The organism is Labrys sp. (in: a-proteobacteria), from assembly GCF_047605565.1.
Lineage (GTDB): Bacteria > Pseudomonadota > Alphaproteobacteria > Rhizobiales > Labraceae > Labrys > Labrys neptuniae.
The window spans coordinates 114445-166518 of record NZ_JASGFM010000010.1; the positions used below are offsets into that span (position 1 = coordinate 114445).

The 52074-nt window shown below is 64.1% G+C and carries 49 protein-coding genes and 1 tRNA gene (1 of these 50 only partly in view); 35 read left to right on the plus strand and 15 right to left on the minus strand.

Translation table 11 applies throughout. The features are described 5' to 3' along the window. The 4 genes from QM672_RS11915 to moaA all read right to left on the minus strand — a co-directional run. On the minus strand, positions 1–857 hold the 5' portion of the coding sequence (locus QM672_RS11915) for a DMT family transporter (protein WP_311933252.1). Its footprint begins 73 nt before the window's first position; the window shows 857 of its 930 coding nt (coding positions 1–857); it begins with the start codon at positions 855–857; its stop codon lies beyond the left edge, outside the window. Then, positions 857–1741 (minus strand): DMT family transporter, encoded by an 885-nt coding sequence (locus QM672_RS11920; protein WP_415082780.1) that lies wholly within the window; start codon positions 1739–1741, stop codon positions 857–859. The genes QM672_RS11915 and QM672_RS11920 overlap by 1 nt, the downstream gene beginning before the upstream one ends. A 113-nt stretch (positions 1742–1854) precedes the next feature. Then, entirely contained in the window at positions 1855–2985 is a 1131-nt protein-coding gene (gene solA / locus QM672_RS11925) for an N-methyl-L-tryptophan oxidase (protein WP_415082782.1), read from the minus strand. Between the two features lie 148 nt (positions 2986–3133). Then, positions 3134–4141 (minus strand): GTP 3',8-cyclase MoaA, encoded by a 1008-nt coding sequence (gene moaA / locus QM672_RS11930; RefSeq protein WP_415082842.1) that lies wholly within the window; start codon positions 4139–4141, stop codon positions 3134–3136. Positions 4142–4457: 316 nt separating this feature from the next. On the opposite strand from moaA, the gene QM672_RS11935 reads away from it, so the two are divergent. Then, on the plus strand, positions 4458–4841 hold the full coding sequence (locus tag QM672_RS11935; RefSeq protein WP_415082784.1) for a gamma-butyrobetaine hydroxylase-like domain-containing protein: 384 nt from the start codon (positions 4458–4460) through the stop codon (positions 4839–4841). Between the two features lie 15 nt (positions 4842–4856). Here the strand turns inward: QM672_RS11935 and QM672_RS11940 are convergent, their stop codons facing one another. Both QM672_RS11940 and QM672_RS11945 read right to left on the minus strand, forming a co-directional pair. Continuing rightward, entirely contained in the window at positions 4857–6020 is a 1164-nt protein-coding gene (locus QM672_RS11940; protein ID WP_311933248.1) for a patatin-like phospholipase family protein, read from the minus strand. 129 nt (positions 6021–6149) lie between these two features. After that, positions 6150–6893 (minus strand): acetoacetate decarboxylase, encoded by a 744-nt coding sequence (locus QM672_RS11945; protein ID WP_415082786.1) that lies wholly within the window; start codon positions 6891–6893, stop codon positions 6150–6152. Positions 6894–7172: 279 nt separating this feature from the next. Between QM672_RS11945 and QM672_RS11950 the strand changes: the two genes are divergently transcribed. Further along, complete coding sequence (locus tag QM672_RS11950; protein ID WP_415082788.1) at positions 7173–7961, plus strand: 3-hydroxybutyrate dehydrogenase; 789 nt, start codon at positions 7173–7175, stop codon at positions 7959–7961. Between the two features lie 146 nt (positions 7962–8107). Here QM672_RS11950 and QM672_RS11955 read toward each other — a convergent pair whose 3' ends face one another. Both QM672_RS11955 and QM672_RS11960 read right to left on the minus strand, forming a co-directional pair. Further along, entirely contained in the window at positions 8108–8692 is a 585-nt protein-coding gene (locus QM672_RS11955) for a L,D-transpeptidase (protein ID WP_415082790.1), read from the minus strand. Positions 8693–8874: 182 nt separating this feature from the next. Next, positions 8875–9618, minus strand: a complete 744-nt coding sequence (locus tag QM672_RS11960; RefSeq protein ID WP_415082792.1) for an SDR family oxidoreductase — start codon at positions 9616–9618, stop codon at positions 8875–8877. 81 nt (positions 9619–9699) lie between these two features. Between QM672_RS11960 and QM672_RS11965 the strand changes: the two genes are divergently transcribed. Both QM672_RS11965 and QM672_RS11970 read left to right on the plus strand, forming a co-directional pair. Next, positions 9700–10032, plus strand: a complete 333-nt coding sequence (locus QM672_RS11965; RefSeq protein WP_149254476.1) for an ArsR/SmtB family transcription factor — start codon at positions 9700–9702, stop codon at positions 10030–10032. 101 nt (positions 10033–10133) lie between these two features. Beyond that, positions 10134–10535, plus strand: coding sequence for a rhodanese-like domain-containing protein (locus QM672_RS11970; protein ID WP_415082794.1), 402 nt, complete (start codon positions 10134–10136; stop codon positions 10533–10535). A gap of 150 nt (positions 10536–10685) precedes the next feature. On the opposite strand, the gene QM672_RS11975 is transcribed toward QM672_RS11970, so the two are convergent. Further along, on the minus strand, positions 10686–11459 hold the full coding sequence (locus tag QM672_RS11975; RefSeq protein ID WP_415082844.1) for a helix-turn-helix domain-containing protein: 774 nt from the start codon (positions 11457–11459) through the stop codon (positions 10686–10688). Positions 11460–11774: 315 nt separating this feature from the next. Between QM672_RS11975 and QM672_RS11980 the strand changes: the two genes are divergently transcribed. The 14 genes from QM672_RS11980 (at position 11775) to QM672_RS12045 (ending at position 29412) form a co-directional block, all read left to right on the plus strand. Beyond that, entirely contained in the window at positions 11775–14030 is a 2256-nt protein-coding gene (locus QM672_RS11980) for a marine proteobacterial sortase target protein (RefSeq protein ID WP_415082796.1), read from the plus strand. 65 nt (positions 14031–14095) lie between these two features. Beyond that, positions 14096–14668: a class GN sortase gene (locus QM672_RS11985; protein WP_415082846.1), complete on the plus strand. Its 573-nt coding sequence runs from the start codon at positions 14096–14098 to the stop codon at positions 14666–14668. A 54-nt stretch (positions 14669–14722) separates the two neighbouring features. Continuing rightward, positions 14723–15505 carry a DeoR/GlpR family DNA-binding transcription regulator gene (locus QM672_RS11990; RefSeq protein ID WP_311933240.1) on the plus strand — a complete coding sequence of 261 codons (783 nt, stop codon included), beginning with the start codon at positions 14723–14725 and terminating at the stop codon, positions 15503–15505. Between the two features lie 388 nt (positions 15506–15893). Further along, the gene (locus tag QM672_RS11995; RefSeq protein ID WP_415082798.1) at positions 15894–17402 is read left to right on the plus strand and encodes a sugar ABC transporter ATP-binding protein; all 1509 of its coding nucleotides are present in this window, start codon (positions 15894–15896) and stop codon (positions 17400–17402) included. Continuing rightward, positions 17402–18397, plus strand: a complete 996-nt coding sequence (locus tag QM672_RS12000; protein WP_415082800.1) for an ABC transporter permease — start codon at positions 17402–17404, stop codon at positions 18395–18397. Before QM672_RS11995 ends, QM672_RS12000 begins: the two co-directional genes overlap by 1 nt. Positions 18398–18406: 9 nt before the next feature. Then, on the plus strand, positions 18407–19378 hold the full coding sequence (locus QM672_RS12005) for an ABC transporter permease (RefSeq protein WP_415082802.1): 972 nt from the start codon (positions 18407–18409) through the stop codon (positions 19376–19378). Positions 19379–19538: 160 nt separating this feature from the next. Further along, positions 19539–20642, plus strand: coding sequence for a substrate-binding domain-containing protein (locus tag QM672_RS12010; protein ID WP_311933236.1), 1104 nt, complete (start codon positions 19539–19541; stop codon positions 20640–20642). Positions 20643–21045: 403 nt separating this feature from the next. Continuing rightward, positions 21046–22092, plus strand: a complete 1047-nt coding sequence (locus tag QM672_RS12015) for an ADP-ribosylglycohydrolase family protein (RefSeq protein WP_367623952.1) — start codon at positions 21046–21048, stop codon at positions 22090–22092. Next, positions 22089–23060, plus strand: coding sequence for a PfkB family carbohydrate kinase (locus QM672_RS12020; RefSeq protein WP_415082805.1), 972 nt, complete (start codon positions 22089–22091; stop codon positions 23058–23060). Before QM672_RS12015 ends, QM672_RS12020 begins: the two co-directional genes overlap by 4 nt. An 87-nt stretch (positions 23061–23147) precedes the next feature. Further along, positions 23148–24212, plus strand: coding sequence for an ABC transporter substrate-binding protein (locus QM672_RS12025; RefSeq protein ID WP_311933233.1), 1065 nt, complete (start codon positions 23148–23150; stop codon positions 24210–24212). A gap of 349 nt (positions 24213–24561) precedes the next feature. Continuing rightward, entirely contained in the window at positions 24562–25329 is a 768-nt protein-coding gene (locus QM672_RS12030) for an ABC transporter permease (protein WP_415082848.1), read from the plus strand. A gap of 9 nt (positions 25330–25338) precedes the next feature. Continuing rightward, positions 25339–26118: an ABC transporter permease gene (locus QM672_RS12035; protein WP_415082807.1), complete on the plus strand. Its 780-nt coding sequence runs from the start codon at positions 25339–25341 to the stop codon at positions 26116–26118. Then, positions 26105–27160 carry an ABC transporter ATP-binding protein gene (locus tag QM672_RS12040; protein ID WP_415082809.1) on the plus strand — a complete coding sequence of 352 codons (1056 nt, stop codon included), beginning with the start codon at positions 26105–26107 and terminating at the stop codon, positions 27158–27160. Before QM672_RS12035 ends, QM672_RS12040 begins: the two co-directional genes overlap by 14 nt. Positions 27161–27162: 2 nt before the next feature. Next, positions 27163–29412 (plus strand): MGH1-like glycoside hydrolase domain-containing protein, encoded by a 2250-nt coding sequence (locus tag QM672_RS12045; RefSeq protein ID WP_415082811.1) that lies wholly within the window; start codon positions 27163–27165, stop codon positions 29410–29412. 234 nt (positions 29413–29646) lie between these two features. On the opposite strand, the gene QM672_RS12050 is transcribed toward QM672_RS12045, so the two are convergent. From QM672_RS12050 to QM672_RS12060, 3 genes are all read right to left on the minus strand, one after another. Further along, positions 29647–31506 carry an ABC transporter ATP-binding protein gene (locus QM672_RS12050; protein ID WP_415082813.1) on the minus strand — a complete coding sequence of 620 codons (1860 nt, stop codon included), beginning with the start codon at positions 31504–31506 and terminating at the stop codon, positions 29647–29649. Positions 31507–31662: 156 nt separating this feature from the next. After that, complete coding sequence (locus QM672_RS12055; RefSeq protein WP_415082815.1) at positions 31663–32952, minus strand: glycerate kinase type-2 family protein; 1290 nt, start codon at positions 32950–32952, stop codon at positions 31663–31665. 186 nt (positions 32953–33138) lie between these two features. Further along, a complete protein-coding gene (locus QM672_RS12060) occupies positions 33139–33762 on the minus strand; it encodes a CGNR zinc finger domain-containing protein (protein ID WP_367623946.1) in 624 nt (207 codons plus the stop codon). Between the two features lie 96 nt (positions 33763–33858). Here QM672_RS12060 and QM672_RS12065 point away from each other — a divergent pair, with 96 nt between their 5' ends. Then, on the plus strand, positions 33859–34791 hold the full coding sequence (locus QM672_RS12065) for a DMT family transporter (RefSeq protein ID WP_415082818.1): 933 nt from the start codon (positions 33859–33861) through the stop codon (positions 34789–34791). Positions 34792–34903: 112 nt separating this feature from the next. Here the strand turns inward: QM672_RS12065 and QM672_RS12070 are convergent, their stop codons facing one another. The 3 genes from QM672_RS12070 to gph all read right to left on the minus strand — a co-directional run bounded on the left by QM672_RS12070 (position 34904) and on the right by gph (position 36160). Then, complete coding sequence (locus QM672_RS12070) at positions 34904–35179, minus strand: hypothetical protein (RefSeq protein WP_311933225.1); 276 nt, start codon at positions 35177–35179, stop codon at positions 34904–34906. Between the two features lie 193 nt (positions 35180–35372). Continuing rightward, a tRNA-Val gene (locus QM672_RS12075) sits at positions 35373–35447 on the minus strand. Positions 35448–35461: 14 nt separating this feature from the next. Next, on the minus strand, positions 35462–36160 hold the full coding sequence (gph, locus tag QM672_RS12080) for a phosphoglycolate phosphatase (protein WP_415082820.1): 699 nt from the start codon (positions 36158–36160) through the stop codon (positions 35462–35464). A gap of 192 nt (positions 36161–36352) precedes the next feature. On the opposite strand from gph, the gene QM672_RS12085 reads away from it, so the two are divergent. From QM672_RS12085 to QM672_RS12160, 16 genes are all read left to right on the plus strand, one after another. Continuing rightward, the gene (locus QM672_RS12085; RefSeq protein WP_311933223.1) at positions 36353–36706 is read left to right on the plus strand and encodes a hypothetical protein; all 354 of its coding nucleotides are present in this window, start codon (positions 36353–36355) and stop codon (positions 36704–36706) included. A 245-nt stretch (positions 36707–36951) separates the two neighbouring features. After that, a complete protein-coding gene (gene rpiA / locus QM672_RS12090) occupies positions 36952–37650 on the plus strand; it encodes a ribose-5-phosphate isomerase RpiA (protein ID WP_311933222.1) in 699 nt (232 codons plus the stop codon). 17 nt (positions 37651–37667) lie between these two features. Beyond that, positions 37668–38300, plus strand: a complete 633-nt coding sequence (locus QM672_RS12095) for a DUF2059 domain-containing protein (RefSeq protein ID WP_415082823.1) — start codon at positions 37668–37670, stop codon at positions 38298–38300. Positions 38301–38563: 263 nt separating this feature from the next. Further along, a complete protein-coding gene (gene gor / locus QM672_RS12100) occupies positions 38564–39925 on the plus strand; it encodes a glutathione-disulfide reductase (protein ID WP_415082825.1) in 1362 nt (453 codons plus the stop codon). 117 nt (positions 39926–40042) lie between these two features. Beyond that, positions 40043–41245, plus strand: a complete 1203-nt coding sequence (locus tag QM672_RS12105; RefSeq protein ID WP_311933219.1) for a tetratricopeptide repeat protein — start codon at positions 40043–40045, stop codon at positions 41243–41245. A gap of 257 nt (positions 41246–41502) precedes the next feature. Further along, on the plus strand, positions 41503–42888 hold the full coding sequence (locus tag QM672_RS12110) for a class II 3-deoxy-7-phosphoheptulonate synthase (protein WP_311933218.1): 1386 nt from the start codon (positions 41503–41505) through the stop codon (positions 42886–42888). A gap of 218 nt (positions 42889–43106) precedes the next feature. Then, positions 43107–44027 (plus strand): metallophosphoesterase, encoded by a 921-nt coding sequence (locus tag QM672_RS12115; RefSeq protein WP_415082828.1) that lies wholly within the window; start codon positions 43107–43109, stop codon positions 44025–44027. Between the two features lie 53 nt (positions 44028–44080). Continuing rightward, on the plus strand, positions 44081–44635 hold the full coding sequence (locus tag QM672_RS12120) for a hypothetical protein (protein ID WP_415082830.1): 555 nt from the start codon (positions 44081–44083) through the stop codon (positions 44633–44635). 127 nt (positions 44636–44762) lie between these two features. Beyond that, a complete protein-coding gene (locus QM672_RS12125; protein ID WP_415082832.1) occupies positions 44763–45623 on the plus strand; it encodes a metallophosphoesterase in 861 nt (286 codons plus the stop codon). 66 nt (positions 45624–45689) lie between these two features. After that, positions 45690–47294 (plus strand): GMC family oxidoreductase, encoded by a 1605-nt coding sequence (locus tag QM672_RS12130; protein WP_311933214.1) that lies wholly within the window; start codon positions 45690–45692, stop codon positions 47292–47294. Positions 47295–47429: 135 nt separating this feature from the next. Next, positions 47430–48350 carry a polyphosphate kinase 2 gene (gene ppk2, locus QM672_RS12135; RefSeq protein WP_311933213.1) on the plus strand — a complete coding sequence of 307 codons (921 nt, stop codon included), beginning with the start codon at positions 47430–47432 and terminating at the stop codon, positions 48348–48350. Positions 48351–48533: 183 nt separating this feature from the next. Next, positions 48534–49730 (plus strand): glycine C-acetyltransferase, encoded by a 1197-nt coding sequence (locus tag QM672_RS12140; RefSeq protein ID WP_394309915.1) that lies wholly within the window; start codon positions 48534–48536, stop codon positions 49728–49730. Between the two features lie 64 nt (positions 49731–49794). Then, positions 49795–50049 (plus strand): type II toxin-antitoxin system Phd/YefM family antitoxin, encoded by a 255-nt coding sequence (locus QM672_RS12145; RefSeq protein WP_068287089.1) that lies wholly within the window; start codon positions 49795–49797, stop codon positions 50047–50049. Further along, entirely contained in the window at positions 50049–50462 is a 414-nt protein-coding gene (locus QM672_RS12150) for a type II toxin-antitoxin system VapC family toxin (protein ID WP_367623938.1), read from the plus strand. Before QM672_RS12145 ends, QM672_RS12150 begins: the two co-directional genes overlap by 1 nt. A gap of 25 nt (positions 50463–50487) precedes the next feature. After that, a complete protein-coding gene (gene tdh, locus QM672_RS12155) occupies positions 50488–51519 on the plus strand; it encodes an L-threonine 3-dehydrogenase (RefSeq protein ID WP_415082836.1) in 1032 nt (343 codons plus the stop codon). Between the two features lie 173 nt (positions 51520–51692). Continuing rightward, a partial coding sequence (locus QM672_RS12160) for a substrate-binding domain-containing protein (protein WP_415082838.1) occupies positions 51693–52074 on the plus strand: 382 nt, incomplete at its 3' end.

Here is a 52074-nt window from a genome sequence, read left to right on the forward strand (position 1 = left end):
CTCAGGATGATCAATATCATGCCGGCGCCCGCCCACACATCGGGTAAATCGCCGAAGACCGCAAGCCCAGCCAGGACCGAAAGCGCGATGGCCGAATAGCGGAACGGGCTGACGACCGAGACATCGGTGCCGCGATAGGCGGCGATGACCAGGGCATGCCCGCCGACCAGGCTCAGGCCTCCCAGCATCAGGAGCGAGAGGTCGGCAAGATGGAGCGGCTGCCATTCGGATAGCGCCGAACCGGCAAAGCCGGCCAGGGAGACGATGGTCGTTGTGCCGAGCGTCACCAGCAGGGTCGGCACGCTGGCGCCGATGCGGTGGGTGACGAGATCGCGCAGCGCCGCCAGCACGGCGCAGGCCAAGGTGGCCAGGACATAGAGATTCAGGCCTTGCGTGCTCGGGCGGGCCACCAGGATCACGCCGGCGAAACAGACGAACACGGCCACCCACCGCCTGGCGTCGACCTTCTCCTTGAGCAGCAGCGCCGACAAGGCCAGCAGCAGGATCGGCGCGATCTGGCCGATGGCGGTGGCGATGCCGAGCGGCACATGGCTGAGGCCGAGAATGGAGGCGAAGGCGACCACGCTCTCCATGCCGCCGCGCGCGGCGACCCGCCATTGCCAGATCAGGCGGAAATGGCGCTGAAGGCCGCTGGCCAGGATGAGCGTGAGCACGAAGGCCGTCGCAAAGACGCCGCGAATGGCGATCACCTCGCTGACGGGCATGCGCGCCGTGGCGAGCTTAGCGACGGAATCGTTCACCACGAAGCAGGCCATCGCAGCGATCATCAGGACGATGCCGCGCTGATTGGCCCGTTGGCGACCGAGATCGGCCTGGGTAAATGCAACCGTGGTCATCAGGCGATGGCTTCCTGCCTGCGCCTCGATCTGACGAAGAGCAAAGCAAGCCCGCTGGCCACGATCAACGCCATGCCGGTGATGGCGAGCCCGTTCGGCACCTCGCCCCAGACCAGGAAGCCGCCGATCACCGCCCAGACGGTAAAGCTGTAGTAGTAGGGCGCCACGATCCCGGCCGGCGCTCGGCGGTAGCTCAGGAAGATCGCCATCTGGCCGAGCGTGACGATGAAGCCGGATGCGGCCATGGTCAGCCATTGATCGAACGAAGGTGGCATCCAGCTCTCATGGATCAGGGTGGCGCAGCCGGTGGCGAGCGTCAGCACGACGGTCGTGGTGGTCAGGACGACGAAGGTTGGAATGGTGGACGGCGTACCGCGGGTGAGCAGGTCCCGCGTCGCCACCATCATGGCGGTCAGGAAGGCGTAGATCGCGGCGGGCGAGAGACCCGAACCGCCGGGCTGTGCCACCAAGAGGGCGCCGAGGAAACCGGTGCAGACCAGGACGAGGCGGACGGCGCCGATGCGCTCGCGGAAGATGACGGCCATGGCGATGATGACCAGCAGCGGTGCGGTCTGGCCGATGGCGATCGCATCGGCGATCGGCATGGCGGAGAGCGCCGCCATGTAGAAGAAGGTGGCCGTTGCCTCGAGCAGGGCGCGCAAGATGGCTCGCCAATGCAGGGCGCCGCCGAGCTGGCGAAGCTGTCCGGTCGCGACCAGCAGGAGGCCGCAGGACATCAGCCCGAAGAAACCGCGCATGAACAGGACCTGGAAGGGCTGCAAACCCTGCGCCGTGAGCTTCATCAGGCTGTCGCTGACGACGAACAACCCTGTCGCGAGAACCATCGCGACGATTCCGGACCAATGCGATTGTGCGGGCGGCATGGAGGCGCAATCAAAAGATCGCCGCCGGCGGGCAGCGGGCAATCAGGAAGGTAAGAGAATAATACTTACCTATACTTTGCCTGACGATTTGGCAAAGACAAACCGAGCAGAACTCAAGAAAAGCGCGAGAGGCCGAACATGCCGAGGTCGAAGCGGCTGCTGCCCGTGGTAGCGAGTTCGGCGAGAGCTTCGCCGATGGCGCTGGCGAATTTGTAGCCATGGCCCGAGCAGGGGGAGGCGACGATGACCTGTTCGTGGCCGGGCAGGGTATCGATGATGAAATGCTCGTCGGGCGTCATCGTATACATGCAGGCCTTGAGGCCGAGCAGGTCGCCATTGGCGCCCGGAATGTGCTTGGCGAGGCAGGCCCGCAATTGCTCGCGGTGCCGGGGCGAGGGTTCACGGCTGGGCGTATCGGGATCATAGGCTTCGCCGCCATAATGCGGCGAGCCGAGCTTGAATCCAGGATGCTGCCACAGCGGAAAGCCGTAGAAATGCCCCTCGTCGGCTTCGAGCGTGAAAACCGGGAAATGGGAGAGGTCGAACAGGGAGGGCCGGGCAGGGGCAAACCAGCCGAGTGTCTGCAGCACCACCTCGGTCGAGGGCTTGAGCGTGGGCACGAGCTCCCCGATCCAGGCGCCGGGCGACAGGATGAGCCTGCCGGCTTCGTAGCTGCCCAGGTCGGTCGTCACGCGCACCCCGCCATCCGCTGTCGGCTCCCAGCCCAGCATGGCTTCGCAGCCGTGAATCTCGGCGCCGTGATGCAGGGCGAGTGCCGTATGGGCGAGGATGGCCCGCTCGGAAGCCACGAAGCCCGACTGGGGCTGGTAGAGGCCGATATGATTGCGGTCGAGCGTGAAGGGATAGCGTGCCTCGATGGCGTCGCGATCGAGCAATTCGTACTCCAGGCCATGGGCCTGGCTGGCCTCGAGTGCCTTCTCGACGATGCCGCTGCCCTCATGGGCGATGTCGAGCGCGCCGACCTCGAAGAATAGCGGCTCGCCGGTGAGCTTGCCGGTCTCGATCCACAACTCCCGGGCCCGCTGCACCAGGGGCACATAGGCTTCGCCCTCGAAATAAGCGAGGCGCAGGATGCGCGTCAGGCCATGCGAGGAACCCATCGCATGGCCGATTTCGAATTTCTCGAGGCCGAGTACACGCACGCCCCGCTTGGCGAGCTGATAGCAGGCGGCCGATCCCATGCCGCCGACACCGGCGACGATTACATCAAAGGTCTTGGACATTATGGGAGGCAAGTGGAAGGCAAACCGACCGAGTCTTCAACCCCTGGGAGCGCGGACATCCTGTCCGCCCTTCCTCGCCTGCGGGCATAGCGTTTCCAAGAGCGGACATCGCGACATGTCTTCATGTCGCTGAGATGTCCGCGCTCCATCATCCCCCCGTCACGCTCATATGCCGGCTAACCGCGGGCTGCCTGGTGCGCCGGTCGATGACGAAGTCATGTCCCTTGGGCTTGCGGGTGATGGCACGGTCGATGGCGGCGTTGAGCAGATCGTTGGCCTCGGAGGCGCGCAGGGGAGCCCGCAGGTCGGCGGCGTCTTCCTGGCCCAGGCACATGTAGAGCGTGCCGGTGCAGGTGACGCGCACCCGGTTGCAGCTCTCGCAGAAATTATGGGTCATCGGCGTGATGAAGCCGAGGCGCCCGCCGGTCTCGCGCACCCGCACATACCGGGCGGGGCCGCCCGTATTATAGGGAATGTCGTCCAGTGTGTAGCTGTCGAGGAGCTGGGCGCGCAGCACCGAAAGCGGCAGATACTGGTCGACCCGGTGCCCGGTGACGTCGCCCATCGGCATCACTTCGATGAAGGTGAGGTCCATGCCGCGGCCATGGGCCCATTCGATCAGCCCGACCGCTTCGTTTTCCGTCATGCCCTTGATCGCGACGGCGTTGATCTTCACCGCAAGGCCCGCTTCCTGAGCCTTGTCGATACCATCCATGACCTTGGCGAAATCGCCCCAGCGGGTGATCGCCTTGAAGGCAGCCGGATCGAGCGTATCGAGGGAGACATTGATGCGCTTGACGCCACAAGCCTTGAGTTCAGCAGCATAGCGGGCGAGCTGCGAGCCGTTGGTGGTCACGGTGAGCTCGTCGAGCCGACCGCTGTCGAGATGGCGCGAGATCGAGCGGAACAGCGTCATGATATCGCGACGCACCAGCGGTTCGCCGCCAGTGAAGCGCAGCTTGCGCACGCCCTTGGCGATGAAGGCGCTGCACAGCCTGTCGAGTTCCTCAAGGGTGAGCAGGTCCTTCTTGGGCAAGAAGGTCATGTCCTCGGACATGCAATAGACGCAGCGAAAATCGCAGCGGTCCGTTACGGAAACACGCAGATAATTGATCGCGCGCCCGAAAGGGTCGATCATCGGCGGCATGTCCGCCATTGCATGATCATCCAGCACGTCCACACTCCCGGGGCAAGGCGCTCTTGAGCAAAGCCGCTCCACCCCCGCTCGCTGTTTCGACGCGTCTTTGTGGCGAGATCAACGAACCGCCGCATCGAAAGACGCTTTAGGGGCATGTCCCCTTTGGTATTCTTCTAAGCCGACGAGGGCCCAAACACCAATGATAGTCTAGGCAAATTGCCATTATGTCGCAGAGTCCGAGCCGAATGCTCAAACAGCATCGGTTTAGGTTTGCGGCTTGCGCAGCATCCGCCTTCTCCTTATGTGGCGATCAGAACAGAAAAGGGAAGATGCCGTGAGCGGAGACGTCGCGAAGGCCTGGCCGACCGAATTGCGCCTGTCCAAGGACAAGAAGACCCTGACCGTGAGTTTCGACGACGGCCAGTCCCATGTGTTCAGTGCCGAGATGCTGCGCGTGATGTCGCCGAGTGCCGAGGTGCAGGGCCATAGTGCCGCCGAGCGCAAGACGGTGGGCGGCAAGGTCAACGTGGCGATCCTCAGCCTCGATCCGGTCGGCAATTATGCCGTACGCATTTCCTTCGACGACATGCACAATACCGGGCTCTATACATGGACCTATCTGGCGGAACTCGGCCGGGAGAAGGAGAGCCGCTGGGCCTCCTATCTTGCCGACCTCAAGGAAAAGGGCCTGACGCGCGAAAGGCCGGGGCAGCGCTGAGCAGCCCCGCTTCCCTCAGGTTGGGTCCTCGCGATGGAGGTCGTGAATGGCCATGCCGCCCTCGGCGTCCACGGGAGGCAGCAGCCATTGGCGATGGCGCAGCGTGCGCTGGGTGTCCTCCAGCCCCATGTCCCAATGCTCGCGCATCGAGGTGCCGGAGAATTCATAGTCCTTGGCGTGGCCCTCGTAGTTCTTGTGCTGGTAGATCAGGTGCACGATGTTGACGAGGCCGAGCTTGGCGTGGCTGTCGATGAGCGCCTGTTCGTCCCGCGTCAGCAAATCCTTGGGCACGCGCTTCAGCGCATCGATCAGATGGGTCTTGATGCCGTGGATGCGCCGGAAATTGTCGGTGTTCTGGCGCGTCCGGCTCGAATACATGATGTCCTTGTGGCGCGACAGTACGTCCGGCATGCTGCGGGGCAGGGTGCCGCGGGCGCTGAAGAGATCGACCTGGAACACCAGCGAGCTGCGCTCCTCCTCCTGATCGAGCAGATATTGCAGCGGTGTGTTGGAGACGATGCCGCCGTCCCAATAATATTCACCCTCGATGCGGATGGCGGGAAAGGCTGGCGGCAGGGCGCCCGAGGCCATGATGTGCTCGGGGCCGATGCGGACCTCGTCCGTGTCGAAATAGACGAAATTGCCGGTGCGCACATTGACGGCGCCGACGCTCAGGCGCTTGCGGCCATCGTTGAGGATGTCGAAGTCGACAACCTCTTCCAGCGTCCGCTTCAGGTCCGAGGTGTCGTAGAAGCTGGTGGCCCCTTCAGCGCCCGGAAGCTCCAGCCAGGGATTGGGCAGGCGTGGCTTGAAGAAGCCGGGCTGGCCCTGTGACATGGTGATCCAGGAGCTGGTGCGGTTGCGGATGTCGCGGAACAGATCGCCTTCCGGCGTATAGGCCCAGATCTTGCGGCCGGAGATCGTCTGCCAGAACTGCTCCAGCCGCTGCAGCCGGTGGCGTGGCTCGTTGCCGGCGATGATGGAGGCGTTGATAGCGCCGATGGACACACCCGAAAGCCAATTCGGTTCGCAGCCGGCATTGGCCAGCGCCTCGTAGACGCCGGCCTGGTAGGCACCAAGCGCGCCGCCGCCCTGGAACACCAGGGCGATGCGATCATATTGTGCCGAGATCTCCTCGATGGTGGCGCGCGCGGCCTTGTCTCTATTGCGTTCGAGCACGGTGGAAACTCCGGTCAGGCATGGCGTTTTGCGATTTGGTGGAATCACCAAGAATCGCAAAGACGCGTTGAACCAAAGACTTAGAGTAAAAAAGCGTTCACGCTTGAACGCGCTTTGCTCTAGGCGGGGTCAGCGGGCGGCGAGATAGTCGTGCACCACCTCGCCGAGCCCGAGCGTGAGGTCGGCGACGAAATGCACGGCCGAGACGACCTCCAGCACCGGCAGGCGGCTGACATCGGCCATGACATGGGCGTGCAGTTCCAGCGCGGCCGGGGCCGTCCAGGCTTCCTTGAGCGTCACGTCGGTGAGGTGATAGCGCACGAGTTCGCAGATCCGCGGCGACCCGTCGACATGCGGGATGATCTTGATGAGGAAGTTGGGCGCGCCGAGCGAGTCCAGCACGGCCTGCCGGTCGGCGAGGCGATGCTTGTAGCCCATGGTCCCGGTGGCGCAGAGCACGCTGCCGTAATGAAGCGTGCCGACGATGACTTCGCCCTCATGCACGATCTTGGGTGTCGCCAGCTTCTTGGGAAAGCCCCACAATTCGCGGCCACCGGCGATGGGGGCATCGTCGTCCAGATACATCGAATGGACATAGGCGCCGTGCTGGCCCTTGAATCGCACCGGAATGACCTGCCCGGTCTCGGTGTAATCGCCGAAGCCGGTCGAATCGGGCATGCGGATGAATTCGTATTTCACCAGCGGCTCGTCGATCTCGAGCGGGGCGGGCACCGCCGCTTCCAGCGCCTCGCGCGTCGTGCGGTAGGTGATGATGATGTATTCGCGGTCGAAGAAGCGGTAGGGGCCAGGCGGGAAGGAGGGATTGGTCAGCGGCATCGCATAGGCGCGCTTGACGACTTCGGCTTGATCCACGGGATGTCCTTCATGAAAAGCGGGGAGGATCTCGGCCTATGTTGCATGGCAGCATGACAGGTCCATGTCCGCTGGAGCAAAGCGCGTTCATGCCTGAACGCCTGTTCGCCCCCACTCATCGTCCCCGAGCGTCTTTGCGATTCTGGGTGATCCCGTCTCGTTGCAAGGCGCTCTGGGAGCCGAAGGCCGGTGTAATAAGGGCGACATCTGGCCATGCCAGCTTCCGGGCCGGCGGTCCTGTCCGCCGCACCTTCCCACCTCCTGCCTGACGAGATGAACATGGCCCAACTCTCCTCCCGCAATGCCCTGGTCACCGGCTCGACCAGCGGCATCGGCCTCGCTGTTGCCCGAGCCCTGGCGGCCGAAGGGGCCAACGTCACCATCAACGGTTTCGGCGACGCCGATGCCATCGAGCGCGAACGGGCCGGCATCGAAAAGGATTTTGGCGTGAAGTGCCGCTACAGCGGCGCGAACATGATGGTTGGGGCCGAGATCACCGCCATGATCCACGAGGCCGAGGAGGCTTTCGGCACTCTGGACATCCTGGTCAACAATGCGGGCATCCAGCACGTCGCCCCGATCGACGAGTTTCCGGACGACAAGTGGGAAGCCATCACCCGCATCAACCTGATCGCTTCCTTCTATGCCATCAAGGCAGCGCTTCCCGGCATGAAGCAGCGCAGATGGGGCCGCATCCTCAATACGTCTTCGGCGCATGCGCTCGTGGCCTCGCCGTTCAAGTCTGCCTATGTCGCCGCCAAGCACGGCGTTACCGGCCTGATCAAGACGGTGGCCCTCGAGGTTGCCGAGCACGGCATCACGGCCAATGCCATCGCGCCCGGCTATGTCTGGACGCCGCTGGTGGAAAAGCAGATTCCCGATACGATGAAAGCGCGCGGACTGACCGAGGAACAGGTCAAGCACGATGTGCTGCTGGCGGCGCAGCCGACCAAGGAGTTCGTCACGGTCGACGAAATCGCGGCCGTCGCGGTTTTCCTGTGCAGTGATGCCGCCAGGCAGATCACCGGCACCACCCTGCCGGTCGACGGGGGCTGGACGGCGCAATGATGCGAGATCATCCCGTGCGAATGCGGCCCGCAGTGACACTTCGCAGACGGGGGACCGCAGGACAAGAAAGGCGCTCTATTCGAAGCGCGGTCCCGGATCTGTGCCGCATCACTGCGTGATGCAGCGCGTCCGGGATGAGACGTGCCTCAGCCGCGGACGACCACGACCCGGGTGCCGACCTTCACGCGGTCATAGAGGTCGGTGACGTCGTCGTTGGTCATGCGGATGCAGCCCGACGAGACCGCTTGGCCGATGGTCTGCGGCTCATTGGAGCCGTGGATGCGGTAAAGGGTCGAGCCCAGATACATCGCACGCGCTCCGAGCGGATTCTGGATGCCGCCCTCCATATAGGCGGGCAGGTCCGGCCGGCGCTTGCGCATCTGCGGCGGCGGGGTCCAGCCCGGCCACTCGGCCTTGCGCGAGATGCGATGCACGCCACCCCATTCGAAGCCCCGGCGGCCGACACCGACGCCGTAGCGCAGGGCGGTGCCGTCGTCGAGCACGAGATAAAGTCGGCGTTCCTGCGAATTGATCACGATGGTGCCGGGCCTCTCGCGGCCGCTATAGGTCACGACCTCGCGCGGAATCGGCGAGACGGCGGCAACCGCGCCGGCATTGGCTGGCTGGCGCGAGGTGCCGAACAATTTCTCGAAAATACTGGCGGCGTTGGCCGAGCTTGAGGCAATGCCCAAGCTCGACACCAAGACCAGGCCGGTCAAAAGACGACGCATGTTGAAGCCCCGAATGGTTTGATCGAAATTCTTCGATCCCCCTTGAATGAACAAAGCCTCGATCTTCGGATTCTTCAACTGGTAGACGACTGTCAGTCGCTAGTCTTCACGCGAAAATCAAAGCCTGTGTCCTCTCAACAACACTTGGCTGAAGCACGCTGTGCGTATTGACACCAGGCATCTCAAGCATTGGTGCCGCCATCGATGGTATAGGTGCCGCCCGTGGCGTATTGCGCTTCCGGACTTGCCAGCCAGGCGACCAGGCCGGCGATCTGCCCGGGCTCGCCATATTTGGGGATCGCCATCGCTGCCCGGGCCTGATCGGCGCGTTCGGTGGTGGCAGGGTTCATGTCGGTATCGGTCGGGCCGGGATGGACGATGTTGACGGTGATGCCGCGCGGGCCGAGATCCCGGGCCATGGCCTGGCTGAGACCGGTCAGGGCCGCCTTGCTCATGACGTAGAGGCCGATGCCGGCGCGCCCGACCCGGCCGACCAGATTGGAGCCGATGGAGACGATGCGTCCGCCTTCCCCCATATGGGCGGCGGCCGCCTGGGAGGCGACGAAGGCGCCGCGCAGATTGGCGGCGATGATGCGGTCGAAATCTTCGAGGGTGACCTGTTCCACCGTGCCGCCGATGAAGATGCCGGCATTGTTGACGAGGATGTCGAGCCGGCCGAAAGTGGCGGCGGCCTGGTCCACGGCGCCCCGCACGGCTCCGGCGTCGGCGCTGTCGGCCTGGAGCACCAGGGCGCGCTGGCCGCTCGCCCGGATTCGACCAGCAACGACCTCGGCACTGTCGGCGCGACTGGCATAGGTGATCGCGACATCGGCGCCCAATTCCGCCAAGCGCACAGCGATGGCAGCGCCAATCCCGCGGCTTCCTCCGGTCACGATGGCTGCCTTGCCCGACAGGGTCTTGATCATGGACGCCTCCTTGGTAAGATATTCGCCTTACCTAGCAGATGGTATAGGTACGATGCAAGGCTTACCTTTGGAGCGTTTTCCATGGCGGATCATGAGGGCCATCCGGAACCGGAGGAGATGCAGCTCGGCCGCCTCATGGCCGCTCTGGCCGACCCGTTGCGCCGGCGCGTCATTGCCGAATTGACGTTGGCGCCGGACGGCACGGCGCGTAGCTGCGCCTCCTTCGGTTTCGAGGTCAGCAAGGCGACGCTGACGCATCACTTTCGGGTGTTGCGCGAAGCTGGCCTCATCCGGCAGGTCGATCGTGGCAATAGTCGCACCGCCAGCCTGCGCCGGCAGGATGTCGAGATGCGTTTTCCCGGACTGTTGAGCCTAGTTGCGGCGGATATCGAAGACGTGCCACGGCGCGCCTGAAGCCATTCTGGCCAGATCTTGACGCTATCTGGCAATCGCGCCAGCTGCTGCCACGGTGCACATCGCCTATGAGGATGGCAGTTACACAACAGGAGACGATCATGAGCCTGGTCAGCGCCATCCCCGCCGCACCACCCCATCATGCCATTGCCCATTTCGAGCGCCGCCTTTCGGTCGAAACCGATTGTTCCGACGTGGCCCAGGCGCTGGCCACCGGCGAACGGGATTTCGTTCTCCTGCATGTCGTCGGTTCGCCGCAGACCTTTCGTCGCCGGCACGTTCCGGGGGCCCTTCATCTGCCACATCGCGAAATCGATGCGGAACGCATGGCGCATTGGCCTGATGACACCTTGTTCGTAGCCTATTGCGCCGGGCCGCATTGCAACGGCGCCGACCAGGCGGCCCTCAAGCTCGCCCGGCTCGGCCGCCCGGTGAAGATCATGATCGGAGGCCTCACCGGTTGGGCCGACGAGGGCTTGGCCTTCGCGGACGGGGAGGGGTGAGGCCATTCCCGGGACCGCCAGCATCTTGCTGGCTCTTGGAAACGCGGCGCTTGCTCGAAACAAAGAGCCAGCAAGATGCTGGCGGTCCCGGGAAGAGGCGGTCAAATATCATGCAAGCCGGTATTACTTCGTTGGGCGTCGATTTCGGCTCTACGGCCCCGCCTTGAACAGCGCGAACTCCTCTGCCGTCACGCGGTCGAGATGGTCTCGATAAGCTTGATAATGGCGATGGGAGGGGCCGATCCGCCCGAACGCGAGATCACCCTCCTGGCCGGGCAGAATCGGTACCAGGGCGATGGCGGCTGATACGGGCGTGAGCTGCGTGCCACGCCCGGCACGCAGCGAAGTGAGGATGCCGTACATCTCACCGGTATTCATGGGACGGCCGACCACTGCTACCCGGTACTGCCCGCTGATCGACGTCACCAGATAGACATGGCCGGACTGGTTCGGCACAGAGACCTCGCCCTGCTGGTTGAAGCCGGTATCGAGGCGCTCGGCTTCGCGGAAGATCAGGCGGGAGGCGCTGTCGCTCCAGGTAATCTCGGTGCGATAGGCAAATACCGCGCCGGCCTCGCCGAAGGAGGGGCGCAGAGTGAGGTAATTGCCGGTGAGCCAGGACACGGCCGCCTTGGTGTAGGAACCCAGATGTTCCGGCGCCGTGCCGCCACCCTGGATGGCAGCCGGGGCGGGAGCGTAATCGGCATGGCGCAGGTCGGTGCCGAGGGCTTCCTCCAGGCGAATGACGGTGGCGAGCGTGAAGGGGCGCCGCCCGGAAAGGGCCTTCTCCAGGGTCGACAGGCTGATCTTGGCCTTTTCGGCGAGGGTCTGGCGCGAAATGCGCCGACGCGCCAGAGCCTCGCGCACCGCGAGCGTGATCTGGTGGGCTTGTTCGCTGGAAAACTCGCTGTCCGACGTCAAGATACCGGTCCTGCAAAAGCATTTTTCTCATCGAAGAGTCGATCGACTTTTCGATGAGGAAAATTCGTTAAGACAAAGCTTTAGAGCAGAGCGCGTTCAGACATGAGCGCGTTTTGCTCGGAGGCGCCGACATAGCTCTGCGCACAATCACGTACAAAACCGGACATTGCCGCAGGAGTCCACAGCCGGCAAGGCGATTTGTGACGGTTTATGCCTAACAAACGCAGTTAATGAAGCTCGTACGCACGGTCCTCGCGGGAGCAGAACGGAACCAGGCCAACTGAGGCCAGACAGCGTTCAACCGAGGACGACATGCACATGAACCAAGCGGTTGCCGGCCGCCAAACCGGCAGACGACGGCACCCTCATTCCGGCATCGCTCGCGCCGCGCTGATTGCGTTGGCCGAACGTTTCCTCATGGTGGTGCTGGTCCTTGCAACCTTCCTCATCTTCGTGGTGGGCGCCTATGCCGCTCCGCGCATCACCGTCGACGATGTCAAGGCGGGATCCCTGCTCATGCGCACGGACGATCCCGGCAGCTATGTCGAGGCCGTCAGGACGGCCACCGATGTCCAGCTCAACGTCAGCGGCCCCACAATCCGCGCCACGCTGACCCAGATGTTCCACAATCCGAGCAAATCCTGGGTCGAGGGCATCTATGTCTTCCCGCTGCCCGACGGTGCCGCAGTCGACACCATGAAGATGGTAATCGGCCAGCGCGTCGTCGTGGCGGACATCAAGGAAAAGCAGCAGGCCAAGCTCGTCTATGAGCGCGCCAAGGCCGAAGGCAAGAAGGCGGCGCTGGTCGAGCAGCAACGGCCGAACATGTTCATGAACTCGATCGCCAATATCGGCCCCGGGGACACGGTGGTGATCCAGATCGAATATCAGGAACCGGTGCGTCAGGCCGACAACACCTTCTCCCTCCGCGTGCCGCTGGTGGTGGCGCCGCGCTTCTCGCCGAGCGAGATCGGCGCCGGCTCCGCTCAGACCGTGACCTTCCAGGACAAGTCGGGCTGGGGCGCCGTCACGCCGGCTCCGGCCTCGAGCCAGGTGCCGCAGGCGCCCGTTCTCGATCCGCGCGAGAATGCGCCGGTCAATCCCGTGCAGATCCGCATCGATCTCGACGCCGGCTTTGCGCTGGGCGACGTGAAGAGTGCCTTTCATCCCATCAAGATCACCGACAAGGGCCCCCAGGCCCGCCATATCGAACTGGCCTCGGGATCGGTGCCGGCTGACCGAGATTTCGAATTGACCTGGTCTGCCCAGCCCAGCCAGACGCCGGGCGTCGGCCTGTTCCGTGAAAAGGTCGGCAGTGACGATTATCTGATTGCCTATGTCACGCCGCCCAGCCTCAGGAGCGCGCAAGCCGACCAGCGTCCGCGTGACGTCACCTTCGTGATCGACAATTCCGGCTCGATGGGCGGCACCTCGATCGAGCAGGCCCGGGCAAGCCTTGCCTATGCTCTCGGCCGCCTGACACCATCGGACCGCTTCAACGTCATCCGCTTCGACGACACCTTCACCAATCTCTTCGGTGGCACACTGCAGGCCACGCCCGAGAACATTGCGCGGGCCCAGGACTATGTCTCGCGGCTCCAGGCCAATGGCGGCACCATGATGGTTGCCCCCATGCTGGAGGCCCTCAAGGACGACCATGCCGACGAAAAGGGCTTCCTGCGCCAAGTGGTGTTCATCACCGACGGCGGCATCGACAACGAGCAGGAACTGTTCGATGCCATCGCCTCGCATCGCGGTCGCTCCCGGGTCTTCATGGTCGGTATCGGCTCGGCGCCGAATTCCTACCTGATGACCCGCGCGGCTGAGCTCGGCGGCGGCGCCTTCATGCAGATCGGCTCGGTCGAGCAGGTGCAGGAGCGCATGAAGCAACTGGTCGACAAACTGGAAAGCCCGGCGATGACCAATGTCGACGTCGCCATCTCGGCCGGTTCGGCTGACGTGACGCCGCGCATCCTGCCCGACCTCTATCATGGCGAGACCCTGGTGCTGGCGGCCAAGGTCAAGCAACTCGGGGGCAATGTCGAGGTGCGCGGCCTCATTGACGGCAAGGGCTGGTCCATCTCGCTGCCGGTTGCCGGCGCCGCCGAGGGAGCCGGCATCTCCAAGCTGTGGGCTCGCCGCAAGATCGACGACACCGAAGTGGCGCAGACGCTGCGCCAGATCAGCCGCGAGGATGCCGACAAGCGCATCCTGGCGCTCGCCCTCGATCATCATCTCGTCACCCGCCTCACCAGCCTGGTGGCGGTGGACAAGACCCCGGTCCGCCCCCGCGGCGTGCGCCTGTCCCGTTCCGACGTGCCGCTCAACCTGCCGGCCGGCTGGGACTTCGACAAGGTGTTCGGCATCAAGGGCGAGACGGTTGCAGACCGCGAGCAGCGCCAGGCCCTGCTCGATCTCGATGGCAGGAAGGTGCAGACGATCGATGCCTCGCGCGCGATCAGCCTGCCGCAGACCGCCACCGACGCCGAACTGCGCCTGATCATCGGCGGCCTGCTGCTTGCCGGCGGCCTTGGCTTCGGCTTCCTCACCCGCCGGCGTAGGGCTGTGGCATGATCGCGCTCAAACTCGAAAGGCTCCCGCCCGCAGCGGCGGGAGCTTCCTTGCCAGCCAAGCTGCGGATGCTGGTCGTGGGTGGGTTGTTCTGCGCCGGCTTGGTCCTGGCCGGGCAGGGGGCGTGGATCCACGCCAAGGCCTTCCTGGCCCAGATCCTGCTCGACAGGGCCTTCGACCAGTCGGTGGCCAGCGGAACCATCGTCAAGCCCTGGTCCTGGCTGGATACCTATCCGGCCGCCCGCATCGAGGTACCTCGCCTCGGCAAGAGCGCGGTGGCATTGGAGGGAGCAAGCGGACAGGCCTTGGCGTTCGGGCCGGCTCATGTCGCCGGTACGCCGGCGGCCGGGGAGGAGGGCACCGCCGTCTATGCCGCCCATCGCGATACCCATTTCGCCTTCCTCGGCGAAATGCGGCTTGGCGACGAGATCAAGATCACCAACCGCGAAGGCATCACGGCTCGCTATCGTGTCACCGGCCACGACATACGCCGCTGGGACAACTCCGGCATCGACCCCGCCGCGCCCGGGCGCCATCTCGTGCTGGCGACCTGCTGGCCGTTCAACACCGTCACCAGCGGCCCCCTGCGCTACCTCGTTCACGCCGAGATGGTGCAGGAAGGCATGAGGAAGATCGATTGAAGCGACGCTCGCCATGATCTAGTTTGCTCACGAAACGTCCGATGGGAGCGAACCTTGAGCGAACTGAACCGTCAGAACCGGATCATCGAGGTTCTGGGCAAGCGTCCCTTCCTCACTGTGCGTGACCTGCAGGGGCAATTGGGCGTGTCGGCTGCCACCATCCGCCGGGATATCGACAAGCTCGACCAGTCCGGCAAGGCCCAGAAGGTCTATGGCGGCATCGCGGCGCTCGACGGGTCGGCCGCGCCCGGTCGTCATGCGGCCAAGCCCTATGACGAAAATCGCGATCTCGCCGTGGAAGCCAAGCAGGCGATCGCGGAGGAAGCGGCGACGCTGGTGCGCGATGGCGATTCCGTCATCATCCATGGTGGCTCCACCTGTTTCTATCTCGGCGCGAAGCTCGCGCATCGCAATGTGCGCCTCTATACCAATTCCATGCCCCTGATCGCCTTTCTCAGCGACCGCGGCAGCTGCAGCCTGACGGTTGCGGGAGGCGAATTGCACCGCGAGCCCGGCATCATCCATCCCACAGCGCCGGCGCCGCCGTTCTATGCATCGAAGTTCTTTCTCGGTGCCCAGGGCATCGGACGGGATGGGCTATTGGAATCCCACCCCCTGCTGGTGCGCACCATCATCGATCTCAGCGCCAATGCCGATCAGGTCGTCGTGCTGGCGGACAGCCGGAAATTTGCCATCCGTGCGCGCAGCGTCGCCTTGCCGCTTTCCCGGGTGGGCGTGCTTATCACCGATGATGGCTTGTCGGATAGGGATGCCAAGATGCTCGAGAATGCCGGCATCACGATCCGGATCGTTGCTCTCTCGCCCGATGCGGTCTGACGTGACCGCGTCCTGGTCTTTGTGATTAAGATCAATCGAATTGGCGCTCAGGCCTTTGCATGTGTTGGCGACGCCAGGCGGCGCCGCCCCGTTGCCGAGGTGCCTCTAAATATTGAAATATAACGGATAATGCTAGTCTCTCTCTGAAATCCGGCTATTGCGAGAGTGACGATTCTAGATCATGCATGAGTTAATTATTGCACATGATGCCGTATCCCGCTTGCTGAAAGATGATTTTTGATCTAGTTGGGCGATATGTCTTACAAAAAAGCGTGAGGAAAGGCGCTGACATGGGGGAGACGTGGGTCGGCCGGATGGCGATCACCACCGGGCAAGCCTTTCGATCACGCCTGGGTCGCTCCAGGGCGGCCGTCGTTCGGAGGGCGCCATGACAGCCGTCGTCAGCCTCCGCGACATCTCCAAATCCTTTTCCGGGGTGAAGGTGCTGCGCGACGTCAATTTCGACGTGCGCCCGGGCGAGGTCCATGCCCTGCTCGGCGAGAACGGCGCCGGCAAGTCGACCCTGATCAAGGTGATTGCCGGCGTGCACCAGCCGGATACGGGCACGCTGACGGTCGGCGGCGAGATTGTCCGCTTCACCTCTCCGCGCCACGCGCGCCGCCATGGTGTCGCCACCGTCTATCAGGAACTGCTGCTGTTCCCGGAACTGACAGTGGCGGAGAACATTTTTCTGGGCAATGCCCCCCGTCAAAAGTGGGGCGGGCTCGATTGGAGCGCGATGCGCCTCAGGGCACGGCAGCTCCTGGATTCCCTCGACAGCCATGATCTCGACGTGGATGCCAAGGTCGGCACCCTCTCCGTGGCCAATCGCCAGCGGGTCGAGATCGCCAAGGCGCTGTCGCAGGATGCCCGCCTGCTGATCATGGATGAGCCGACGGCCGCTTTGGTCGAGGCGGATGTGCGCCGCCTGATGAGCGTGGTCAAGAAGCTGCGCGAGCGCGGTGTCGCCATCATCTACGTCTCCCACCGCATGCCCGAGATCTTCGAGCTGGCGGATAGGGTCACGGTGCTGCGCGACGGCAGCTATATCGGCACGCGCGACATTTCCGAGGTGACCGAGGCCTCGCTCGTCTCGATGATGGTCGGCCGCTCGATCGAGCAGCTCTTCCCGAAGGTGGAGGCAACGCTCGGCGAGGTCGCGCTCGAACTGCGCGACGTCAGCTACGGCCGCAAGGTGAAGAACGTCTCGCTGAGCCTCAGGGCCGGCGAGATCCTGGGCCTCGCCGGCCTGATCGGCTCAGGGCGCACGGAACTGGCGCTGACCATCTTCGGCATCACACCGGCCGGCACCGGCGAGATTCTGGTCGATGGTAGCAAGGTGGTGATCGACGGCCCGCGCAAGGCGCGCGACCTTGGTATCGCCTATGTGCCCGAGGATCGCGGCTCCCAGGGCCTGGTGCGGCCGATGACCATCCGGGAGAACGTCTCGATGGCGGTACTCGACAAGATGTCGAACGGTTTCGCCATCCGCTTCGGCGATGAAATCCGCCGCTCGGTGGAGGCGATCAAGCGCCTGGGCATCCGCACCCGCGGCCCCGAGCAGGTCGTCGGCCAGCTCTCCGGCGGCAACCAGCAGAAGGTCGTGCTGGCCAAGTGGCTGGAGGCCAATCCGCGTATCCTGATCATGGACGAGCCGACCCGTGGCATCGATGTCGGCGCCAAGGCCGAGATCTATGCGCTGATGGGGCGGCTGGTGCAGCAGGGCGTCGCCATCCTGATGATATCGAGCGAACTGCCGGAGGTGCTCGGCATGAGCGATCGCGTCCTCGTCATCAATGGCGGGCGCATCGTTGCCGAATTCGACCGTGCCCGGGCGACGCCCGATGCCGTCGGCGCCGCCATGACCAATGCCCAACCCCTGCAGGGAGCCGCCTGATGGGCGAAACTGCATCCTCTTCCGCCCTCGTGCCCTCGCGTAGCCCCCTGGCGCGCCTCTTTGGCGGGCTCGGACAGGAGATGGTGGTGCTCGGCACGCTCGTCGTGCTGATCGCAGCCATCGGCCTCTACAATCCGCGCTTTCTTGGCGCCAGCAACCTGAACGCCATCTTCGCCGGCAATGCCTATATCGCCGTGGCCGCCATCGGCATGGCGATGGTGATCATATCCGGCCATATCGACGTTTCCATCGGCTCGTTGATCGGCGTGCTCGCCACCATCGCCGGCACGCTGGCGACCAAGGGCTATCCCGTCTGGATCGCCTGGCTGGTGCCGGTGCTGGTGGGCATCGCCATCAATGCCTTTGTCGGCCTGCTGGTCGCCTATGCCAGCATCCCTTCCATCGTGGTCACGCTCGGCATGCTCTCGATCCTCAAGGGCGGGCTGATCCTGGCGACCAGCGGCAACTGGATCAACAATCTGCCGCCCGACTTCCTGATCGCGCAGATGAGCTGGTTCGGCGTGCGCTCGCCCATCGTCATCATGGTGGTGCTGACGGCGGCCGTCGCCTTCTGGATGCGCTATTCGGCCTTCGGGCGTTCGATCTATGCGGTCGGCGGCAATCCGGAGGCTGCCCGCGCAGCCGGCATTCCGGCCAAGCCCGTGACGGTTGCCGTCTTCGCCATTCACGGCTTCTTCGCGGGTCTGGCGGCACTGCTCTTCGCCACGCAGCTGCAGGTGATCCAGTCGACCGTGCCGCCCGGTCTCGAGCTCACCGTCATCACCGCCGCCGTGATCGGCGGCGTCTCCATCCTCGGCGGCACCGGCACGGTGATCGGCTCGACCCTGGCGGCGATGCTGTTCGCCACCATCACCTCGGCTTTGACCTTCATGCCCTATTCCAACGTGCTGGTGTTCTGGAAGCAGGCGATCGTCGGCGTACTCATCCTCGTCACGGTGCTGGCGGACATGGTCCGCCGCCATCGCATGGTTTGAGGGGAGGGCATGATGAACTGGCGCTCCCTTCTGCTCCGCCACGAGGCCATCCTGGCTTTACTGCTGGTGGTCGTGCTCGTCTTCCTGGCGCAATCGTCCGACAGGTTCCTCACCGTCGACAACCTCCTCAACCAGGCCCGGCTGATGACGGAGATCGGCCTGATTGCCTTGGCGATGACCTTCGTCATCGTCACCGGCGGCATCGACCTCTCCGTCGGCTCGATCGTCGGCGTGGTCGCCATCGTGCTCGGCGTGCTCTGGCAGAATCTCGGCCTGCCGCTGCCGGTCGCCATCGTGCTGGCTCTGGCGCTCGGCACGTTGTGCGGCGTCGTCAATGGGCTGATCATCACCCGCTTCAAGGTGCCGCCCCTGATTGCCACCCTGGCCACGCTCGCCCTCTATCGCGGCCTGGCGGAGGGCATCAGCCAGGCCCGGTCCGTGCGCGGCTATCCCGACTGGTTCCTGGTGCTGGGGCAGGGGCAGGTGCTCGACGTGCCGGTGCAGGTCTGGCTGCTCGTGCTGGCGGCGATCGTGGCGGCCTGCGTGCTTGGCCTGACCGTGTTTGGCCGTGCTACCTATGCGATCGGCTCCAACGAGATTGCCGCGCGCTTTTCCGGCCTTGCGGTCGACCGCACCAAGATCCTGATCTACGGCGCCTCGGGCCTGTGTGCTTCGCTGGCCGGCGTGATTTTCGTCTCCCGCGTCACCACCACGCGCTCGGACATGGGGTCGGGCTGGGAGCTTGATGCCATCACGGCGGTGGTGCTGGGGGGCACCAGCATCTTCGGCGGGCGCGGCACCATCATCGGCACGGTGCTCGGCCTTGCTCTGATGCAGGCGCTGAAGAACGGCCTGCTGCTGCAGGGCTACAAGGGTGACAGCACCATCATCCTGATCGGTACGGCCCTGATCCTCACCGTGCTGCTCAGCAACCTGGTTCCCCTGCTGAGCCGCATCGCCGGTCGCAAGCGGCCGGCATGACGAAGATCTTTCGGCGGGGGCAGTGCTCCCGCTCGAAGAGGATGTTTTAGCGTAAGGCGTTCAATTTCAACGATCTGGCTCTCGTTCCGGAATCGGTTTCTCCGGCGGCGAGGACGGCAATGGCAGCCGGTACAAGACCGGCGAACTGTGGAGGAAGACCATGATCCGTATATCCCTGGCTCTCGCTTTGAGCGTGTCCCTGGTGGGCCTGGCGCATGCCGCCTCGGCCTGGACCGGCGGCGACGACCTGCCCACCAATCCGCTCGCCTGCGATGCCACGCCGGCCAGCGCGACGAGCAAGCCCTATGACGGCGGTGCCGTCACCGGCGCACCCGACCGCAAGGGCAAGCCGATCAAGGTGGTCGACGTGCCCAAGCTCATCGGCATCGGCTATTTCAACGCCACCTCCAAGGGCATCGCCGATGCGGCCAAGGAACTCGGCAATGTCGATGCCAAGACCGACGGCCCGACCAAGGCCAATATCGACGAGCAGATCACCTTCATCGACAACTACATCACCTCCGGCGTCGACGGCATTCTCTATGCCGCCAACGACCCGGTCGCGATCGCGCCCGTGCTGAAGAAGGCGCTGTCCAAGGGCATCAACGTCGTCGGCTATGACGCCAATTCCACCCCGGATTCCCGGCAGTGGTTCGTCAACCAGGCCGAGTTCAACGGCATCGCCAAGGCCATGGTCGACAACATGGTCAAGGAGAGCGGCGAGGACGCGGGCGTTGCCATCGTCACCTCGACCTTCACCACGCCCAACCAGGCCCGCTGGATCGCCGAGATGGCAGCCTATGCCGCCAAGTGCCATCCCAAGCTGAAGCTCCTGGAGACGGTGGAAGCGCAGGAAGACAATGCGCTGTCCTTCTCGCAGGCGACCACGCTGATCAACAAATATGGCTCCGATCTCAAGGGCATCTTCGGCATGACCAGCGTCGCCACGCCCGCTTCGGCCGAGGCGGTGACCCAGGCCGGCCAGTGCGGCAAAGTGGCGGTGATCGGGCTGGCCACGCCCAATGCCATGAAGCCCTATGTCGCCAAGGATTGCGTGAAATCCGTGGTGCTGTGGAACCCCGTCGATCTCGGCTATGCCGCCATGCAGGTCCTGCGCGCCACGGCCGATGGTTCGCTCAAGCCCGGCGACACCAAAGTCAAGGCCGGCAAGCTCGGCGAGCTCAATGTGATCAACGGCTCGGAAGTGCTGCTTGGCTCGCCCTTCGTCTTCACGAAAGAGAACATCGACAAGTTCGATTTCTGACGAAGGATCAAGGCTGTAAGCCAAAGCAGTTCACGTGGGGGAGAAAACGCCCTATTTTGTCATAGCCGGGCTTGACCCGGCTATCCAGGAGCCGCGTGTTGCCGACCAGGAAGCTGGATTGCCGGGTCAAGCCCGGCAATGACAAAGGTTGTGCAATCTCGAAGGCACTTATGTGAACCGCATCAACGCTGTAGGCGTCTTTCCCGAATCGGATTGTCGCCCAGTGTTCAAACAAGCAGAAGGCCGGGAGAAATCCCGGCTTTTCCTTTGACGCCGATCCGGAATCGGTGTCGAGAAAGCAGTATCCGACTACCCGGCGGGATGCCTCTTGACAGGGGGCGAATTGCACGGGAAGATCGTTTGTACACAAATGAATTTTCGGCGCTTTCTCGAAAGGGCAACCATGGCTGTTTCCGCTCAAAGCCGTGCTCGGGGGGCGCTGGTCGGCCTGGCGATCGGCGATGCCCTGGGTATGCCCACGCAATATATGCCGCGCTCCGTCGTCTCGGCACGCTACGGCATCCTCGAGCGCTTCGAACCGGCGCCCGACGACAACCCGATCAGCCGCGGCATGCCGGCGGGTCGGGTGACCGACGATACCGACCAGGCCGTCATCCTCGGCGAACTCCTGGTCGAGGGTAAAGGCTATGTCGATCCCAGGCGTTTCGCCGACGAACTTCTGGCCTGGGAAACCCGCATGATCGCGGCGGGCTCTGCCGATCTCCTCGGCCCCTCCACCCGCAAGGCGCTGACACTGATCGCCGAAGGCATGCCGACGGATGAGACCGGGCGCACCGGCGCGACCAATGGTGCGGCCATGCGCGTTGCCCCGGTCGGCATCGTCTTCCCCGCGCGTCCCGTCGAGGCGCTGGTCGATGCGGTCTTCCAATCCGGCCATGTCACCCACAACACCACGATCGGCCTTGCCGGCGCCTCGGCCGTTGCCGCCGCCGTCAGCGCGGCTGTCGACGGCGCAAGCATCGACGAGGCGCTGCAGGCCGCCGTGGAAGGTGCACGGCATGGGGCGAAACGCGGCTTCTATTTCGCCGGCGGCGATATCGCCGCGCGGATCCGCTGGGCGATCGAGCTGGTGCGGGGCAAAGGCGAAGCCGAGGCCCTCGAACTCATCTATGACATCGTCGGAACCGGCGTCGCCACGCAGGAGGCCGTGCCCGCGGCGATGGCCATCATCTCGCTGGCGCCCGAAGATCCTTGGCGCATCTGCCGCCTTTCGGCGAGCCTGGGTGGCGATTGCGATACCGTCGCCGCCATCGCCGGCGCAGTCGCCGGCGCCTGCCACGGCGTCGAAGGCTTTCCGGCCCCGGTGATCTCTGCCCTGGAAGCCGCCAATCCGGATCTCGATCTTGTCGGCCTGGCGGATCGCCTGCTGGCGCTGCGAGGCAGGGCATCGATCCTGCCGCCCACTGGGAAAGGGCCCGCGACGGCATGAGCACCAGGCCGCCTCTCACTCGTCTCCTGTCCGTGGGCAGCATCCTGGCCGATGTCCGCCTCGACGTGCCCCGCTTGCCGCAACGCGGTGGTGACGTGCTGGGGTCCGAGGCGACGATCAGTGCGGGAGGCGGCTTCAACATCCTCACGGCGGCTGCCCGCAACGGCCTCAAGGCCGCCTTTGCCGGCCAGCACGGCAAGGGGCCCTATGGCGAGCGTATCCGTGCCGAACTGACGGCCGAAGGCATCGAAGCGCTGATGCCGGCAAGCATGGACGGCGACAGCGGCTTTTGCATCGTGATGGTCGAGCCTGACGGCGAGCGCACCTTCGTCACCAGCCCCGGCGTCGAGGCGAGGCCGGGGCAAGAACCGCTCTCCGCCCTGCAACTGGGTCCAGCCGACGCCCTGTTCGCTTCGGGCTATGATCTCTGCTACCCGCAGCTCGGCCCCGTGATCGCCGATTGGATCGGCGGCTTGCCGGTGAGCGTCACCGTGATGATCGATCCCGGTCCCCTGGTCGCCGATATTCCAGCCGACATCATCGCCGCGGTGCTGGCACGGGCCGATATCTTGACCCTGAACCGGCGCGAGGCCGGTCTGCTCACCGGAAGCGACGATAGGACGGAGGCGGCGAGGCGGGTGCGCGATCGCCTGTCGCCGGGCGCGTTGGTGATCCTGAGGGATGGCCCCGCCGGGTGTTTCCTGCTCGGCGGCGACATCGGGGAGACCGGCCTGCAGGTTCCGGCACCGTCCGTACGCATGGTCGACGCCACCGGAGCGGGAGACGCCCATACCGGCGTGTTCCTCGCCGCGCTCGCGGCCGGCTATCCCGCAGCCGAGGCCGCGAAGCGCGCCAATGCCGCCGCTGCCCTTGCCGTCACCCGCAAGGGGCCGGCAACCGCGCCCCATACGGACGAACTGAACGCCTTCCTGGCCGAACAGGAGACCGAGAGGACAACAACAAGATAGGGTGGATGCCCCCGCAGGCACGAACGCCCAACCAATGATAAGAAAATCGAGAGCAGCATGTCGCCATCGACGAAGGGAATTGGAAAGATGACATATCGGATCACGCGCCGCCATTTTACCGCCCTGGGAGCCGCGGCCGTCGCCGGCTTGTGGGCGCGCCCGGGTTCCGCCCAGGCCAAGGAAATCACCGTGCTCAACTGGAAGGGCTACGGCACCGACGAGGCCTTCGCGCTCAAGGCTTTCGCCGAGCAGACCGGCATCACGGTCAAGCATGACTATTTCAACTCCGAACCGGAGATGCTGACCAAGCTGCGCACCAATCCGGGTGCCTATGACGTGGTGCTGATCAACAGCGCCCGCACCCAGCAGGCCCAGGCCGAGGGCCTGATCGACCCGGTCGATCTCGCCACCATCGCCAATGCCAAGGACCTGGCGCCGGCGCTGAAGGATCACGCCAATCTCAAGGCCGACGGCAAGACCTATGGTCTGGCCTGGCTCTGGGGCATGAATTCCCTCGCTGTGCGCCAGGGCATCAGCGCCGACAGCTGGACGATCTTCTCCGACCCCAAATATGCCGGCAAGCTGGCCTTGTTCGACGATGCGGTCACCTCGGTCGGCATCGGCGCCCTGCTGACCGGCCAGGATGCCAACGATCCCAAGGACCTCGCCAAGATCACTGAGGTGCTCAAGGCGATGAAGCCGAACGTCAAGCTGATGTGGTCCAGCGAGGACGAATGGAACAAGGCCTTCGCCGCCAATTCCTTCGACATCTCCGTCTACTGGTCCGGCGCGGCGGTGCGCTCCATCCGCCAGCACAAATTGCCGGTGGAATTCATCGTGCCCAAGGAAGGTGCGATCGGCTGGCTCGACAGCCTGGCGGTGCCGACGTCGAGCACCAAGAAAGAGGATGCGCTCAAATTCCTCAACTACATGATCGATCCCACCTTCTACCTGACCTGGGCGAAGGAAGCGGGCGCACCGGCTTCCGCCAATGAGGGAGCCATGAACAAGCTGCCGGCCGATGATCTCAACCGGCAGATCCACAAAGCTGACTACCTGCCGAAGCTCACCTTCATGGCGGCCCTGCCGGATGATCGCCGCCAGGCCTTCAACGACCTGTGGGAAGAAGTGAAGGCCTTCTACGCCAAATAGGGCCGATGGCGCTGACCGTTGTCATGCCCGGGCTTGACCCGGGCATCCAGATCTCCGGCCCTTCCGGCGTGGGAGGGTAGACTGGATTGCCGGGTCAAGCCCGGCAATGACAAAGGTCGTGCTGAAACAAACATCGTTCTGCTTGCGATCCCGAATCTGTGGCGCGGCACTGCGTGCTGCGCCGGGCCGGGGATGACCGAAAGGGGAAGCACAGGTGGAGATCGTGTCGAAAGCCGATGGCGGCAAGGCAGGCCCCCGCAGGCGCCTGGGGCAGGGCTGGACCACGGCGGCCCTGTTGACGCCGGCCTATGGCTGGCTGCTGCTGGCCGTCTTCCTGCCGCTTTGCGCCATGCTGTTCTTCAGCTTCCTGAAGAGCTCGCCGGTTCCGGGGCGGGCACTGGTCTACACCGTCGACAACTACCTCGCCTTCATCAAGCGGCCCTATCTGTTCAACGTCGCCTGGACCTCGATCCAGATCGGGCTGTGGACCACGGGCCTGTGCGCGCTGATCGGCCTTCCCGCCGCGATCGCCCTGGCGCGTGCGACCGCCGGGCGCTCCAGGCACATCCTGTTCCTCCTGATCATCCTGCCCTTCTGGACCAACGGCCTCGTGCGCGTGTTCTCCTGGACCATGGTGCTGAGGGAAGGCGGCATTCTCGATTATGCCCTGCACTGGCTCGTGCCGGCCGCGCCGTCGGTGTCGCTGCTCTACAGCTTCCCGGCCATCATCATCGGCCTGGTCCATGCCTACCTGCCCTATATGATCCTGACCTGCTACCTCTCCGCCACGGCGATCGAGGATTCGACCATCGAGGCGGCCCGCAGTCTCGGTGCCCGCACGCCGGTGGTGTTCTGGAAGATCCTGCTGCCGCTCTGCATGCCCGGCCTGATTTCCGGATCGATCCTGATCTTCGTGCCGGTGATCGGCAGCTTCATGGAGCCCCGTATCCTGGGCGGACGCATCGGCGTCACCATGGGCACCGTGATCGAGGACCAGTTCACCGCGGCTTTCAACTGGCCGCTGGGCGCGGCCCTGTCCTTCACCATGCTGGCGGTGGTGCTCGCGATCTTCGCCGTCTCCTCGCGCGTGCTGTCCGGCCGCGCCGCGACGCCGTAGGAGGGCGCCATGATTGCACTCGGGCGCACCTTCCTCGCCGCCACCCTGGTCTTCCTCTATCTGCCCATCGCGGTGATGGTGGCGATGGCCTTCAACGCCTCACCCCTCTACACCCTGCCGATCGAGCCGACCTTCCACTGGTTCGGCGTCCTCGCCGAGAACGGGCCGCTGCTCTCGGCCACCTACAACAGCCTGATGATCGCGTTGGCGACTTCGGTCATCGCGACGGCTGTCGGTACCCTGGCCTCGCTTGCCCTCAACCGCCGCACCTTCCGGGGGCAGTCGCTGCTCAAGGTGCTGCTGCTGCCGCCGATCGCCATTCCCTGGCTGATCACCGGCACCGCCATGCTGGTGTTCTTCTTCTGGACGGGCATCGGGCGCGGCCTGCATGCCATGCTGATCGGCCATGTCGCTTTGGGCATCCCCTATGTCGTGCTGATCGTCGGCACCGGCATGCAGACATTGCGGGCCGATCTCGAGGAGGCGGCGATGAGCCTGGGCTCGACGCCAATCCATGCCTTCTTTGCGGTGACGCTGCCCTTGCTGGCACCGAGCATCATCGCAGCCCTGCTGTTCGCCTTCGCGGTTTCGCTCGACCAGTTCGTGGTCTCCTACTTTCTGGCGACGCCGGGCGTCTCCACCCTGCCGGTCGAGATCTACACCTCGATCCGCAAGGGCTTCACGCCGGAGATCAATGCGATCTCCGCCATCTTCCTCGGCGTCTCGGCCGTTCTCGTGCTGATCTTCGCCCAATTGTCTAATCTGGGAGGCAGTCGTGATCGGCGTTGAAGTCGCTTCGATCAGCAAGGGCTACGGATCCTTGCGGGTGCTCGACAAGGTGAGCACCGCCTTCAAGGCGGGCGAGTTCACCAGCCTGCTCGGCCCCTCGGGCTCCGGCAAGACCACGCTGCTGCGCATCATCGGCGGCTTCGTCGATCCGGATGAGGGGCGCATCCTGTTCGGCGGCGACGACGTCACGGGGGTGGCCCTGTGGCAGCGCAAGGTCGGCATGGTGTTCCAATCCTATGCGCTGTTCCCGCATATGAGCGTTTTCGACAATGTCATCTTCGGGCTCAATCGCCAGGGCATCCGGGGCGAGGCCGCGCGCAAGGAGGTGGCCCGGGTGCTGGAGATGGTGCATCTCACCGGCTTCGAGCAGCGCAAGCCCAAGCAGCTTTCCGGCGGGCAGCAGCAGCGCGTGGCATTGGCGCGTGCCATCGTGACCAAGCCGAGGGTTCTGCTCCTGGACGAACCCCTGTCTGCACTCGACCGGCGCCTGCGCCAGGACATGCAGATCGAACTGCGCCGCATCCAGCGCGAGAGCGGGCTCACCACCATTTTCGTCACCCATGACCAGGAGGAGGCGCTGACCCTGTCCGACACGGTGGCCATCCTCGATGGCGGGCGCATCGTGCAGGAGGGCGCGCCGCTCGATATCTATGAGCGCCCGCGCACCCGTTTTGCTGCCTCCTTCCTGGGAGACGCCAATTTCTTCGAGGGCACGGTTGCCGGCGACGGCATCGCGATCGACGGCGGCGTCATCCATACGAGCGATGGGCTGCCGGGCTCCGGCAGCAAGGTCACGGCGGCGGTGCGGCCCGAGAAGATGCGGCTTCTGGCGCCGGGAGAAAGCCCCGGCAGCGATAATGTCTTCGCCACGCGGATACGCGAGATCATCTATGCCGGTGCGGTCTCGACCTTCATCGCCGAAGGGCCTGATGGCAGTGACATCAAGGTCCTGTCGCAGAACCGGGAGGTCTCGGCGGTATCGCCCGGGCAGGCCATCACGCTGGCCTGGTCGCCGGCCAACACCGTTCTGTTGCAGGCCTGATAATGCCGGTTAGCGTCAATATTCCGCTCGAACGCGCCTGGAACAGCTGGTCGTCGCGGCCGGCGGAGATGGTGTTCCTGCCGCTCGGCCTTCGGCTCACGCCGCTTGCCTTCGCAGCCAGCACGGGCAAGGCCTGCCTGTTCGAACCGGGCGATGCCGTCACGCTGGGGCGGCACGCCCTCGATGCCTCGCTGGTGGAGCTCCAACTCTCCCACGCCGGAACGACTCTCGACTGGCGTTACGCCAAGCCCGATCCATTCAGCCTCACCGGCAGCTGGCAGACGGCCAAGGCCGGCGAATGGGGTTTGCGCTTCTGGATCAATCTCTGCCTGTCGTCGGACAGCGGTGAGGAAGTTCGTTTCGACGAAACGCAGGGCGCTGCCGTCATCCGTGTCGGGCATCGCTTCGCGGCGCTCGTCAGCGAGGAGCCGCCTGTCCAGGTGACTGGACATGCTAGTCTCGCCGATGCGGTGCAGGACTACGAAACGCACGGCTATTTCCATACCCGCTCCCGGGCCGGGGCAGCGCCCGTCCTCGTGCTGCGCTTCAACCTGGAAATGATGCGCGACAATCGCTTCACGCTCGCGATGGCCGACAGGCAGGATCTCGCGATCGCCCAGGCACGGGCCCTGCTGGCGCAGCCCGAAATAGTGCCGCCTCAACCGGTTGGCGAGCCCGCCGCCGCTTTGGCGGCGCTGCGCGACGTCGTCGCCTGGAACACGGTATGGGACGCCATCAACCAGCGCCCCTACACCGCCATCAGCCGCAATTGGGACCTCGGGAAGTTCGGCGGCTTCGGCGTCTGGCTGAATGACCAGTTCTATGCCGCCCTGATGGCCGGCGAGCTCGATGCCGGCCTCGCGCGCGACAATCTCGCCGCCGTGTTTTCGGGCGCGACGCCGCAGGGCAACCTGCCCTGCCTGCTGACGGCCAGCGATGCCTGGGTCGATCGCAGCCAGAGCCCCATCGGTGGCTTCGTGGTCTGGCAGCTCTATCTGCGCCATCGCGCCCGCGACCTCATCGAGGGCGCCTATGCCACGCTGGCGCGCAACCATGCCTGGTGGTGGCGCGAACGCGATCCGGGCGGGACGGGGCTTGCCTCCTTCGGCACCTCGGATGTGGGCGAGGGGCTCTACAAGGGCACTCATTTCGGGGCGCGCAATGAATCGGCGATGGACAATTCGCCGGTCCACGACGAGGCCCGCTACGACAAGGCGACGCGCACGCTCGATCTCTGGGATGTCGGCCTCAACAGCCTGCTGGCCCTTGATGCCGAGATGCTCGCCTTGATGGCAGCGGAGCTGGGGCTCGAGGAGGAGGCGGCCGCCCATGCCGTTCGTTCCGAGGCCACGAAAGACCTCATTCGCGAGACTTTATGGGACGGCGATCGCGGCATCTTCGCCAATCGCCGGCGCGGCGGCGGCTTCGTGAAGAGCCTGGCACCGACGAGTTTCTATCCGCTGCTGGCTGGTGCCGCGACGCTTGGGCAGGCCGACCGGCTCTGCGAGCATCTCGACGATCCCTCGACCTTCGGCGGCGATCCGGTCATTCCCGGCGTCAGCCGTGCGGATCCCGCCTTCGGCGACAATTCCTATTGGCGCGGCCGGATCTGGCCGCCCTTCAACTACCTCGTCTATCAGGGGCTGCACCGCTACGGGCTGGACGAGAGGGCTTCGGTCTTGGCCCAGCATAGCTTTGCGCTGTTTCGTTCCGCCTGGGAAAGCCGCCGCATCTGCCCGGAAAACTACAATGCCGAGACGGGCGAACCGCTCGACCAGCCCGACACCGAGCGCTTCTACAGCTGGGGGGCGTTGATGGCGAAGCTCGGTATTGCCGCCGCGACCGATGTCACGCCCTGGCATGGCTGGGAAATCGCCAATCCGGGCGGGGAGGGCGAGTTGGGACCCTTCGCAAGCCCACTGGGGCCAGTCCGCCTCGCCATTTCACAGGGCCGCCTGAGTCTGATCCAGGGCGAGCGCACTGTGCTGGACACCGATGTCGCCGGCCGGATCTCCCAGCTTTCGATGATGGACGGCATGCTGTCATTGCGGCTGCCGCCGCTCGAGCGGGCATGCTTCCTGCGCTTCCCGCATCTCCATGCCGGCATGAAGCCCCGGGCGAGCCTCGACGGCGAGGCGGTCGCAACCACGGAGGAGGGCGGCATCCTGGTTCACCTTCCCGCGAGCGCTAAGGCGGCTGATTTTGAGCTGCGGTGGCGTGCGGGAGTGAAGCACAAGGCATCTCGCTCATAGACTGCTAATTCTGGCCAAGAAATGCGACGCTGGCCACCCCTTCGCCCCGTTCTTACGGGGAGAAGGTGAGGATGAGGGGCAGCGCTGCGCGAGCAATGTGAGTTCTGTGTAGCCCCTCACCTCAATCCTCTCCCCGCAAGCGGGGCGAGGGGGCACAAATGTCGAGCCTTTACGGTCCCCTATCATCTCGCTCGACCCACGAGCCTACCCCCAGGTACTAAATTGTATGCTTACTCAAGCGGCCGAACTATCCTCCAAGGCCAGGAAGCCGCCGGACTGGCGCCGCCACAGCCTGGCATAGAGGCCATCGCGTTCGATCAGGTCCTCATGCCGTCCCTGCTCGACGATACGGCCGCCATCGAGCACGATCAGGCGATCGAGTTCGGCGATGGTCGAGAGGCGATGGGCGATCGCGAGCACCGTCTTGTCATGCATCAGGCGGCGAAGCTGGCTCTGGATTGTTGCCTCCACCTCGGAATCGAGGGCGGAGGTTGCCTCGTCGAGCACCAGGATCGGGGCATTCTTGAGCAGTACGCGGGCGATGGTGATGCGCTGGCGCTGTCCGCCCGAGAGCTTCACGCCGCGCTCGCCCACGCGCGATTCGTAGCCGGCGCGGCCGTCCTGATCCCCCAGCGTGACGATGAAGTCATGCGCGGCGGCCTGCCGGGCGGCGTCCTCGATGGCGTCCCGATTCGCTTCCATGCGGCCATAGGCGATGTTGTCGTGGATGGAACGGTGCAGCAGGGAATTGTCCTGTGTCACCACACCGATCTGCCGGCGCAGGCTGTCCTGGCTGACGCCGGCAATGTCCTGCCCGTCGATCAGGATTCGGCCCGACTGGATCGCATAGAGACGCAGCAGCAGGTTGACGAGCGTCGACTTGCCGGCGCCGGACGGGCCGACGATGCCGACCTTCTCGCCGGGGTGGATGGTAAGCGAAAGATCCGTGAACACCGGCTGCGTTCCGCCATAGCCGAAGCGGACATGCTCGAACACGATTTCCCCGCGCGGCACCGAAAGCGTGGCCGCATCAGGAGCGTCGACCAGGTCATGCGGCTTGGCGATGGTGAGCATGCTTTCTTGCACCGCGCCGATATTCTCGAAGACGTCGCGGATCAGATACATCAGCCAGCCCGAGAGCTGGATCAGTCGAAGCACTAGAGTGAGGGCTGCCGCACCGGCGCCGGCCGTCATGTTGCCCTGGCTCCACAGCAGGAGGATCATGCCGGCGATCACCACCAGCAGCAGGCTGTTGAGCACCTGCAGCGCGAAACTGGCGCCGAGGATCAGGCGCATCAGGTCCAGGAAGCTTTGGTTCCAACGCTTGAGCGCCTCCTTCACCGCCGAGCGTTCGAGGTCGGAGCGGGCGAACAGCTTCACGGTGAGGATGTTGGTGTAGGAATCGACGATGCGCCCGGTGGTGGTCGAACGGCCGAGGGAATTGGCTTCCGAGCGCTTGAGGGCCCGCGGCACGAAAAAGGAGAGCAGTGCAGCATAGGCCGCCAGCCAGAGGACGACGGGCAGCACCAGCCAGGCATCGACCGAGCCGAAGAAGCCGATGGTGACCCCGGCGAAGACCAGCGCATACCAGAGGTCGCCGATCACCGCGATGATCGCCGAGCGGATCGACTGCCCGGCCTGGATCACGCGTGCCGACAGGCGCCCGGCAAAGTCGTTCTGGAAATAGGTGAGGGAATGGCCAAGCGTGTAGATGTGGTTGCGCCAACGGATCTGGTTGGTCAGCGGCGGCACGACGATCAGATTGGTGACGGCCTGGGTCACGAAAAACAGAATCGGCCTCAGGAACAGAATCACGAACAGGGCACCGGCCAGAAGCAGTCCGTGGTCGTGCAGCAGGGTCTGCGGCGAGCCCTTGTTGAGCAGGTCCACGAACCAGCCGACCATCAGATAGATGCCGGCCTCCACGCCGCTGAAGGCCTGCTCGATCGCCATGATGGCGGCGAGCCAGCCCTTCACGGGCTTGAGGTGATGCCACATGAAACGCCACACTCCGGTGGGCGGCGTGTCGTGTTCGTCGAAAGCGGCGAATATGTCTATGCGGCTTTCGAGAAATCGGAATAAGCGCGCAAACATCGAAAATATGACCTTGAAACAATGCTGGAATCGCTAGCGGCGACACCAAAGCAGGAGTTTCAGGTCAAATTACGAGTCGCGCCAGCCTTCTTGGCGGCGGACGGATGTTTCAAAAATGCGGACGTCCCGTCCGCATCTTCCTTTCCCGTAAACGCCTCAGTCCACCAGGATGACCCGGAGGTCGTTGACATTGGTGAAGGTCGGGCCGGGCGCCACGAGATCGCCGATGGCTTCGAAGAAACCGGTCGAGTCGTTGTCGGCGAGATAGGCAGCCGGATCGATTCCCGCCGCGCGAGCACGGGCGAGCGTGGTCTCGTCGACGATGGCGCCGGCCGGGTCGGTGGCGAGGCCGCCGCCGCCATCGGTGCCATCCGTATCGGCGGCGAGCGCGCTGATGCCGGTCTCGCCGTCGAGGGCGAGGGCCAGGGCCAGGCTGAATTCCTGGTTGGGGCCACCGCGTCCCTTGCCGGTGATGGTCACCGTCAGCTCTCCGCCGGAGATCAGCGCGGCGCGGCGGCCGGCAGCCTTCAGCGCGCGGGCCTGCCGCGCCTGGTCGGCGGCGACCTGTCGGGCTTCGCCCTCGACATTGGCGCCGAGCACGACGGGCTCGTAGCCATGCTGCTCGGCAAGGCGGGTCGCGGCCGCGATCATGTCGCCGGGCGTGACGACGATGCGAAACTCGCTGTTGGCAAAGACGGCATCGCCCGGCTTGGGTGTCTCGTTGCCGGCATCCTCGAAGAGGGCCCTGGCCGCACCGAGAGGCGTGTTGAAGCGCTCGGCAATGGCAAGGGCCTGGGCATTGCTGACGGGGTCGGGCACGGTGGGGCCGGAGCCGATCACGGCAGGATCATCGCCCGGCACGTCCGAGACGGCCAGGGTGAGCAGGCGCGCGGGATAGGCGGCCTGGGCGAGGCGCCCACCCTTGATGCGCGACAGGCGCTTGCGCAGCACATTGATCTCGCCGATCGCGGCACCCGAGCGCAGGAGATGGCGGGTGATGGCGCGCTTGTCGTCCAGGGTCAGTGCACCGGCGGGTGCCACCCAATTGGCGGAGGCGCCGCCGGAGAGCAGAACCAGCACCAGATCATCCTCGCCGGCTGCAGTTGCAAGCGCCAGCGCGCGCTCGGCGCCGTCGATGCTGCCTTGGTCCGGCACAGGGTGGCCGGCCTCGATCATGGGCAGGGTCTTGAGCGGGCGGCCATAGCCATGCCGGGCCACGGCGACGCCGTCGATGCGATCGGCCGGGATGCCGAGGGCGGTGTAATGGGCTTCGGCGATCTCCGCCATGCTGCCGGCCGCCTTGCCAGCGGCGAGCAGGATCAGACGCCCTGTGCTGGGTGGCGCGGGCAGATGCTGTGGCAGGAAGGTAGCCGGATGGGACGCGGCGACCGCCCCCGTGAAAATGGCGTCGAGAGTCTGGCGGCGGGCATCGGCACGGTCAGGCATTGCGTCTTCGGGCTCCCTCGAGGCAAGGCGCGTTCGAGGAAACGCTCCATGCTTGTTCTTTGCATCTGCCCTCCCGCCGCCTGGTGAGGTGCCAGGCGGCAGCAGGCAATAGCTTGCCATGTCCCTTAACCCATGGAGGCGCAGCGAGGCCAGCCCATTGGCGGCAATTTTGAAAACCACAGGCGGTCAGGTGTCCGAGCCGCCTTTCTCGCGGAAGCGGCGCACGCGCATATGAGTGCCGCAAGCCTCTTCCGAACACCATTGGCGGCGTCCGCCACGCGAGGTGTCGAGGAAGAGCCAGCCGCAATTGATGCCATGGCATTCCCGCACATTGCGGCGGTCACTGCGACTGGTGAGCAGGTCCGCCGCGGCGAAGGCGATGCGATGAAGGATGGCGTCGAGACTATCGCTCTCGCGCCACCCCCATTCGAAGGAGCCGGCGACCAGGCGCAGTTCGCGCTGATGGTTGGCGTTCTGCAGCATGGCATTGAGGCGAACACCGTCCTCCTCGCATCCCGCTTCGTCCATGGTTTCGGCGAGGAAGAGATTTCTCAACGTCGTGCGCAGGGCCCGGGCCCGCGTCAGGGCTGCGTCCGCCTCGGCAGACTTGGTATCGGCCTGGTGCCGCAGGCGGGCCGAAAGGGCCGAATCGATCAGGTCGACCCGTTCGGCCCAGGTGACGAGGTCGCCATAAGCGACGAGCAGGTCCGGCCCCCAGCGGTCGCGCCAGGCGTCGACCGTGTTGACGAAATCCAAGGCCGGATGTCCGCCGACGAGGCGGGCGGTAGCAATGGTCCTGGTCTGGCTCATCCTCGCACTTTCCAGCGCCCGGGCTCCAAACTCAAGCGTGCATTGTAACGCTTATAATGATATATAACCGTTACAACAAGTCGACAGAGGTTCCGCATGCCTAGCCGCACCACACTGCTGTTCCTGGCTCTTTGCGTGATCTGGGGAACCACCTGGATCGGTATCAAGGCCGGCGTGGAGGCGGTGCCGCCTTTGCTGTTCGCCGGAACGCGTTTCATCGCAGCCGGCGTGCTGCTGCTGGGGTTCGCCGCCTGGCGAGAAGGGCAGCCACAGATGGCATGGCGGGACCTGCCGCGTCTTGCGGCCACCAGTCTGCTGATGATCACGCTATGTTACGCGGCACTGTTCTGGGGCGTGGCGCATGTCGATTCGGGCACGGCTGCCGTGCTCGAAATGTCATTGACGCCGATAGCGCTGATGGCTTTTGCGCTCTGGCTGCGGGAAGAGAGTTTCGACCGGCGGCGTTTCGGTGCCCTGCTTCTCGGCATGGCAGGGCTGGCCATTCTGTTCGGGCCGACGGCGGTTCGAAACTGGTCTGCTGCGGCGGACGAGAGCGCGGCATTGCGCCTGGCTGGGGCGGCAGCGGTGTCGTGGGCGGCCGTGGCCTATGGCTGGGGCTCGGTGGTCGCGCGTCCCTTGCTGCGGCTCTATTCCTCGACTTTCGTGGCCGGTACCACCACCCTCTTCGGTGGCCTGCTGCTGCTGGCCCTGTCGCTTGCCGGCGAGCCCGGAGCAATTCCCGCCTTGGCGGGCCAATGGGGTTCGGCAGCCTGGGCGGGGTGGCTGTTCCTTGTGCTCTTCGGCTCGCTGATCGGCTACACCATCTACATGACGCTTCTCAGGGAGATCGGTGCCACCCGCGCCGGGACCTATGCGTTCGTGTCTCCCATCATCGCCGTACTGCTCGGCATGATCTGCTTCGGCGAACAGGTGCGCCTGCTCGACCTTCTCGGCATGGCGGTGATGTTGGCCGGAGCCGGCCTTGCCATGGCAGAACCCAAGCCGCGGCTGAAGCCGGTCACGAACTGAGGGCAGTGGTGGCGAAGGAAAAAGCGCCCTGGAACCAAAAGTTGGCGCAGGGCGCGATTCCGGTAAGCGCGCCTTGCACCCAGCGATGGTTCGCCGGCGTTCTCAGGAAAAATCAGGCGCGCCGATGGTGGCGATAGTGCCGGCGGTGATGGTGGCGATGCCGGTAGCCTTCACCGCCGTGTTGACGCAGCCAGCGCGGCCCGCGATGCACGCCGGGCATCCCATACCATTTGCAGCGGGCTGTGCGGGACGGCGCGTTGCAGGTCCGGTCCCTGACGGTCTGCACCAGCGAAGGATTGTCAGGCTGGGACACCGGCATGGCCGAGGATGGGGTGGCGAGGGCGAAGGTGGCGCCCAGGGCGATAGCGGCGGCAATAAGAAATCTCATGGGCCTCTCCTGTCGAAATGAAACGAAAACACGCATTTGATCGAAAACGCTCGATCAAACGCATGGGCAGGGAGAAAGTTCCGTATGGGATGACGATGTATATCGCCCCAGACCCGCAAATTGATCCATCGCACCGCGTCTCAACACTGAACGGCGAATACGGTCATCAGAGGATAAATTTGCGGAGTTTGGATGGTGGGCGCGACAGGGATTGAACCTGTGACCCCTCCCGTGTGAAGGGAGTGCTCTCCCGCTGAGCTACGCGCCCCCGAAGGGAAGCGCCTATTTGGATAAAGCCGGCTGCGCTGTCAAGCCGGTAATCGCATCGATCGCAGAAATCAGTTGATCGAAATGCGAAATGACGCGCGTTGCCCCCAACTGCGTGGCGGGAATGTCGGTGTAGCCGAAATCCACGCAGACCGACGGCAACCCGGCGCGCAAGGCCGTGTCGATGTCGGTCTTGCTGTCACCCACCATGATAGCGTGGGCGGGATTGCCACCGGCGGCCTCGATGGAAAGGGTGAGGTGACGGGGGTCCGGCTTGAACCAGGCGAAGGCGTCGCGTCCGCAGATCGCACTGAAATAGGGGGCCAGCCTCAGGGCTTCCAGTAGCCGGACCGAAAGATCCGTCGGCTTGTTGGTACATACGCCCAATATCCAGCCCCGCGCTTTCAATGTCTTCAAGGCCTTCTCGACGCCGTCGAAGGCAACCGTCTTGTCGGCGAGGTGTTTGCCATAATGATCGAGGAAATCACCAAAGAGCACATCCATGCGGGCTGGCTCGACCGCCAAGCCACACACGGCAAAGCCGCGTTCCAGCAAGGCACGGGCACCGGCACCCACCAGACTATGCGCCTTCTCGAGCGGCAAGGCGGGCAGCCCTTCGCGAGCCAGGATGAAGTTCAGCGTGCCCATCAGGTCTGGGGCGCTGTCCACCAGCGTTCCATCAAGGTCGAAGATCGCCGTCCGCGGCTGCATCATGCTGTTCTTTCCGGCTTGGTCTGGAAAATGCCATGTCTGGGTGGCAAGCGGAGATTCGAAAATTCACGATTCGAGCTAGGATCGTATCGTCCATGCGAATGTAACCGGGTTCGATCACGCCAGGGCGTGTGACACGACGCCCCAGGCATTCGGGACAATGCGCTCTGCCGAGGAAACGACGAGCCAGTCATCATGAAGCGTTCGCTAGGCCTTGCAGCCCTCCTTCTTACCGCCGGTCCGGCGCTTGCCGCCGACTATGTCTTCGTGGCGGCCCCGCAAAAGGACCTCAACCGGATCTATCGGGTCGACCGGCTGACCGGCGAGGTGGGGGCCTGCCAATATGGGGTCAAGGAGGACAATACCGGCGTCACCCTTTGTTTCCCGGCCGGTGAAGGGGCCGGCAAGCAGGAGCCCGGGGACTACACGCTGATCGCCTCCAGCCACGAGCGCGAGAGTTCGGTGTTCCGGGTGGAACAGCGTACCGGGACGATGAGCGTGTGCTATGTCTGGAAGGATCAGGTCATCTGCACGCCGCCGGGGAAATAAGCAGAAGCCGCAATGGGCGCATGGGTGGGCTCGCCGGGCTAAGGGGGGAGGCCGATTTTCCTTGTGTCTAGCCCCTTGCTTCTCAAACTTAACTGATGCAATCGGCGGCAAAGCCGTTATAACCGCCGCCTGATCCCAGGCAGATTCCTCCTGATCGCGCCCATGACGCGATCAGGAGGAATCTGTAAAAGACCGAACTCCGCTTGGGACGCATCGTCCGATAACCCGAACAGCACAAGGTTGCCATGACCCCTGACGACATGAAGCGCGAAGCAGCCCGAGCCGCGCTCGCCCATGTCGAAAGCGGCATGAGGCTGGGCCTGGGCCATGGCTCGACGGCCAAGCACTTCGTCGACCTTTTGGGCGAGAAGGTGCGCGACGGGCTCGATGTCATTTGCGTGCCGGCCTCCGAATTCACCCATGACCAGGCCAAGGGCCTGGGTATTCCCTTGACCACACTCGACGAGACGCCCGAACTCGATCTGGCCGTCGACGGCGCCGACGAGATCGGTCCGGCTCTCGGGTTGATCAAGGGCGGTGGCGGCGCGTTGCTGCGCGAGAAGATCGTCGCAGCGGCGGCGGCCTCGATGCTGGTGATCGCCGACGAATCCAAGGTCGTGCCCGTGCTCGGGCGCTTCCCGCTGCCGGTGGAGGTCATTCCCTTCGGCTTCGGTGCGACCCGGGCAGCGGTGGAACGTATTGCCGCGAAACTCGGACTTTCCGGTGAATTGCGCCTGCGTCATCAGCCTGACGGCCTTGTTTTCGTCACGGATGGCGGGCACCACATCCTTGATTGCCACTTTCAACAGATCCCCGATCCCGCTGCCCTGGCGGCGGGCCTGTCCACCATTCCCGGTGTCGTCGAACACGGACTGTTTCTCGGATATGCCAAAGGCGCTTATGTCGCCGGCTCTTCGGGAGTCCGCTTCATCGGGCCAGCCTGATTTGTGATGGGAGTTCCATGATGCTTCGTCAACGCCATGTTTGTGGGCAGGTTCGCGTCTTGGCCGCCGCCATGGTCGCCGGACTGCTCGCAAGCGCCGCAGCGCTGCCGGCTTCGGCGCAGAATGCCACGCCGGTGCCCACGGCCGAGGTGCCGACTGGCAACGCCGCCCAGCCCACGCCCGAGCAGCTGGCGACGGCCGTGCAGTTTCTCAAGGCTTCCGGCCTTACCGTCGGTTTCGACGACATCATTCCGCAATATCTGCAGCAGGCCACCACCATCTATACGGGCCAGCGTCCCGAGCTCAGCCAGCTGATCAACGAGGCCGCGATCTCGCTGGTACCCGAATTCATGAAGAAGCGGGTCGAGCTCGATAACAGCCTCGCCAAGTTCTACACCACGCGTTTCAGCGAGGACGAACTCAAGCAGCTGATCACGTTCTACGAGAGCCCGGTCGGCAAGAAGCTCGCTACCCAGCAGCAGATCATCCTGCGCGACTCGATGCCGGTGGTGCAGGGCTGGACGAGGGACCTGCAGGACGGCGTGATGAAGCGGGTACGCGAAGAGGTGGAGAAGAAGGGCGGCAAGCTCGGCCCGTCGCCGGCCGACGCTCCCGCCGAGGCACAGGCTCCGGCCAAACCCGCCCAATAAATCCGCATACCGGACTTGTTAAGAAGCGGGATTGATCGCATCAATCCCGCTTCTTACGTTCAGGGCGTTGTGCGCACATAACTGACGCGACCTTTGTCATGCCCGGGCATCCAGGGACGCCCTCCTCGAGCCTGGAGGGGAAGAACTGGATTGCCGGGTCAAGCCCGGCAATGACAAAGCTTGAGCCAAACCAATTCGTTTGTTGACGGGCGAATCCTAGGCTTCTTTTTTTGCCCTCGGGGCACCGGAAATCAGGCTGTACCATGTCGCAATTCGACTATGATCTGTTCGTGATCGGCGCAGGATCCGGTGGGGTGCGCGCCGCCCGTATTGCAGCTTCCCACGGCGCGCGGGTAGCCATCGCCGAGGAGTTCCGGGTCGGCGGCACCTGTGTCATTCGTGGCTGCGTGCCCAAGAAGCTCTATGTGCTGGCCAGCCGTTTCGCCGACGAGTTCCGCGAGGCGGCAGGCTTCGGCTGGACGGTGCCCGAGGCCGAATTTTCCTGGCCCAAGCTCGTGGCCGCGAAAGAAGCCGAGATTAGCCGGCTGGAACGGGCTTATTCGGCCAATCTGGAAAAATCGTCGGTAGCGACTTTCCCGAGTCGTGCCGTGATCACCGCCCCGCACACCGTGCAGCTCGATGGGGGACGCAGCTTCACCGCCGGCCGGATCCTGATCGCCACCGGCGGGGCGCCGGTAAAGCCGAACGTGCCGGGCGTCGAGTTCGCCATCACCTCCAACGAAGTCTTCGACCTGCCGGCCCTGCCGGAGACGATGATCATCGTCGGCGGCGGCTACATCGCAGTCGAGTTCGCCTGCCTCCTGCAGAGGCTCGGCGTGAAGGTGACCCTGGTCTATCGCGGGGAGGCGATCCTGCGCGGTTTCGACGACGACGTTCGCCGGGTGTTGACCGAGGCGATGAGTGCAGCCGGCATCGAGATCCTGATCCGTACGGACCTCAAGCACATCGAGGAGGACAAGGCCGGCGGGCGGCGGGTCACCCTCACCAACGGCCAGACGCGCCATGTCGGCGAGATCATGGTGGCGACGGGGCGCAAGCCCAATACTGCGGGTCTCGGTCTCGAAACGGTCGGGGTGGAAATCAACACTGCCGGCGCCATCGCGGTCGACGACCAGTCGCGCACCACGGCGCCCGGGATCTGGGCGGTGGGCGACGTCACCAATCGCATCAATCTCACCCCCGTCGCCATCCGCGAGGGGCATGCCTTTGCCGATACCGTCTTCGGCAACAAGCCCTGGCTCGCCGACCATCGCCTGGTGCCGACGGCCGTGTTCTCGACCCCGGAAATCGGTACCGTCGGCTTGAGCGAGGAAGAAGCGCGCGCCGAATGCGGTGGCGGCGTCACCATTTTCCAGACCTCGTTCCGGGCCATGAAGGCCACCCTGTCGGGTAGCGGCGACCGCGTCTTCATGAAGCTGGTCGTCGACAAGGTGACGGATAAGATACTTGGTGTGCACATCGTCGGCGAAGGGGCGGCCGAAATGGCGCAATTGTTGGCGATCAGCGTCAAGATGGGCGCGACAAAGGCCGATTTCGATGCCACGATGCCGTTGCATCCAAGCGCGGCCGAAGAATTGGTGACGATGCGCACGCCCGTCCGCTAAGCCGGCCTTTACCAACCCGGCTGCAGAGTGCGCGCCGTGCGATAGCGGCGATTCCCCCGCTTGGATATCCGGCCGCTACGCATCAGAAGGCGGCAGGGCAGGCGGTTCGGGGAGGGCATGATGCGGGCTCCTGTGGTGATTTTCGGCGCGGTCGCCGCTGGCATGGTCATGCTGGCGAACGCGGCTTGGGCGCTCAATCTCACCCCGCCTCATGGGCGGCATGTCCCACCCTTGCGCGCCGCGCCAGTCCAGCCGCAGACGGAAGAAGCCGTTACGGACTGTGATCGCCTCGCGGCAAGTCCCGAGGACAGCCAGAAAGTCGTGGATGGCGTTGCCATGGAGGCGCTCGACGGTACGCTGGCCCTGGCACGCTGCGAGGAGGCCGCCGGCCGCTATCCCGCCGTCGCGCGCTTTCAGTTCCAGCTCGGGCGTGCCCAGGAAAAGCTCGGCAATGATCGGGCCGCTCTCGAAGCCTATCGCAAGGCAGCCGATCTCGGCAGCCTGATCGCGGCCTTTTCGGCCGGGGTGCGCGAACGTGACGGTGTCGGTATTCCGAGCAATGACGCCGAGGCGAACCGCCTGTTCAAGCTGTGCGCCGACAAGGGCGATGCCGACTGCCTCAATTCTCTGGCCTATCAATATCAGGTCGGGCGCGGCGTAAAGGTCGATCCGGTCGAGGCACTGGCGCTCTACAAGAAGGCGGCGGAGGCAGGGCTGGCCGCCGCCAATGTCAATCTCGGCTTTCTCTATCGGGATGGCGAGGGCGTCACCCAGGATTTCGCGGAAGCGGCCCGGCAGTTCCAGGAGGCGGCCGACAAGGGCGATCCGGCGGGAGCCCGCAATCTCGCTCTGGCCTATCAGAGCGGGCAGGGTGTGCCGAAGGATGGCGCCAAAGCGATCGCCCTGTTCCAGGCTGCCGCCGACCAGGGCGACGACGATGCGCTGGTGAAGATCGCCTATGCCTATCTCAGCGGCGACGGTGTGCCCAAGGATGAAGCCAGATCGGTCACCTATTATCGCCTGGCTGCCGATCGCGGCAACACCGACGGCATGGCGGGGCTTGCCTTTGCCTATGCCAATGGCACCGGCATTCCGGCCGATGGCAAAGCGGCGGCCCTGTGGTTGATGCGGGCGCTCGCGGCCGGCAACGACTACAGCTTCAAGCAGCTCACCGACCACTGGGGGGCCTGGGGCCTGGATACCCGCATGGAAGTACAGTCGATCCTGGTCGACCGCGGCCTCTACAGCGGCAAGACCAAGGGTACGCTCAATCGCGAGACCTTGAAGGCGCTCAAGATCCTGGCGGGGCGGGAGAATTGAAGATCCGGCATTCAGCCGCCCCCTTCATTCGACGACGCGTTTCCAGGAGCCGGCTGAAGGCCAGCGATCCGGCCAAAACGGTCCCAACCTGCTCGAAGATTTCGTAAACGAGACTGAAAATCACGGCTTTACGCTGGTTTTCTATTGGCCGGACGCGTATAGAACCGGCCTTCGCCGGAAAACGCCGGCCTCGTGAAAGTATCATAGTCGTGCAGGGCGGCTATAGCCGGTTCGCCCTGAGAACAGGAAGTATACTCATGTCCGAGCGTTGGACACCGCAGAGCTGGCGTTCCAGACCGATCCAGCAGTCGCCCGTCTATCCCGACGAAAAGGCTCTCAACGACGTCGAGGCGACGCTCGCGACCTTCCCGCCGCTCGTTTTTGCCGGTGAAGCACGCAAGCTCAAGCGCCAGCTCGCCAAGGTTGCCGCCGGAGAGGCCTTCCTGCTGCAAGGGGGCGATTGCGCCGAGAGTTTCGCCGAGCATGGCGCCGACAATATCCGCGACTTCTTCCGCGTCTTCCTGCAGATGGCCGTGGTGCTCACCTTCGCCGGGTCCTCGCCGGTGGTGAAGGTCGGCCGCATCGCCGGCCAGTTCGCCAAGCCACGCTCGGCGCCCACCGAGAAAGTCGGCGAGATCGAGCTGCCCGTCTATCGCGGCGACATCGTCAACGGCACCGAATTCACCGCCGAGGCCCGCATTCCCGATCCGCGGCGCCAGCTCGAAGCCTATCGCCAGTCGGCGGCGACGCTCAACCTGCTGCGCGCCTTCGCCAGCGGCGGCTATGCCAATCTCGCCCATGTGCATCAGTGGATGCTCGGCTTCGTCAAGGACTCGCCGCAGAGCTCGAAATATCAGGCTCTGGCCGAGCGCATCACCGAGACGCTCGACTTCATGCGCGCCTGCGGCATCGATCCGGAGTTGCATCCGGAGATGCGCATCACCGATTTCTACACCAGCCACGAGGCCCTGCTGCTCGGCTATGAGCAGGCGATGACCCGCATCGATTCCACCTCGGGCGATCCCTATGCGACCTCGGGCCATTTCGTCTGGATCGGCGACCGCACGCGTCAGCTCGACCACGCCCATGTCGAGTTCTTCCGGGGCGTCAAGAACCCGATCGGCCTGAAATGCGGCCCCTCGCTCAAGCCCGACGAACTGATCAAGCTGATCGACATCCTCAACCCGGAAAACGAGCCGGGTCGCCTGACCCTGATCGCCCGCTTTGGCCATGACAAGGTCGAGCAGCATCTGCCCGAACTCATCCGCGCCGTGAAGCGCGAGGGCCGTTCGGTGGTGTGGTCCTGCGATCCGATGCATGGCAACACGGTGAAGGCGATGAACGGCTACAAGACCCGGCCGTTCGACCAGATCACCGGCGAGATCAAGAGCTTCTTTGCCGTGCACCAGGCCGAAGGCACCTATGCCGGCGGCCTGCATCTGGAGATGACCGGCAAGAACGTCACCGAATGCACCGGCGGCGCCCGCGCCGTGAGCGAAGCCGATCTCGCCGATCGCTACCACACCCATTGCGATCCGCGCCTCAATGCCGAGCAGGCCATCGAGGTCGCCTTCATGGTGGCGGACCTGGTCAAGAAGGAACGCTCGGGCCAGGTCAAGCCGAGCATCATCGCGGCAGAGTGACGGCGCGCGCCGTCATTCCCCTCGATCGGACAATCGATATGTCGAGAGGCGGGTCCGTTGGCCCGCCTCTTGGCTTTTCAGGCTTTGACCGAGAGGACATTCCCGGCCCGAGCCGGGATTGCGCCGACTTTCCTTCAATCCTGCATCTGTCGGCGATTATCCCATCATAACCATGGGGCAGGGTTGCCTTGCCAAGCAACGCAACCCCGTGGATCCCGATGCTGTCCAGACGCCGTTTCCTGCTCAAAGCCGGCCTCGCCACGCCTTTCCTGTCCGGCGGCTACGCCTTCGGCGTCGAGCCGCAGCGTCTCGTGACGACACGCTACCGAATCTCGCCCGGCAATTGGCCTGCCGCACCGGTCCTCAGGATCGCCGTGCTCGCCGACATCCACGCCATCAATCCCTGGATGAGCTCTGCCCACATCGAGCGGATTGCGCGCGCCACCAACGCCCTCGACCCCGATATCGTGCTGCTGGCCGGCGACTACGAGGCCAGCATGCCGCTCTATGGTGTCGGCTCCTATGTCTCGATGGAGGATTGCGCCGAGGCGCTATCGCTGCTTCGGGCGCCTTTGGGCGTGCATGCCGTGCTCGGCAATCACGATCTGGGACGCCGTGGCAGGGGCGGCGACAATGTCCGGCGCGCTTTCGCCGCTTTCGGTATTCCCGTCATGGAGAACAAGGCGGTCCGGCTGGAGAAGAAAGGGAGCGGATTCTGGCTGCTCGGCCTGGGAGACCAGTGGGGAGGTATCCATCGCAGAAGGCTCGACGACCTGCCGGGCACCCTGGCTCAGATGAGCGATGGCTCGCCGGCAATCCTGCTGGCCCATGAACCCGACATCTTTGCCGAGCTGCCGCAACTCGATCACGAACGCCGCATTGCCCTGACGGTCTGCGGACACACCCATGGCGGACAAGTCAGTTTCCCCTTCTATGGTCCGAGAGGCGTGCCCTCCCGCTTCGGCAGGCGTTTTGCCTATGGCCATATTGTCGAGGACGATCGTCATCTGGTGGTTTCCGGCGGCTTGGGCATGACCGGCCTGCCTGTGCGCTTCGGCGTGCCGCCCGAGATCGTGATGGTCACGTTGGGAGGAGTCGACCTGACTTCGAGCAAATGGCTGCGGGTTCCCGAACGATGATGAAAACGCGAAAAACGCGAGCCGAAACAAGACTGTCTCTCAAGGCGAGGATCATGATCGTTGTCATGTTGTGCTGTGCCGGTGTCTATCTGTGCCGCGATCCAACGCCCGCCGACGTACGCGCATTGGTTCCGGCCATGTTCAAATTGGGTCGCCCACTAACCTTCATCGCCGGCGCCGGATGCTTCTTCGCCGAGTTCGAGGTTCTGGAGGAGCCGTCCGTTAATCCCGATGATAGGCTCAAAACTGAGGACAGGATAAGCAACCTCATGCCCTTCAGGCGGCGATCTCCAGACTATCAAGGGCTACGTCCGCAACAGGGAGAAAACCTGATTTTCACTCAAGCATCCTTGTTCGATGTGATGAACAGACTGAACGATCTCGACGCGATGTCGGAGGTCCTAGCCGAAATGTTCTGGAGTGTGAAGAGCTGCCTGTCACGATACGACGATCGAAATAGGACAAATAAAGCCAGTGAATTCAGAGATTTGTTTCAAAAGGAAAGCGCTATACTTTTGTTCCTCCGCCCCCGCGGTTGGCGTGGCTGGTATGTCGCGCCCGCGCTCTACAAGGATCACAGATTGATGGTGTTCGGGTTCGGCGTTTAGCGATTTATGCCCGGTTCGCGCACGACGAATGCGCTTTCTTTCCATCGCTCCTGCATATCGTTGCTGCTGCAGCGCCACAAAGATGCGGGAAGATCGTTTCCTTCGTTGCAATACCCCACGGTTCCGCATGCTCTCCAGACGCAATTTCCTCCTCAAGGCCGGCCTTGCCACGCCTCTTCTGTTCGGCGGCTACGCCTTCGGGGTCGAGCCACGACGGTTGCTGGCGACGCAGTACCAAGTCGCACCGCGCCAATGGAGAAGCGGACCGACGCTGCGCATTGCCGTGCTAGCCGACATCCATGCCATCAATCCCTGGATGACCCCGGCCCACATCGAGCAGATCGCCCACACCACCAATGCCCTCAAACCCGACATCGTGCTGCTGGCGGGTGACTACGAGGCCGGCATGGGGCGCTTCGGCGTCGGTTCCTTCGTGCCGATGTCCGAATGCGCCAGGGCGCTTTCCATCCTGCGCGCGCCGCTCGGCGTGCATGCCGTGCTCGGCAATCACGATATCGGCTGGCATGATGGCGACAATGTCCGCCGTGCCTTCAAGGCCCATGGCATCCATGTCATGGAGAATGCGGCGCTGCGGCTCGAGAAGGACGGACGGCCCTTCTGGCTGCTCGGCCTCGGCGATGGCAATTACGGCCTGGACGATCTGCCGGGTACGCTTGCCAAGGTGGGCGACACCGCCCCGGCGATCCTGCTGGCCCATGAACCGGACATCTTCGTCGACGTGCCCGATCATGTCGCCCTGACGGTCTGCGGCCATACGCATGGCGGGCAGGTGGTCCTGCCTGGCGTCGGGGTCATTCATGTGCCCTCGCGCTATGGCAACCGCTTTGCCTATGGCCATATCGTCGAGGGGGATCGCCACCTCGTCGTCTCGGGTGGCCTTGGCATGACGGGTCTGCCGGTGCGCTTCGGCGTGCCGCCCGAGATCGTGCTGATCACCCTGGGGGCAGCGGCACCTCCGACGGTCTAATCCGTTTGCAACTCAGCTAAAGTTGTGAAACACAACGAACTCGTCAGACAAATGGGGCGGGTTCGAATGGCCATGACTTACGACACCATCATCGTCGGCGGCGGCTCGTCGGGCTGCGTCACCGCCATGCGGCTCGTGCGCGATCTTGGCCAGCGCGTCCTGATGCTGGAAGCCGGCCCCGCCCGCATGAACCCGATCATGCACATGCCGGCCGGCTACATGAAATATCTGGCCAAGGACACCTATCTCACCATGCACAAGATGGAGCGCCAGCCCCAGCTCGACGGGCGTGCCACCATCGTGCCTCAGGGCCGGGTGCTAGGCGGCGGTTCCTCGGTCAACGCCATGGTCTATATGCGCGGCCAGCCTGACGACTATGACAATTGGGCCGAGAATTACGGGGCGGAGGGCTGGCGCTATGCCGATATCCTCCCCCATTTCATTGCGATGGAAGGCAATGCCGACCTGGACACGCCGGTGCATGGCACCGCCGGCCCGCTCAAGGTCACGAGGCCGCTCCATACCTGCGAGATGACGAAGGCCTTCCTGCAGGCGCTGCCGTCCCTGGGCGAGCCGCTTAATCCTGATTTCAACTCCGGGCGCCAGCGCGGCGTGGGCCTGATGCAGGGCACCATGGATCCGGTGGCCAAGCGCCGCTGCTCGGCCGTGGACGCCTTCCTGCCGCTGGTGCGCGGTGACGAACGTCTCACCATCACCACGGAAGCGATTGTGACCCGCCTCGTCATCGAAGGCAACCGCTGCACGGGGGTCGAATATGTGGAAGGCGGGCGGACTCACAGGGCCTCCGCCGCCACGGTGATTCTGGCCGCCGGGACCTATGTCACGCCCAAGCTCCTGATGCTGTCCGGCATCGGCCCGGCCGACCACCTCCTGCGCCACGGCATCAAGCCCAAGGTGGATCTGCCGGGCGTGGGCGAGAACCTGCAGGATCATTGCGAGGTGCCGCTGATCGCCGCCTCCAACGGCCGTTACGGCTATTTCGGCCAGGACAAAGGCTGGAACATGATCCGCAACGGCCTCGACTACCTGTTGCGCAAGCAGGGGCCGGTGACCACCACGGGCGTGGAAGCCTGCGTCTTCACCAATCCCGACGACGCGCAGGCCGATGCCTCGCTGAAGATCTATTGCGTGCCGACCGTCTATCTCGACCGCGACATCACCGACGTCACTGCCTGCGACGGCGTCACTTTCACCACCTGCCTGCTCAGGCCGAAATCGCGGGGGACGGTGAAGTTGCGCTCAGCGGATCCACTCGAGCCGCCGGTCGTCGATGGCGGCTTCCTCAAGCATGCCGAGGATATCCGCCTGATGATCGCGGGCCTGCGTTTTGCCCGCTCCTTTCTGACCGCCTCGCCCATCAAGGAGAAGATTTCCCATGAGATGCTGCCCGGTGCCGACAAGGTTTCCGATGCCGATCTGCACGCCCATTGCAAGCGCATGGTCAAGACCAATTACCATCCGGTCGGGACGGCGCGCATGGGCCGGGACGATGATCCGATGGCGGTGCTCGATTCCCAACTGCGCGTGCGCGGCGTCGAGGGACTGCGTGTGTTCGATTGCTCGGTGATGCCCGAGATCGTCAGCGCCAATACCAATGCTCCAGTCATGGCCATCGCACACCGCGCCGTGGAATGGCTGAAGACGAGCTGAGCCTTGGAGGGGTGCTTGCCGGCTCTGTCACATAACTGAAATATTCCTGCACTACGGGCTTCATCAAAGCATGGGCCTATGGCGCCCGAGACATGCCCGGCCGATCGAAGCGGCCTTCTCGCAAGGAGTATTCGCATGACCACGCCAGCGGATAGCAGACCCAATCTCGACCGCATCCGGCAGGAGATTGCCGACGGCTATGACGAGGAGCTGGAACTGGAGCTGGAGGAGGCCCGCCTCGACCGTATCCTGGGGGATGCGCCCGAGCTGGAAGAGCGCGATACGCTCGACCGCAAGATCTATTTCCGCGAGCTCTTCCGCCTGCAGCACGAACTGGTCGAACTGCAGGACTGGATCCAGCACAACAAGCTGCGGGTGGTCGTGCTGTTCGAGGGGCGCGATTCCGCCGGCAAGGGCGGCGTGATCAAGCGCATTACCCAGCGCCTCAATCCGCGCATCTGCCGCGTGGCAGCCCTGCCGGCACCCAGCGAGCGCGAGCGCACGCAATGGTACTTCCAGCGCTATGTCGCTCATCTGCCGGCCGGCGGCGAAATGGTGCTGTTCGACCGCAGCTGGTACAACCGGGCGGGTGTCGAACATGTCATGGGCTTCTGCACCGATGCCGAATATGAGGAGTTCTTCCGCTCCGCGCCGGAATTCGAGCGCATGCTGGTGCGCTCGGGTATCATCCTGTTGAAATACTGGTTCTCGATCACTGACGAGGAACAGGAATTCCGCTTCAACATGCGCATCCAGGATCCGCTCAAGCAGTGGAAGCTGAGCCCGATGGACGTGGAATCCCGTCGGCGCTGGGAAGACTATACCCGGGCCAAGGAAGTGATGCTGGAGCGTACCCATATTCCCGAAGCGCCCTGGTGGGTGGTCGAGGCGGTCGACAAGAAGCGCGCACGCCTCAACTGCATCAGCCATCTGCTCAATCAGATCCCCTATGGCCAAGTCGAGCATCCGCCGGTGATCCTGCCCGACCGCGAGCGCCATGAAGACTATGTGCGCCATCCCGTGCCGTCGGAAATGTACGTGCCGAAGACGTACTGAGAGGTTGGGGGCGGGTCTTCGGACCCGCCTTTTCCTGCGGCCGAGGATGCCTGCTTGCCCGACCTGTTCGAAGATCGGCGCGCTCGTCTGTTCTCATCTCTTTTCGGCATGATCTCATCATTTGAAGCGCGGCTGGTTTTGGCTTAGGCCTGTGAACCCAAACAGGTACAAGGGAGCCGCCCGATGTCGCTCGTCGATCATGTCAAATCCACCCTGACGGAAATCGCCAAGGACGGTTTGTGGAAGAGCGAACGCGAGATTGCCGGCCCGCAACGCGCCCGCATCGAAGTGGCCGCCGAGGCCGGCCGGCGGCCGATGCTCAATCTGTGCGCCAACAATTACCTGGGCCTGGCCGACAATCCCGAGATCATCGCCACCGCCAAACAGGCCATGGACGGCCATGGTTTCGGCATGGCCTCGGTGCGATTCATCTGCGGAACGCAGACCCTGCACCGCGAACTCGAGCGCACCATCGCCCGCTATCTCAACAAGGATGATGCTATACTCTTCGCCGCCTGCTTCGACGCCAATGGCGGGGTGTTCGAGCCCCTGCTCGGTGCCGAGGATGCCATTGTTTCCGACAGCCTGAACCACGCCTCGATCATCGACGGCGTGCGCCTGTGCAAGGCCAAGCGCTATCGCTTCGCCAATGGCGACATGAACGATCTCGAAGTGCAGTTGCAGGCAGCCAAGGCCGACAATGCCCGCCACATCGTCATCGCCACCGACGGCGTGTTTTCCATGGACGGCTATCTCGCCGACCTGAAGACGCTCACGGACCTTGCCGGGCGCTACGGCGCCAATGTGATGGTGGATGATTGCCACGCCACCGGCTTCATCGGGCCGGAGGGGCGCGGCACGCCCGCTCGCGCCGGGGTGGAGGACAAGGTCGATATCCTCACCGGCACGCTGGGCAAGGCGCTGGGCGGAGCGATGGGCGGCTATGTCGCTGCCAGCCAGCCGATCATCGACCTCTTGCGCCAGCGCGCGCGGCCCTATCTGTTCTCGAACTCGCTCGCCCCGCCTGTGGCGGCCGGCTCGATGAAGGCGATCGAGCTGGCGCAGGCCGGCGACGATCTGCGCGAAAGGCTGTTCGCCAACACCAGGCGTTTCCGGGCCGGATTGGAAAAAGCAGGCTTCGAACTTCTGCAGGGTGAGACGCCGATCATTCCGGTGATGCTGCATGATGCGCGGCGCGCCCAGGAGATGGCTCGGGCGCTCGACGAGCGCGGCGTCTATGTCGCCGGGTTCTTCTTCCCGGTGGTGCCGAAGGGCAGGGCGCGCATCCGCACCCAGATGTCGGCCGGGCTGACGGAAGCTGACATTGATTTTGCCATCGACGCCTTCACCGATGCCGGCAAGGCTTTGGGCGTGATCTGATCTTTTTGCGTGATTGGCTTTGCAGGATGTAGTATTGTAACTACATATCCTACGGAGGTCTCCGATGAAGCACATGAGCAGCCGGGAGTTCAATCACGACATCGGCAAAGCCAAGCGCGCCGCGGAGGAAGGCCCGCTCGTGATCACCGATCGCGGCAAGCCGGCCTTCGTGTTGCTGAAGCATGAGGAATATCAGCGCCTTGTCGGGGAAGAGCCAAGCATCGTGGATTTGCTCCGCCAGGACGAACCGGAAGCGGATTTCGATTTCGAGCCGCCGCGCTTGCGTGAGATCGTGCGCAGGGAGACGGTATTCGACTGATGTTCCTGCTGGATACCAATGTCCTCTCCGAGTTGCGTCGTCCTCGTCTTGCCGCGCCAAAGCTTCTCGAATGGGCTTACGCCACCGCCAGATCGAGACAATTCATCTCTGCAGTCACCTTGATGGAACTCGAAATTGGCGTGTTGTCGATCGAGCGGCGTGATCCCGCGCAAGGCGGAGTTCTTCGTAACTGGTTGGTTGGCAAAGTCGAGCCCAGTTATGATGGCCGGATTTTACAGTTTGGATCTCGGACCGCGCAGATATGTGCGCGCCTGCCTGTCCCGGACCGGCGTCCCGAACGGGATGCGATGATTGCGGCTACGGCCTTGGAGCATGGCCTGACCATGGTCACCCGAAATGTCGCCGATTTTAGCCCCCTCGGCGTTCCTGTCTTCAACCCCTGGCAAGCCTGAAGGCCTCCCAAGAAAGCCCTGACAGATGAAAGCCCTCGTCAAATCCAAGCCCGAACCCGGCCTTTGGTTTTCGGACAATGAGCCGATGCCTGAACTCGGTCCCAACGATGTCCTGGTGAAGGTGCGGAAAACCGGCATCTGCGGCACCGACATCCACATCTACAAATGGGACGCCTGGGCCCAGAAGACTGTGCCGGTGCCGATGATCGTCGGTCATGAATATGCCGGCGAGATCGTCGAGATCGGCTCGGCCGTGCACAGCCTCAAGATCGGCGAGCGGGTGTCCGGCGAAGGCCATGTCATCGGAATGAAGAGCCGGGCGACGCGGGCAGGGCGCTTCCACCTCGATCCCGACACCCGCGGCATCGGCGTCAACATGCCCGGCGCCTTCGCCGAATATGTGAAGGTACCGGCCTTCAACATCGTGCCGCTGCCCGATGAGGTCGACGACGAACTCGGCGCCATCCTCGATCCGCTCGGTAATGCGGTGCACACGGCGCTGTCCTTCGATCTCGTCGGCGAGGACGTGCTGATCACCGGCGCCGGCCCGATCGGCATCATGGCCGGGGCCGTCGCCCGCCATGCCGGTGCCCGCCATGTCGTGATCACCGACATCAATCCGGTCCGCCTCGACCTTGCTGCCAAGGTGGCCGATGTCGTGCCGGTCAACGTCGCCAAGGAAGATCTGCGCGACGTGATGACCCGCCTGAGGATGAAGGAAGGCTTCGATGTCGGCCTGGAGATGAGCGGTGCACCGGCGGCTTTCCAGCAGATGCTCGACGTCATGCTGATGGGCTCCAAGATCGCCATGCTTGGCATTCCCTCCACGCCCTTTGCCGTCGATTGGAACAAGATCGTCTTCAAGATGCTGACCATCAAGGGCATCTATGGCCGCGAGATGTTCGAAACCTGGCACAAGATGCTGGCCATGCTGCAGAGCGGGCTCAATATCCGCCCGGTGATCACCCACCGCCTGGCCGTCGCCGACTATCTCGAGGGCTTCGAGACGATGGCGCGGGGCGAGTGCGGCAAGATCGTGCTCGACTGGGGAAATTGAAAACCCGAAATGCCTGATCGGGTGTCGGCAATGACGATCCATGAGGTCCGTCCATCATGGAGCGTTGACACGCCGGAGCGCTAATTTATCATTCGTCGTACCATTGCAGCGAGAGATTGAGCGATTGCAATGACGAAAATTGAGGTACGTAACTCATGAAATCGGGAGGCACTATGGGATTGTTCCAAAAACTGTGTCTGGCGAGCGCCTTGGCTGCCGGCATTCTCGCGACACCGGCCTTGGCACAGGACAAGGGGACCGTCGGCATCGCCATGCCGGACAAGACGGTCGAGCGCTGGATCGACGACGGCAAGAATGTCGTCAAGCAGTTGGAAGCCAAGGGGTATGGCGCCGACTTGCAATATGCCAATGGCGATATTCCCGGCCAGCTCGCGCAGATCGAGAACATGCTCACCAAGGGCGACAAGGTGCTGGTGATCGCGGCAATCGACGGCACCACGCTGGCCGATGCTCTCAAGGCCGCCGCCGCCAAGGGCGTCAAGGTCATCGCCTATGACCGCCTGATCCGCAATTCGGAGAATGTCGACTATTACG

Coding starts and splice junctions, on each gene's coding strand:
- QM672_RS12050 (WP_415082813.1), bottom strand. CDS start 31,506: ATGTTTGCGCGCTTATTCCGATTTCTCGAAAGCCGCATAGACATATTC.
- gor (WP_415082825.1), top strand. CDS start 38,564: ATGTCGCAATTCGACTATGATCTGTTCGTGATCGGCGCAGGATCCGGT.
- QM672_RS12145 (WP_068287089.1), top strand. CDS start 49,795: ATGAAGCACATGAGCAGCCGGGAGTTCAATCACGACATCGGCAAAGCC.
- QM672_RS12130 (WP_311933214.1), top strand. CDS start 45,690: ATGGCCATGACTTACGACACCATCATCGTCGGCGGCGGCTCGTCGGGC.
- QM672_RS12070 (WP_311933225.1), bottom strand. CDS start 35,179: ATGAGATTTCTTATTGCCGCCGCTATCGCCCTGGGCGCCACCTTCGCC.
- QM672_RS12085 (WP_311933223.1), top strand. CDS start 36,353: ATGAAGCGTTCGCTAGGCCTTGCAGCCCTCCTTCTTACCGCCGGTCCG.
- QM672_RS12065 (WP_415082818.1), top strand. CDS start 33,859: ATGCCTAGCCGCACCACACTGCTGTTCCTGGCTCTTTGCGTGATCTGG.
- QM672_RS11985 (WP_415082846.1), top strand. CDS start 14,096: ATGCTGGTCGTGGGTGGGTTGTTCTGCGCCGGCTTGGTCCTGGCCGGG.
- rpiA (WP_311933222.1), top strand. CDS start 36,952: ATGACCCCTGACGACATGAAGCGCGAAGCAGCCCGAGCCGCGCTCGCC.
- solA (WP_415082782.1), bottom strand. CDS start 2,985: ATGTCCAAGACCTTTGATGTAATCGTCGCCGGTGTCGGCGGCATGGGA.
- gph (WP_415082820.1), bottom strand. CDS start 36,160: ATGATGCAGCCGCGGACGGCGATCTTCGACCTTGATGGAACGCTGGTG.
- QM672_RS12115 (WP_415082828.1), top strand. CDS start 43,107: ATGCTGTCCAGACGCCGTTTCCTGCTCAAAGCCGGCCTCGCCACGCCT.
- QM672_RS12000 (WP_415082800.1), top strand. CDS start 17,402: ATGGGCGAAACTGCATCCTCTTCCGCCCTCGTGCCCTCGCGTAGCCCC.
- QM672_RS11920 (WP_415082780.1), bottom strand. CDS start 1,741: ATGCCGCCCGCACAATCGCATTGGTCCGGAATCGTCGCGATGGTTCTC.
- QM672_RS12150 (WP_367623938.1), top strand. CDS start 50,049: ATGTTCCTGCTGGATACCAATGTCCTCTCCGAGTTGCGTCGTCCTCGT.
- QM672_RS12035 (WP_415082807.1), top strand. CDS start 25,339: ATGATTGCACTCGGGCGCACCTTCCTCGCCGCCACCCTGGTCTTCCTC.
- QM672_RS12060 (WP_367623946.1), bottom strand. CDS start 33,762: ATGAGCCAGACCAGGACCATTGCTACCGCCCGCCTCGTCGGCGGACAT.
- QM672_RS12095 (WP_415082823.1), top strand. CDS start 37,668: ATGATGCTTCGTCAACGCCATGTTTGTGGGCAGGTTCGCGTCTTGGCC.
- tdh (WP_415082836.1), top strand. CDS start 50,488: ATGAAAGCCCTCGTCAAATCCAAGCCCGAACCCGGCCTTTGGTTTTCG.
- QM672_RS12125 (WP_415082832.1), top strand. CDS start 44,763: ATGCTCTCCAGACGCAATTTCCTCCTCAAGGCCGGCCTTGCCACGCCT.
- QM672_RS12005 (WP_415082802.1), top strand. CDS start 18,407: ATGATGAACTGGCGCTCCCTTCTGCTCCGCCACGAGGCCATCCTGGCT.
- QM672_RS12045 (WP_415082811.1), top strand. CDS start 27,163: ATGCCGGTTAGCGTCAATATTCCGCTCGAACGCGCCTGGAACAGCTGG.
- QM672_RS12120 (WP_415082830.1), top strand. CDS start 44,081: ATGATCGTTGTCATGTTGTGCTGTGCCGGTGTCTATCTGTGCCGCGAT.
- QM672_RS12030 (WP_415082848.1), top strand. CDS start 24,562: ATGCTGTTCTTCAGCTTCCTGAAGAGCTCGCCGGTTCCGGGGCGGGCA.
- QM672_RS12020 (WP_415082805.1), top strand. CDS start 22,089: ATGAGCACCAGGCCGCCTCTCACTCGTCTCCTGTCCGTGGGCAGCATC.
- QM672_RS12110 (WP_311933218.1), top strand. CDS start 41,503: ATGTCCGAGCGTTGGACACCGCAGAGCTGGCGTTCCAGACCGATCCAG.
- QM672_RS11960 (WP_415082792.1), bottom strand. CDS start 9,618: ATGATCAAGACCCTGTCGGGCAAGGCAGCCATCGTGACCGGAGGAAGC.
- QM672_RS12055 (WP_415082815.1), bottom strand. CDS start 32,952: ATGCCTGACCGTGCCGATGCCCGCCGCCAGACTCTCGACGCCATTTTC.
- ppk2 (WP_311933213.1), top strand. CDS start 47,430: ATGACCACGCCAGCGGATAGCAGACCCAATCTCGACCGCATCCGGCAG.
- QM672_RS12010 (WP_311933236.1), top strand. CDS start 19,539: ATGATCCGTATATCCCTGGCTCTCGCTTTGAGCGTGTCCCTGGTGGGC.
- QM672_RS12015 (WP_367623952.1), top strand. CDS start 21,046: ATGGCTGTTTCCGCTCAAAGCCGTGCTCGGGGGGCGCTGGTCGGCCTG.
- QM672_RS11965 (WP_149254476.1), top strand. CDS start 9,700: ATGGCGGATCATGAGGGCCATCCGGAACCGGAGGAGATGCAGCTCGGC.
- QM672_RS12025 (WP_311933233.1), top strand. CDS start 23,148: ATGACATATCGGATCACGCGCCGCCATTTTACCGCCCTGGGAGCCGCG.
- QM672_RS11955 (WP_415082790.1), bottom strand. CDS start 8,692: ATGCGTCGTCTTTTGACCGGCCTGGTCTTGGTGTCGAGCTTGGGCATT.
- moaA (WP_415082842.1), bottom strand. CDS start 4,141: ATGGCGGACATGCCGCCGATGATCGACCCTTTCGGGCGCGCGATCAAT.
- QM672_RS12105 (WP_311933219.1), top strand. CDS start 40,043: ATGATGCGGGCTCCTGTGGTGATTTTCGGCGCGGTCGCCGCTGGCATG.
- QM672_RS12140 (WP_394309915.1), top strand. CDS start 48,534: ATGTCGCTCGTCGATCATGTCAAATCCACCCTGACGGAAATCGCCAAG.
- QM672_RS11980 (WP_415082796.1), top strand. CDS start 11,775: ATGAACCAAGCGGTTGCCGGCCGCCAAACCGGCAGACGACGGCACCCT.
- QM672_RS11950 (WP_415082788.1), top strand. CDS start 7,173: ATGGCCCAACTCTCCTCCCGCAATGCCCTGGTCACCGGCTCGACCAGC.
- QM672_RS11995 (WP_415082798.1), top strand. CDS start 15,894: ATGACAGCCGTCGTCAGCCTCCGCGACATCTCCAAATCCTTTTCCGGG.
- QM672_RS11970 (WP_415082794.1), top strand. CDS start 10,134: ATGAGCCTGGTCAGCGCCATCCCCGCCGCACCACCCCATCATGCCATT.